The 57671-nt window shown below is 52.4% G+C and carries 52 protein-coding genes (2 of these 52 cut by a window edge); 40 read left to right on the forward strand and 12 right to left on the reverse strand.

Annotated elements, in window-relative coordinates:
- A protein-coding gene (locus LOS79_RS01495) for a LacI family DNA-binding transcriptional regulator (protein WP_315415770.1) crosses the window boundary here: on the reverse strand, window positions 1-131 show its start. 910 nt of this gene lie to the left of the window's left edge; 131 of the gene's 1041 nt are visible here — the first part of the coding sequence; it begins with the start codon at window positions 129-131; its stop codon lies off the left edge, out of view.
- A 43-nt stretch (window positions 132-174) separates the two neighbouring features.
- Here LOS79_RS01495 and LOS79_RS01500 point away from each other — a divergent pair, with 43 nt between their 5' ends.
- The 19 genes from LOS79_RS01500 to LOS79_RS01590 all read left to right on the forward strand — a co-directional run bounded on the left by LOS79_RS01500 (window position 175) and on the right by LOS79_RS01590 (window position 21826).
- Window positions 175-444, forward strand: coding sequence for a hypothetical protein (locus LOS79_RS01500; protein WP_315415772.1), 270 nt, complete (start codon window positions 175-177; stop codon window positions 442-444).
- A gap of 155 nt (window positions 445-599) precedes the next feature.
- The gene (locus LOS79_RS01505) at window positions 600-1493 is read left to right on the forward strand and encodes an ABC transporter permease (protein ID WP_315421920.1); all 894 of its coding nucleotides are present in this window, start codon (window positions 600-602) and stop codon (window positions 1491-1493) included.
- 17 nt (window positions 1494-1510) lie between these two features.
- The gene (locus tag LOS79_RS01510; protein ID WP_315415774.1) at window positions 1511-2392 is read left to right on the forward strand and encodes a carbohydrate ABC transporter permease; all 882 of its coding nucleotides are present in this window, start codon (window positions 1511-1513) and stop codon (window positions 2390-2392) included.
- A gap of 126 nt (window positions 2393-2518) precedes the next feature.
- A complete protein-coding gene (locus LOS79_RS01515; protein ID WP_315421923.1) occupies window positions 2519-4069 on the forward strand; it encodes an ABC transporter substrate-binding protein in 1551 nt (516 codons plus the stop codon).
- Window positions 4070-4487: 418 nt separating this feature from the next.
- On the forward strand, window positions 4488-5972 hold the full coding sequence (locus LOS79_RS01520; RefSeq protein WP_315415777.1) for a glycoside hydrolase family 32 protein: 1485 nt from the start codon (window positions 4488-4490) through the stop codon (window positions 5970-5972).
- Window positions 5973-5988: 16 nt separating this feature from the next.
- Entirely contained in the window at window positions 5989-6882 is an 894-nt protein-coding gene (locus tag LOS79_RS01525) for an ROK family protein (protein ID WP_315415781.1), read from the forward strand.
- A gap of 258 nt (window positions 6883-7140) precedes the next feature.
- Window positions 7141-8379 carry an FprA family A-type flavoprotein gene (locus LOS79_RS01530; protein ID WP_315415783.1) on the forward strand — a complete coding sequence of 413 codons (1239 nt, stop codon included), beginning with the start codon at window positions 7141-7143 and terminating at the stop codon, window positions 8377-8379.
- A gap of 14 nt (window positions 8380-8393) precedes the next feature.
- Window positions 8394-9611 (forward strand): NAD(P)/FAD-dependent oxidoreductase, encoded by a 1218-nt coding sequence (locus tag LOS79_RS01535; RefSeq protein ID WP_315415785.1) that lies wholly within the window; start codon window positions 8394-8396, stop codon window positions 9609-9611.
- Window positions 9612-9903: 292 nt separating this feature from the next.
- Window positions 9904-10083 (forward strand): rubredoxin, encoded by a 180-nt coding sequence (rd, locus tag LOS79_RS01540; RefSeq protein WP_315415787.1) that lies wholly within the window; start codon window positions 9904-9906, stop codon window positions 10081-10083.
- Window positions 10084-10132: 49 nt separating this feature from the next.
- Window positions 10133-10840: a Crp/Fnr family transcriptional regulator gene (locus LOS79_RS01545; RefSeq protein WP_315415788.1), complete on the forward strand. Its 708-nt coding sequence runs from the start codon at window positions 10133-10135 to the stop codon at window positions 10838-10840.
- A 195-nt stretch (window positions 10841-11035) separates the two neighbouring features.
- The gene (locus LOS79_RS01550; RefSeq protein WP_315415789.1) at window positions 11036-11467 is read left to right on the forward strand and encodes a MarR family winged helix-turn-helix transcriptional regulator; all 432 of its coding nucleotides are present in this window, start codon (window positions 11036-11038) and stop codon (window positions 11465-11467) included.
- Window positions 11464-12327 (forward strand): SDR family oxidoreductase, encoded by an 864-nt coding sequence (locus tag LOS79_RS01555; protein ID WP_315415790.1) that lies wholly within the window; start codon window positions 11464-11466, stop codon window positions 12325-12327. The genes LOS79_RS01550 and LOS79_RS01555 overlap by 4 nt, the downstream gene beginning before the upstream one ends.
- A gap of 114 nt (window positions 12328-12441) precedes the next feature.
- Window positions 12442-13218, forward strand: coding sequence for an NAD-dependent epimerase/dehydratase family protein (locus tag LOS79_RS01560; RefSeq protein ID WP_315415791.1), 777 nt, complete (start codon window positions 12442-12444; stop codon window positions 13216-13218).
- Between the two features lie 584 nt (window positions 13219-13802).
- Window positions 13803-15599, forward strand: coding sequence for a sensor histidine kinase (locus tag LOS79_RS01565; protein WP_315415792.1), 1797 nt, complete (start codon window positions 13803-13805; stop codon window positions 15597-15599).
- Window positions 15592-16863, forward strand: coding sequence for a response regulator (locus tag LOS79_RS01570; RefSeq protein ID WP_315415793.1), 1272 nt, complete (start codon window positions 15592-15594; stop codon window positions 16861-16863). The genes LOS79_RS01565 and LOS79_RS01570 overlap by 8 nt, the downstream gene beginning before the upstream one ends.
- 107 nt (window positions 16864-16970) lie before the next feature.
- A complete protein-coding gene (locus tag LOS79_RS01575) occupies window positions 16971-17918 on the forward strand; it encodes a carbohydrate ABC transporter permease (protein ID WP_315415794.1) in 948 nt (315 codons plus the stop codon).
- Entirely contained in the window at window positions 17911-18750 is an 840-nt protein-coding gene (locus tag LOS79_RS01580; RefSeq protein ID WP_315415795.1) for a carbohydrate ABC transporter permease, read from the forward strand. The genes LOS79_RS01575 and LOS79_RS01580 overlap by 8 nt, the downstream gene beginning before the upstream one ends.
- Window positions 18751-18844: 94 nt before the next feature.
- Window positions 18845-20206 carry an ABC transporter substrate-binding protein gene (locus LOS79_RS01585; RefSeq protein WP_315415796.1) on the forward strand — a complete coding sequence of 454 codons (1362 nt, stop codon included), beginning with the start codon at window positions 18845-18847 and terminating at the stop codon, window positions 20204-20206.
- 45 nt (window positions 20207-20251) lie between these two features.
- Complete coding sequence (locus LOS79_RS01590; protein WP_315415797.1) at window positions 20252-21826, forward strand: glycoside hydrolase family 43 protein; 1575 nt, start codon at window positions 20252-20254, stop codon at window positions 21824-21826.
- Between the two features lie 64 nt (window positions 21827-21890).
- Here the strand turns inward: LOS79_RS01590 and LOS79_RS01595 are convergent, their stop codons facing one another.
- The 4 genes from LOS79_RS01595 to LOS79_RS01610 all read right to left on the reverse strand — a co-directional run bounded on the left by LOS79_RS01595 (window position 21891) and on the right by LOS79_RS01610 (window position 26729).
- The gene (locus LOS79_RS01595; protein ID WP_315415798.1) at window positions 21891-22298 is read right to left on the reverse strand and encodes a C-glycoside deglycosidase beta subunit domain-containing protein; all 408 of its coding nucleotides are present in this window, start codon (window positions 22296-22298) and stop codon (window positions 21891-21893) included.
- 18 nt (window positions 22299-22316) lie between these two features.
- Entirely contained in the window at window positions 22317-23204 is an 888-nt protein-coding gene (locus tag LOS79_RS01600) for a sugar phosphate isomerase/epimerase family protein (RefSeq protein ID WP_315415799.1), read from the reverse strand.
- Between the two features lie 129 nt (window positions 23205-23333).
- Window positions 23334-24941: a response regulator transcription factor gene (locus LOS79_RS01605; RefSeq protein WP_315415800.1), complete on the reverse strand. Its 1608-nt coding sequence runs from the start codon at window positions 24939-24941 to the stop codon at window positions 23334-23336.
- Window positions 24942-24953: 12 nt separating this feature from the next.
- Complete coding sequence (locus LOS79_RS01610; RefSeq protein WP_315415801.1) at window positions 24954-26729, reverse strand: sensor histidine kinase; 1776 nt, start codon at window positions 26727-26729, stop codon at window positions 24954-24956.
- A gap of 199 nt (window positions 26730-26928) precedes the next feature.
- Between LOS79_RS01610 and LOS79_RS01615 the strand changes: the two genes are divergently transcribed.
- The 14 genes from LOS79_RS01615 to LOS79_RS01680 all read left to right on the forward strand — a co-directional run bounded on the left by LOS79_RS01615 (window position 26929) and on the right by LOS79_RS01680 (window position 44271).
- Entirely contained in the window at window positions 26929-27864 is a 936-nt protein-coding gene (locus tag LOS79_RS01615; RefSeq protein WP_315415802.1) for a carbohydrate ABC transporter permease, read from the forward strand.
- Between the two features lie 11 nt (window positions 27865-27875).
- Window positions 27876-28706: a carbohydrate ABC transporter permease gene (locus LOS79_RS01620; protein WP_315415803.1), complete on the forward strand. Its 831-nt coding sequence runs from the start codon at window positions 27876-27878 to the stop codon at window positions 28704-28706.
- Window positions 28707-28733: 27 nt separating this feature from the next.
- Window positions 28734-30080 (forward strand): ABC transporter substrate-binding protein, encoded by a 1347-nt coding sequence (locus LOS79_RS01625; protein WP_315415804.1) that lies wholly within the window; start codon window positions 28734-28736, stop codon window positions 30078-30080.
- Window positions 30081-30113: 33 nt separating this feature from the next.
- A complete protein-coding gene (uidA, locus tag LOS79_RS01630) occupies window positions 30114-31913 on the forward strand; it encodes a beta-glucuronidase (RefSeq protein WP_315415805.1) in 1800 nt (599 codons plus the stop codon).
- A 179-nt stretch (window positions 31914-32092) separates the two neighbouring features.
- Complete coding sequence (locus LOS79_RS01635) at window positions 32093-32734, forward strand: TetR/AcrR family transcriptional regulator (RefSeq protein ID WP_315415806.1); 642 nt, start codon at window positions 32093-32095, stop codon at window positions 32732-32734.
- A gap of 664 nt (window positions 32735-33398) precedes the next feature.
- The gene (locus tag LOS79_RS01640) at window positions 33399-34799 is read left to right on the forward strand and encodes a glycoside-pentoside-hexuronide (GPH):cation symporter (RefSeq protein ID WP_315415807.1); all 1401 of its coding nucleotides are present in this window, start codon (window positions 33399-33401) and stop codon (window positions 34797-34799) included.
- A 210-nt stretch (window positions 34800-35009) separates the two neighbouring features.
- The gene (locus tag LOS79_RS01645; RefSeq protein ID WP_315415808.1) at window positions 35010-35801 is read left to right on the forward strand and encodes a sugar phosphate isomerase/epimerase family protein; all 792 of its coding nucleotides are present in this window, start codon (window positions 35010-35012) and stop codon (window positions 35799-35801) included.
- Between the two features lie 27 nt (window positions 35802-35828).
- On the forward strand, window positions 35829-36917 hold the full coding sequence (locus tag LOS79_RS01650) for a Gfo/Idh/MocA family protein (protein WP_315415809.1): 1089 nt from the start codon (window positions 35829-35831) through the stop codon (window positions 36915-36917).
- 232 nt (window positions 36918-37149) lie between these two features.
- A complete protein-coding gene (locus LOS79_RS01655; protein WP_315415810.1) occupies window positions 37150-38250 on the forward strand; it encodes a Gfo/Idh/MocA family protein in 1101 nt (366 codons plus the stop codon).
- 36 nt (window positions 38251-38286) lie between these two features.
- Window positions 38287-39255 carry a sugar phosphate isomerase/epimerase family protein gene (locus LOS79_RS01660; RefSeq protein WP_315415811.1) on the forward strand — a complete coding sequence of 323 codons (969 nt, stop codon included), beginning with the start codon at window positions 38287-38289 and terminating at the stop codon, window positions 39253-39255.
- 53 nt (window positions 39256-39308) lie between these two features.
- Window positions 39309-41792, forward strand: coding sequence for a GH39 family glycosyl hydrolase (locus LOS79_RS01665; protein WP_315415812.1), 2484 nt, complete (start codon window positions 39309-39311; stop codon window positions 41790-41792).
- 30 nt (window positions 41793-41822) lie between these two features.
- Window positions 41823-42812, forward strand: coding sequence for a sugar phosphate isomerase/epimerase family protein (locus LOS79_RS01670; protein ID WP_315415813.1), 990 nt, complete (start codon window positions 41823-41825; stop codon window positions 42810-42812).
- Between the two features lie 21 nt (window positions 42813-42833).
- Window positions 42834-43226, forward strand: a complete 393-nt coding sequence (locus tag LOS79_RS01675; RefSeq protein WP_315415814.1) for a C-glycoside deglycosidase beta subunit domain-containing protein — start codon at window positions 42834-42836, stop codon at window positions 43224-43226.
- A 169-nt stretch (window positions 43227-43395) separates the two neighbouring features.
- Window positions 43396-44271, forward strand: coding sequence for a cation diffusion facilitator family transporter (locus LOS79_RS01680; RefSeq protein WP_315415815.1), 876 nt, complete (start codon window positions 43396-43398; stop codon window positions 44269-44271).
- Window positions 44272-44312: 41 nt separating this feature from the next.
- On the opposite strand, the gene LOS79_RS01685 is transcribed toward LOS79_RS01680, so the two are convergent.
- Together LOS79_RS01685 and LOS79_RS01690 are read right to left on the reverse strand one after the other, a co-directional pair.
- Window positions 44313-45032: an MFS transporter gene (locus tag LOS79_RS01685; RefSeq protein ID WP_397386726.1), complete on the reverse strand. Its 720-nt coding sequence runs from the start codon at window positions 45030-45032 to the stop codon at window positions 44313-44315.
- Window positions 45033-45175: 143 nt separating this feature from the next.
- Window positions 45176-45700 (reverse strand): MFS transporter, encoded by a 525-nt coding sequence (locus tag LOS79_RS01690; protein ID WP_315415817.1) that lies wholly within the window; start codon window positions 45698-45700, stop codon window positions 45176-45178.
- Between the two features lie 165 nt (window positions 45701-45865).
- Between LOS79_RS01690 and LOS79_RS01695 the strand changes: the two genes are divergently transcribed.
- Window positions 45866-46471 (forward strand): TetR/AcrR family transcriptional regulator, encoded by a 606-nt coding sequence (locus LOS79_RS01695; protein ID WP_315415819.1) that lies wholly within the window; start codon window positions 45866-45868, stop codon window positions 46469-46471.
- A 12-nt stretch (window positions 46472-46483) separates the two neighbouring features.
- On the opposite strand, the gene LOS79_RS01700 is transcribed toward LOS79_RS01695, so the two are convergent.
- Together LOS79_RS01700 and LOS79_RS01705 are read right to left on the reverse strand one after the other, a co-directional pair.
- Window positions 46484-47017, reverse strand: coding sequence for a chromate transporter (locus LOS79_RS01700; RefSeq protein WP_315415820.1), 534 nt, complete (start codon window positions 47015-47017; stop codon window positions 46484-46486).
- 14 nt (window positions 47018-47031) lie between these two features.
- Entirely contained in the window at window positions 47032-47667 is a 636-nt protein-coding gene (locus LOS79_RS01705) for a chromate transporter (protein ID WP_315415821.1), read from the reverse strand.
- 425 nt (window positions 47668-48092) lie between these two features.
- On the opposite strand from LOS79_RS01705, the gene LOS79_RS01710 reads away from it, so the two are divergent.
- The 4 genes from LOS79_RS01710 to phnE (LOS79_RS01725) all read left to right on the forward strand — a co-directional run bounded on the left by LOS79_RS01710 (window position 48093) and on the right by phnE (LOS79_RS01725) (window position 51761).
- Entirely contained in the window at window positions 48093-49190 is a 1098-nt protein-coding gene (locus LOS79_RS01710; protein WP_315415822.1) for a phosphate/phosphite/phosphonate ABC transporter substrate-binding protein, read from the forward strand.
- A 159-nt stretch (window positions 49191-49349) separates the two neighbouring features.
- The gene (phnC, locus tag LOS79_RS01715; RefSeq protein ID WP_315415823.1) at window positions 49350-50132 is read left to right on the forward strand and encodes a phosphonate ABC transporter ATP-binding protein; all 783 of its coding nucleotides are present in this window, start codon (window positions 49350-49352) and stop codon (window positions 50130-50132) included.
- Window positions 50125-50940, forward strand: coding sequence for a phosphonate ABC transporter, permease protein PhnE (phnE, locus tag LOS79_RS01720; protein WP_315415824.1), 816 nt, complete (start codon window positions 50125-50127; stop codon window positions 50938-50940). The genes phnC and phnE (LOS79_RS01720) overlap by 8 nt, the downstream gene beginning before the upstream one ends.
- Before the next feature lie 14 nt (window positions 50941-50954).
- Entirely contained in the window at window positions 50955-51761 is an 807-nt protein-coding gene (phnE, locus tag LOS79_RS01725; protein ID WP_315415825.1) for a phosphonate ABC transporter, permease protein PhnE, read from the forward strand.
- A gap of 187 nt (window positions 51762-51948) precedes the next feature.
- On the opposite strand, the gene LOS79_RS01730 is transcribed toward phnE (LOS79_RS01725), so the two are convergent.
- On the reverse strand, window positions 51949-53538 hold the full coding sequence (locus LOS79_RS01730) for a bifunctional metallophosphatase/5'-nucleotidase (RefSeq protein WP_315415826.1): 1590 nt from the start codon (window positions 53536-53538) through the stop codon (window positions 51949-51951).
- Here LOS79_RS01730 and LOS79_RS01735 point away from each other — a divergent pair.
- Complete coding sequence (locus LOS79_RS01735; protein WP_315415827.1) at window positions 53513-53797, forward strand: hypothetical protein; 285 nt, start codon at window positions 53513-53515, stop codon at window positions 53795-53797. The genes LOS79_RS01730 and LOS79_RS01735 overlap by 26 nt on opposite strands.
- A gap of 168 nt (window positions 53798-53965) precedes the next feature.
- Here LOS79_RS01735 and LOS79_RS01740 read toward each other — a convergent pair whose 3' ends face one another.
- Both LOS79_RS01740 and LOS79_RS01745 read right to left on the reverse strand, forming a co-directional pair.
- Window positions 53966-54898: a hypothetical protein gene (locus tag LOS79_RS01740; protein ID WP_315415828.1), complete on the reverse strand. Its 933-nt coding sequence runs from the start codon at window positions 54896-54898 to the stop codon at window positions 53966-53968.
- 587 nt (window positions 54899-55485) lie between these two features.
- Complete coding sequence (locus tag LOS79_RS01745) at window positions 55486-57471, reverse strand: beta-galactosidase trimerization domain-containing protein (RefSeq protein ID WP_315415829.1); 1986 nt, start codon at window positions 57469-57471, stop codon at window positions 55486-55488.
- 133 nt (window positions 57472-57604) lie between these two features.
- On the opposite strand from LOS79_RS01745, the gene LOS79_RS01750 reads away from it, so the two are divergent.
- Window positions 57605-57671, forward strand: partial view of a helix-turn-helix transcriptional regulator gene (locus tag LOS79_RS01750; RefSeq protein WP_315415830.1) — the 5' end (the start) only. The gene runs 839 nt beyond the window's last position; 67 of the gene's 906 nt are visible here — the first part of the coding sequence; it begins with the start codon at window positions 57605-57607; the stop codon falls past the right edge of the window.

Consider the following 57671-nt stretch of genomic DNA (forward strand, 5'->3'; position numbering starts at 1 on the left):
GCCTTCTTGATCACCTTGCTCCTGGTCTCTTCAGGCAGGCCTTCCGTTCCGTTCAAGGCTTTGGAGGCTGTGTTTCTGGAGATCCCGAGTGCATCAGCGATATCCTGGATCGTTACTTTTCCCCGTGCCATATCTGTAAGCTCACCTCAGTCTCTTATCGTTGTACTCCCTTAAATGTATAATAGTTTCGCCAAAATAGCAATGTTATTTTTACAAATGCACAATTATGTTTACATTTTTGAAGCGGGAATAGGTTGGCGTCTTCTTGGTAAAGGCATAGAGATGAATATTTCTAGCGTGAATATTGCTTTTTTACTGATGGAAGCAGTTTTTTTGATTTTTTCACAACTATATAGAGCATTTAATGATAATTTTATTGTCAAATGTACAAATATATTTTTACAAAATGTATTGACTGTTGATGATGTGTTTGGTAAATTGTAAATGAAATGAGGGGCGTGGATGTAAAAATGTAAACCTTAACATACGTCCCGGCAGCAGTGAAATACAAACTATGCATAAGAATGGAGGTAAAGGCATTGCAAAACACGATAGAAGCGGACCGGCGGAAACTGGCAGCGGAGCGGAAAGGCTCTCTGATGGAATATGTAAAGAAGCATTACTTTTTGTATCTCATGCTGTCGCCTGCGCTGATCCTGACCCTGATTTTCAAATACGGTCCGATGTATGGTGCAGTTATTGCCTTTAAGGATTTCAGTCCGCTCAAGGGGATCATGGGAAGTGAATGGGTCGGACTGTACAATTTTGAGAAATTCCTGTCATCCCCAAACTTCGGAGTTATTTTTATGAATACGCTTAAATTGAGCTTGTCCGGTCTGATTCTGACGTTCCCAGTGCCCATCCTGCTAGCGCTGATGCTGAATCAGGTCCGCCGGGCCGGAGTGAAGAAGAATGTCCAGCTGTTCCTGTATGCGCCTAACTTTATATCTGTCGTTGTGGTGGTGGGCATGCTGTTTATCTTCCTGTCACCGACAGGACCTGTGAATCAACTGTTCAGCTGGATTGCCGGTGAGCCGGTAATGTTCATGTCGCGTCCGGAGTACTTCCGCTGGATCTATATTCTGTCCGACATCTGGACGGGGGCGGGCTGGGCTTCCATCATCTATGTGGCGGCGCTGGCGAATGTGGACCCTGAGTTACATAATGCGGCGAATCTGGATGGGGCAAATCTGCTGCAGAGAATCCGTCATATTGATCTTCCGGCCATCCGCCCGATTATGGCGATTGTGTTCATTCTTGCGGCAGGCGGAATCATGTCGATCGGCTTCGAGAAGGCTTATCTCATGCAGACGGCCACGAACCTTCCGGCCTCGGAGATCATCCCGACCTATGTATACAAAATCGGCCTGCAGTCCGGTGACTATGCCTACTCAGCTGCGGTAGGGCTGTTCAATTCGATCATCAATGTCATCCTGCTGGTTACGGTGAACTTCACCGTGAAGAAGCTGAATGAGGGCGAAGGCCTTTACTAAGAAAGGAGCAACAAGTCATGTTCGTCAAACATTCCCGGATGGACCGTTTTATGCTTGCGCTGAACGCTGCTTTTCTGACCCTGGCCGTGCTGGTTGTGATTCTTCCGCTCATCTATGTGGTGATTGCTTCCTTCATGGATCCGTCCGTGCTGCTCAGCCGGGGGATTTCCTTCCGCCTGTCCGACTGGTCCGCTGAAGGCTACAGGATGATTCTTACCAATCCGGCGATGCTCCGGGGATTTGCCAACGCGGTTTTGTATGCCTCGGCTTTTGCTGTTCTTACCGTTATGGTTTCAGTCTGCGCCGGATATGCCCTGTCGGATGAGCGGCTCAAGGGGAAAGGCCTGTTTATGACCGTCTTCCTCTTCACAATGTTCTTCGGCGGCGGCCTGGTCCCGACCTACCTGCTGGTCAAAAACCTGGGGCTGCTGGATACCGTCTGGGCGGTAATTATTCCCGGGGCAGTGAACGTCTGGAATATTATTTTGTCCCGGACCTTCTTCAAGGGGGTACCGAAGGAGCTGAAGGAGGCGTCCAATGTCGACGGCGCTTCGGAGATGAGGATTTTCTTCAGCATCGTACTGCCGCTCTCCAAGCCGATTATTTTCGTGCTGGCGCTGTACGCTTTTGTCGGCCAGTGGAATTCCTATTTCGACGCGATGATCTATCTTGATAATCCTAATCTCCATCCGCTGCAGCTCGTGCTGCGCTCCATCCTGATTCAGAATCAGGTAGACCCGGGCATGATCAGTGATCAGCTGGCGGCGGCGGAAATGAAGCGCTTGTCGGAAATTATCAAGTATGCGGCAATCGTGGTCTCAAGCGTCCCGCTGATTGTTATGTATCCGTTTTTCCAGAAGTATTTTGAGAAAGGTGTCATGGTCGGCTCCATTAAATAGGCAGCGGCCCGCACATAGATAAGCTTCTTTCATTCTTATTTATATTGGAGGTCATTTCCGGTGACAAGATCAAACAGATCCAAAGTATTGTCCAAAACTGCTTCAGCCTCTGTCCTCGCTTCCTTCATGTTCCTTGCAGCCTGCGGCGGCGGGGGAGGAGGAGGAAAAGCTGCCAGTGAGCAACAGGACCCGGACGGCAAAGTTACCCTGAACTTCATTACGCAAAGCTCCGCGCTGGCTCCGGCCGACCCGAATGACAAGCTGATCAATAAACGGCTCGAAGAGAAAACGAATGTGCATATCAACTGGAAGAACTTCACGAATGATGTGTTTGTGGAGAAAAGAAATCTGGCTGTCGCCAGCGGCGACCTTCCGGATGCGATTTTCAATGCGGACTATAGCGATTATGAGCTGCTGAAGCTGGCCAAAGACGGCGCCATCATTCCGCTGAATGAGCTGATCGAGCAGAATATGCCTAACTTCAGCAAGGTACTGGAGGAAGCTCCCGAGTATAAAAGCATGATTACAGCACCAGACGGCAACATTTACGCATTCCCCTGGATTGAGGAGCTTGGCAACGGCAAGGAAAGAATCCAGGCGGTGGACAGCATGCCTTGGATTAATGTGGAATGGCTGAAGAAGCTGGGCCTTGATATGCCGGCCACCACGGAAGAATTGAAGCAGGTGCTGATTGCCTTCAAGACTGGGGATCCGAACGGCAACGGCCAGGCGGACGAAATTCCGTTGTCCTTCATTAACAAGCCGGGAGCGGAGGATTTGGCCTTCCTGTTCGGTTCGTTCGGACTCGGTGAGAATCCTGACCATGCGGTGGTCAGCAATGACGGCAAAGTAATCTTTACGGCTGCGCAGGAGGACTACAAGAATGCGGTGAAATTCATCAATGAGCTGTACAAAGAGAAGCTGATTGATATTGAAGCCTACACCCAGGACTGGAGCACTTATCTGGCCAAAGGGAAGGATCAGAAATACGGCCTTTATTTCTCCTGGGATAAAGCGAATATCTCCGGCGCTAACGATGCCTATGAAGTAATGCCGCCGCTGGCGGGACCGGATGGTGAAATCAATGTCACCCGGACGAACGCCCTGGGTCTTGGCCGCGGCAAGATGGTCATTACGAGCGCGAATAAGAACCTGGAAACTACAGCGAAATGGGTGGATCAGCTGTATGATCCGCTCCAGTCCGTACAGGACAACTGGGGTACCTATGGTGATGAGACGCAGCAGAACATCTTTGAGTTCGATGAGGCAGCGGCCATGCTGAAGCATCTGCCGCTTGAAGGTGCCGCACCGGTTGAGCTGCGCGAGAAGACGAGCATCGGCGGTCCGCTGGCGATCCTCGATTCCTATTATGGTAAGTACACCACCATGCCGGATGATGCCAAGGGCAGAATGGATATCGTCAAGAACATTATGGCGCCGAAAATGAAGGCAGAGAACGTGATGCCGAGCGTATTCCACTCCATCGACGAGCTGGACCGGCTGACGACGATTGAAACCGACTTGTTCGCCTATGTGCTCAGAATGCGGACCGAATGGTACCAGAACGGCAAAATAGATGCGCAGTGGGCCGATTATCTTAAGGAGCTGGACCGCCTGGGCCTGCAGGAATGGCTGACGATCAAGCAGAGCGGCTACGACAGGGCAACGGGGAAGTAAATAATATATAAATATAAATTAAGATTGAACCGGAATCTTGAGAAAAGGGAGCGGAGCAGCGGAGGATTAGGCTGGAACTGAAGACTGGCATCGGAAGGATAGGGATTTAAATCAAACTTGGAGATATAGCTTCAGGGGGGGGTGGCGGAGGAGAAGTTTGGAACTGTAGGAGCATAGCATCCGCCTTTGTCTGCTGATTTCCACCGCTAACAGCGGTTATAATCAAGAAATCTGCAGACAACAGCGGCCGGAAGTCCAAACATTCTCTGCAGCTGCGGTTAATCCCCGGAATAATAAATCACAAGTATAATCTAATCCAATTCTTACAGTGGCGAAGTCCAAGCCTTTCCCTCAGTTGAGCCCGGCCTTTTCTCTAAATTCTCGGTTCAATCTATCCGGGAGAAAAGGAGAAATCATAATGTCAGCAACTACTAAACAAAACTACCGGGGGGTCTATCATTTCTCACCCGAGAAGAACTGGATGAATGATCCGAACGGGCTGGTGTACTTCGAGGGGGAATATCATTTGTTCTTCCAGCATCACCCGGACGGGATGACTATGGGCGAGATGCACTGGGGTCATGCGGTGAGTAAGGACCTGGTGACTTGGGAGGAGCTGCCGCTTGCGCTGGTGCCGGATGAGCTGGGGATGATTTTTTCGGGAAGCGCTGTGGTCGACTGGCACAATACGACGGGATTTTTCGGGGAAAAACCGGGTCTGGTGGCAATCTTCACACATCATCTGAACAGGCCGGAAGATGAGCATCCGCTTCAGTATCAGAGTATTGCCTATAGTAAGGATAACGGCAGAACCTGGACGAAATACGCCGGGAACCCGGTGCTTACACATGATACCTTCATTGATTTCCGTGATCCCAAAGTATTCTGGGATAGGGAGCGGAGCCGGTGGGTCATGATTGTCGCCTGCGGCCAGACCGTCTGCCTGTATCATTCGCCGGACCTGATTCACTGGACCTTCGCCAGCGAATTCGGCACAGGCACCGGTTCGCATGACGGGGTATGGGAGTGTCCGGATCTGTTCCCGCTGGCTGTGGACGGGGATAAGGAGAAGATCCGCTGGGTAATGCTCGTCAGCATTGGCGCTGACCCTGCCTATGAGGAAGGCTCGCGGACACAGTATTTCACTGGCGGCTTTGACGGTGAGGTGTTCACGCCTGACGAGGCTTCGCATAGCATCCGCTGGGTGGATTACGGCAGGGATAATTATGCCGGCGTAAGCTGGTCCGATCTGCCGGAGGAAGACGGAAGACGCCTGTTCATCGGCTGGATGAGCAACTGGATGTATGCGCCGCAGACGCCGTCCGCAGGCTTCCGCGGGGCGATGACCATTCCCAGGGAGCTTACGCTGGAGACAAGAAACGGGGAGGCCGCGCTTATTCAGCGGCCTGCACAAGAGCTGGAAGCGGTGCGAATTCCGGTCCTGTCGCTCACCAACGCTTCTGCGCAAGAGATTAATGCGGCATGTGCCGGTATTCAGCTGGAGGCATATGTAATTGAAGCGGAGCTTGCGCCTGGAATGACTGCCGGGTTCCGCATGAAGGCAGGCGCCGCTGAGCAGACGCTTGCCGGAATTAACGGGCAGACGCAGGAGCTGTATGTTGACCGGAGGGTATCCGGGAAGAGCAGCTTCCACCCGCTGTTCGCAGGAATGCATTCCGCCAGGCTCGCAGCTCCGGCAGCAGCCTGTGATCTGCATATCTATGTGGACCGCTCCTCGGTTGAGGTATTTGCCGGCGGAGGCCAGGCAGTTATTACAGATCTAATATTCCCTGAGCACGGATCAACCGGTCTGGCCGCATTTGCAGAGCAGGAGGAGAAGCGGTTCCTTTCGGTCCGTATTTATGAGCTGTCTCCTGCTGCGCCTGCCGGCGGCAGCCGGTAACGGGAGGGCTGCCTGGATGCGTATAGGAGCTATTGAAGCCGGCGGAACCAAATTCATCTGCGGGATCGGGGATGAGAACGGGGTGATCTTGGAGCAGATCAGCTTCCCGACAAATCATCCGGGGCAGACGATGCCCCAGGTTATTGAATATTTTCAGGGTAAAGAGGTAGAGGCTATCGGAGTCGGCTCCTTCGGCCCCATTGATCTCTCTCCAGGCAGCCCGGCCTATGGCTGCATTACGACCACGCCGAAGCCGGGATGGGCAAACTATAATCTGCTTGGCGCCTTGAAGCAGGTCTTTCCGGTTCCGTTCGGCTGGGATACCGATGTGAATGCAGCGGCATACGGAGAGGTCAAGTGGGGGGCTGCGCGGGGCCTGTCCAGTTGTCTGTACATGACTGTAGGCACCGGCATTGGTGTCGGCGTATATTCCGAAGGCCGGTTAGTCCACGGTCTTGTCCATCCAGAAGGCGGGCATGTGCCGGTACGGCGTCATCCGGAGGATGATTATGCCGGACACTGTCCATACCACGGAGACTGTCTCGAAGGAATGGCGGCGGGCCCTGCCATTGAAGCCCGGTGGGGCAAGAAGGGGTATGAGCTTCCGGCGGAGCACAAGGCATGGGAGATTGAAGCCTATTATCTTGCCCAGTCCATCACCCAAGCCATACTGCTGCTCTCTCCGCACAAAATTATACTCGGCGGCGGCGTAATGCAGCAGGTGCAGCTGTATCCGCTGATCCGCCGGGCGGTCCTGCGGAATCTGAACGGCTATGTCAATACGGATGCCATTCTGGAGCGGATGGACGAGTATATTACGGCTCCGGGGCTGGGCCAGCAGGCGGGATTATGCGGCGCTCTGGCCTTGGGACTATCGGCGGCAAGGGGCAATGAAGGCCGGTTAGAATAGATAACTGCATATCACTGAAATCGCAGAGCAGCGGCACTTCCATACCGGGAGAACGCTGCTCTGTTGATGTATCCGCCCGGCTGTAATCCGAGGTGTGACTCCACGCACCTCCTTCTTTTCTGAAAGGTGTATATTCATTCATGTAAACCTCCACTCCCGAGCAAACTTTTCAAAATTTGATTTCAATCCTCCTTTTGCACCCGGCACCCGTTATAGAATGAGGTTGCTGATAGACATTATCAATTGGAGGCGTGAGAGATGAACAATACAGAGATTAAGATTGCTAAGGATACGTACTGGGTAGGCAAAATCGACAACCGGGAGGTTCCGTTCCACCGGCTGATCCTGGCGAAGGGAACCACCTATAATTCATATTTGCTCAAAACAGGCAAGCCGACCGTTATCGATACGGTGGATATGGAGTTCGGCCGTGAATATGCGGAGCGGATGGCGGAGCTGATTGATCCGCTGGATATTGCCTACATTGTAATCAACCATACCGAGCCGGATCACTCCGGGGGTCTAGCGGCACTGGCCTCACAGGCGGCTAATGCAACGATCGTGTGCACGGAGATCGCCGTGCCGGAGCTGCAGGAAATGTACAAGCTGCACAGCCGCAACTTCCTGGCGGTGAAGGACGGGGATACGCTAGATATCGGCGGCAAAACGCTGCTGTTCAAAGAGACTCCGTACCTGCATACCGCTGAGACGATGATCACTTATTGTGTGGAGGACAAAATCCTCTACCCTTGCGATATCTTCAGCACCCATGTGGCTGTGGATAAGCTGTTCAGCGATGAAGCCGGGTTCGACATTACCGAGGACTTCAAAGGTTACTATAACGCAATTATCCATCCGCACAGAAGATATGTCCGTACACTGATGGAAGCTGTTAAGGATCTGGATATTGAGATGATCGCCCCTTCTCACGGGTTCCTGATCCGCGAAGACGTCCAGAAGTATATGGATCTGTATGCCGAGTTGAGCCGGGAGACGACCGAAGGGAAGAAAGCGGCTATCGTGTATACAACCATTAAGAACAATACGAAGAAGATGGCCGGCATTCTGCAGGCCACGCTGCAGGAGAACGGAATTGAGACTACCGTATGGGATGCGGATAAAAGCGAGCGGTCCGTTATTCTGGACAGCATCGCCGCAGCAGACGCCGTCTTCATCGGCAGCTCGACCCGTTATGCCGATATGATCGGCAATCTGGAGCCGCTGCTGAAGGAGCTGCAGCAGATGAATCTGGAGGGCAAGCTGGCTGCAGCCTTCGGCTCTTACGGCTGGAGCGGTGAAGCGATTGAAGTCATTCAGGATTATCTGAACGGAACCAATATGAGCGTGCAGAGCACATCTGATGTGATCAAATCCACCGGAATGACCCATGTGGAATTCCCGATCCGTGTCCGCTTCTCCCCGAAAGAGGCCGAGAAGACACAGAGAATCAAGAATGCCGCTGAATTTGTCTCTGATCTGCTGCTGAGCGCAATCTAAAGGGGGGTACAGAGATGAACAGACATTATGTGATAGTCGGCAGCGGCGTAGCAGCGGTTCATGCCGCCAAGGCGATCCGTGACCGGGATGCGGAGTCGGACATTACGATCTTTGGTGAAGAGAACCATCTGCCCTACAACCGGATTAAGCTGACCAAAGGGCTGTTCAGCGATCTGCACAGCGAGAAGGTGCTGATCAAGAAGGAGAAGTGGTACCGGGAGAATCGGATCACCCTTCATACCGCAAGCCGGGTAGCGTCCATTCACCCGGAATCGCAGGAGGTGGAGACAGCAGACGGCCGGCGGGTAACCTACCATAAGCTGCTGCTCTGCATGGGCGCCCGCAACCGGGCGCTGAGCGTAGACGGAGCAGGTCTGAAGAATGTCCACACGATCCGGGAACTCGGTGATGCCGATCAGCTGAAGGCAAGCCTGACCAGCGGCCAGCAGGTCGTGGTCATCGGCGGCGGAGTCCAGGGGCTGGAGACGGCATGGGCGCTGCATGAAGCCGGCTATCCGGTGACGGTTGTTGAAGCGGCCCCGCGCCTGATGGCAAGACAGCTGGATGAAGCTTCCTCTGAACGGCTGCGCGGCAGCCTGGAGCAGCATGGAGTACAGGTTAAGCTTCATGCGGGAGTGGCCGCAATTACAGGTGAAGAGGCAGTCACAGGTGTGACGCTGGATAACGGGACGGTGGTTCCGTGTGACCATGTTGTATACTCCATCGGAATTGTACCGAATACCGGGCTTATGCAGAATACAGGCATCACTACCCGTTCAGGGGTCGTAGTGAATACGCATTTGCAGACAAGCGCGCCGCATATATATGCTGCCGGAGATCTGGCCGAGCTGGACGGCCTCGTTGAAGGGCTGTGGGGCGGAGCGATGGAGCAGGGCAAGGTTGCCGGAGGCAATATGGCGGCAGCTGAGCCTGCAGATTACCGCAGAACAACGCCGGTTACACTGTTTAACGCCTTTGGCAGCTCGCTGTTCTCGATCGGGAATACGGATGAGCGCCAGTGTGACCAGACGGTATCGGCTGAGGCGGATGGCGTGTACACCAAGATTTATGTGAAGGACAACAGGCTGGCCGGAGCTATCTCCTGGGAGGGTGCCGCTGCCTCACTGATCTATAAGTCCGCAGTGGAGCAGGCCGTAAGCCTGGAAGGCATAGATCTTGCAAGCCGCAGCCTGGAGGAAATTATGAGTGCGGTAGAGAGCAGGCTGGCATAGCGGATCACGGTCAAAAGCCTGCTGAGTAATAGTTGTTCTATAAACGAATCGGATGCCTGCTACCCGCACTGATGTGGATTAACTGTAGTTTTTACAACTAAAACCGGCATTACTGTCCGTGTACACACCTTAAGTGTATTTCGTGCAACTATAACTGCACAGATGGCGTATTTTGAACGATTTCCGGAAATATAAGTGTACTAAATACAACTAAAACCCTGTGAAGGCAGAATACGGCAGGTTTAGTTGTACAGAGTACAACTAAAATCAATGATTACAGGAGGAACTAACCATGACCAAATATATTTGTAAGCCTTGCGGCTATATTTACGATCCGGCGCTGGGTGATCCGGATGAGGATGTTTGTGCGGGTACAGCTTTTGAGGATCTGCCGGAGGATTGGGTCTGCCCGGTGTGCGGTGAGGATACGAGCCATTTCGAACCGGTAGCCCAGAAAAGGATTGTGTCTTAAGGAACAGCCGCTCCATTAAGCTGGCAGATGAACCTGGGAGGGATAGGAAATGCCGGAACATTCCTGCAAGAACGCTGCGGAGCCGTGTACCCGCAAGGTGCCGATTTTCGCACATTTGAGTAACGGGGAGCTCTCGCGGATCAGTGAAATGATCAAGCACCGCAAATATGCCAAAGGCCAGGCGCTAATTCTCGAAGAGCAGCCTACCGACACTTTATATATCATTCAGCAGGGGCAGGTGAAGCTGTCCAAGATGACGCCGCAGGGCAAGGAGCAGATTCTGCATGTGCTGAGCAGCGGGGAATTCTTCGGCGAGCTGAATATTCTCAGCAGTGAAGAGCTGAGCAATTTCAGCGCCTATGCCCTGACTGATACCGCCATCTGCCTGCTGACCCGGCCGGATATGGAGCAGCTGATGACTGAGAATCCGGATATCACGATTAAGCTGCTGAAGACGGTCTCGAAGCGGCTCGCCCACACGGAGAATCTGGCCCAGAGCCTGGCGACCAAGGACCCGGAGATCCGGATTGCCTATATGATTCTGGAGCTTAGCGACAAGTACGGCAAGCCGCGCAGCGGCGGCACCTTCATTAAGCTGCCGCTCTCCCGTGAGGAGCTGGCCAGCTATGTCGGCGTTACCCGGGAGACGATCAGCCGTAAGTTCGCCATCTTCGAGGATCTCGGGCTTATTGAGCTGATCGGCAATAAACAGCTGATTGTGAAGGACCGGCTATCGCTGGAACAATATATGATATAGACGGACTATGAATACGGTCCGCTGCGGATCTGAAGATTCGCAGCAGCCTGGTGAGAGAATCCGGAGCTGCAATTCATTTGGTAAGAAGCGCTTAGGCGCTTCTTTGCCGTTTCGGCCCAAGAAATTGATTTTGACAAAAGACAGGCAGGCGTGTGAGAATATAGTTAATCAGACTAACTAAAATGAGGTGTGCAGATGAAGGAAAGCACGGTAAGGAGTGCGGAGATTGTCGGGTTATTTTGCCGGCAGCAGATGCAGGTTAAGAAGGGAATTCCTGTGCGCTCGAGTGAGATGGGCGTGCTCATCTATATTGAGAAGCAGGAGGAGCCGGTTACGCCGCTGTTGGTCAGCAGCTTCTTCCGGATCTCCAAGCCGTCGGTTACGGTGATGATTAATTCTCTGGTCCGGCAGCAGTATCTGCAGAAGGCGGCATCACCTACAGATGGCCGAAGCTATACCGTTTCATTAACGGCAGCGGGCCGTGAGCTGGTAGAGTCTACGGCGGCTGAATATTTCCGCAGTATGGAGCAGCTTGAAGAGCAGATGGGCAGCGCCGATTTCGGGAGGTTCATAGATTTAATGCAGCAGGCTACAGAAATCTTAAGCGGGGAGGCGGGACGTCCATGAGCGTATTAGTCACAGGAGCTTCCGGCAATGTCGGCGGTTATGTGGTGGAAGAGTTGCTGAAGACAGGCGAGCGGGTTACAGCTGCGGGGACCGATGCCGGCAGGCTGGAACGTAAATTTAACGGCAGGGTAACCTGTGTGGAGCTGGATTTCACTAAGCAGAGCACGTTTGCAGCCGCACTTGCAGGTGTGGACCGTGTCTTTCTGATGCGGCCGCCGCATCTGGGCAGGCCGGAGGATCTGTACCCGTTCATTGATGCCATGAAGGATCACGGCATCACACTTGTGTCCTTCCTGTCCCTGATGGGCATCGAGAAGAATAGTGTACCGCCGCATTACAAGATTGAGAAATACATAGAATCTTCCGGCATTCCCTATGCCCATATCCGTCCGGGCTTCTTCATGCAGAATTTGTCGGGGATTCATGCCGAGGAGATCCGCCGGCAGAATCAGATCTTCATTCCGGCCGGCAAGAGCAAGGCGAGCTTCATCGATGCTGCCGATATCGGGCTTGCGGCAGCCACGGTGCTGAAGGACCCCGGGAGGTTCGCTAATACTGCCTACACTATAACGGGTTCAGAGTCCCTGGATTATAATCAGGTGGCTGAGATTCTGAGTGAGGTTACCGGACGGAAGATCACCTACGTAAGGCCGGGGTTTCTACGGTACAGACGGTATTATATTAAGCACCGTGGGCTGGATAAGGCTTATGTTAATGTTACGGTTGCCCTCTATTTCATGACCCGGATGGGCACGGCGCAAAGGGTGAGCCATGAGTTCAGGGAGCTGACCGGCCGGGAGCCGCGGACGTTCCGGGAGTTTGCGGAAGACAATCTGGGGTGTTTCAGTGATGAACAGTGATGAAGGCCAGAGTCATACAGAATAAGTACACTATAGTTTGTATAATGCCCTCTCCCGGCGGGTAATAACTAACATTACACCGAAACTGGAACAGCGGAAGGGAGCTGGCGGGAGATGAAGCGCAAACTGCTCTTGACAGGGGCGTCAGGCAGAATCGGCAATGTGATCTATCAGGGCTTGAAGGCAGATGACAGGTATGCTATTACCGGTGCGGATATACAGGCGGATGAAGCGGAAGGGATTCTGCAGCTGGACATCACGGATGAAGCGCGGCTGGCTGAGCTGACGCGGGGAGCGGATGCCGTGCTGCATTTTGCCTGGATCAAGGATGAGGAGGATTTCCTCGGCAAAGTGCTGCAGGGGAATGTGAGCGGTGCTTATAAGCTGTTCGAGGCGGCGGCTGCAAACGGGGTGAAGCGGATAATCTTCGCCAGCTCAAATCACGCAACCGGCTTCTACCGGTCAGATGAGAAGACCGATGTCATGGACCCTTACCGGCCGGACAGCTTCTACGGGCTGAGCAAATGTTATATCGAGCTGCTCGGCCGCCTGTATGCGGATCAGGGCCGAATCTCATCCTTCAATATCCGGATCGGCAATTTCCCCGGCGATGACCGGCCCCATTCGGAGCGTGCAGGACATATCTGGATCTCTGAACGCGATATGCTGCAGCTGGTGATCTGCTGTATCGAAGCGGACGCCGGTATTCCATATATGAATCTATACGGCACTTCAGCTAATAGCGACAATTATTATGATATCGGTTATCTGGAGGATTCAATTGGCTACAAGCCGCTGGATGACGGAACGGAGCTGCTTGAGCAGGCGAAGGCTGCCGGCTGGAAAGTGCGCCAGGACGAGACCGCCTATCAGGGCGGGCAAAAGCTGTAGCAGGCAATAGAGAGTCTGCGCGGGACCCCATACCAGGGGTCTTTTTTATTGATCAGGGATTGGATTTTCACCATGAACAGCAGTAATCATCCAAAAATCCGGGGCGGGCAGCTGCCGCAAGTCTCATCTTTAAGCGGACAATCATGTACAATGAGCTGCCGCGCAGGTAAATGGACGGAATTGGCTCCCTGTTCAGCAAGCAGCCAGTCGCGTAATGGTTGTTCAAGTGACTGGCTGAGCGTTACGGACAGGAGAGGCGTTAAGCCAGCGGAAAGGCACCTGAGTGTTGGTCTTACGGACATGAGCGCCGTTATTTCACCGGAAAAGTGAAATTTGCCCATGAAAAGCGGCGGATAAGGGCCATGGTGTCCGCAAGACCGCCCAAAAGGCCTATTTTGAGCGAATAAAGGCTGTGGTGTCCATAAGGGTCTGTATTTCCCGCCTCCCCCGGTAATCAGGTGATAAGATTTGTTTCCTAATGTCCGATTATGTGTTAGACTCGAGCCTTATTAAAGCCCTTACATTTGAGCCGGCCGTAAAATTCAGACGCGCTGTACCGCAAACGGGGGAGAGGAAGAGGCCACATGAAGCGTTATTTTCTTGATAAGCCTATACAGGCTAAGCTGCTGATTACTTTTTTGCCGGTAATGATTCTGTCCGTTATTGCTACAGGCTCGTTCTCCTACTGGTCCGCCAGCGACCAGCTCCGCAAAAACTCGCTGTATTCGCAGGCGGATACCACCTATCAAACGGCTTTGTTTCTGGATGATAAGTTTCTGACTATATTTGAACAGCTGGTTAATCTGGAGGATACTACGTCGCTGCGTAATCTCTTGTCTGTGAACGATCAGGGGGATACCCCGCAGAAATTCAATGACATTATTGAGCTGCATAACCGGCTGGGCAATGTATACCACACCTATAATGCGATGGTCGATTCCATCTATGTTGCCTTCAATAACGGCCGTTCCTTCAGCCTCCAGCAGGAGTATGTACCCCGCAGCGTCTCGATCGACCTTCCGGCCTGGCAGCAGCGGTATAACACATCCGAGAAAGGCTACTATTGGCTCAACAGCCATAAAGACGCTGTCTTTGATACGGTAGAGGACAGGCGGGTGCTCAGCAGCTTCAAAATGATCGGTACACCCACCTCCTCCTCCAGCGGGATCGTGCTGATTAACCTGCGTGAAAGTTACTTTCTGGAAATTATGCAAAATGTGAAGATCAGCCCGAACGGTGCGCTGGCGTTAATCAGCCCGGACGGCGAGCTGTTCTCCAGGACATTGAAGGCAGACTATGAAGTGCAGCCGGATACGATTGCCGACCTGAGGCAGCTTGCGGGCGGGAACGGCAGTCTTACAGCGGGCAGCGCAGCCGGCCAGAAGCTGGATATTGCCTATCAGACGCTGCCGTTGAACGGCTGGGTGCTGGCGGCCATTGTACCGGAGAAGGATATTCTCGCGGGTGCGTCGCGTATCCAGTGGATCGTTCTGGCCGTAACCCTGGTCATTCTGGTGCTGGTCGCCGCGTCAGCGACGCTGGCTGCGCGCAACCTGAGCAATCCGATCCGTTACCTGTCCAAGCAGGTCAAACGCTTCGAGCGCGGGGATTTCAGTGTCAGCTTCGCGATTGACCAGCACAATGAGATCGGCGTCCTGGCTACCGGCCTGACCCGGCTCTCCGATTCGGTTGAGCAGCTGCTGAGCGAGGTCCGCGAGGAGCAGGAGCAGAAGCGCAAGGCGGAGATGCGGGCGCTGCAGGCGCAGATTCAGCCGCATTTTCTATATAATACGCTGGGTTCGATCAAGCATCTGATTGATCTGGAGGAGCGGGAACGCGCCTCCTTGATGGTGAGCGCCTTAACCCGGTATTTCCGTATCGGGATCAGCAAAGGCGCAGAGCTGATTACCCTGGCGGAAGAAATCGAGCATGTGCGCAGCTATCTCCTGATTCTGAATATCCGGTATAATCAGGATTTCGACTATACGATTGAGGTGGAAGATGAGCTGTTGTCCCTGCGCATCCCGAAGCTGACGCTGCAGCCGATCGTAGAGAATGCAGTCTATCACGGGATCAAGAACAAGCGCGGCAAAGGGCTGGTGGCCATAAAGGGGCATGCGGCGGAGGATACCGCAGTGCTTGAAATTTATGACAACGGACAAGGCATCCTGCCTGAGCGGCTTAGCCAGCTGCGCGCTTCACTCCAGGCGGATATTGCGGGTGACCATGCGCTGAGCTTCGGACTCTGGAATGCCCACCGCCGGCTGGTGCTGCAATTCGGACTGCCATACGGCCTGGCTATCGGCAGCGAGGAAATGAAATTCACCCGGGTAACGGTAGAGATGCCCCGTGTACAGAAAGAAGGAGACGCTCATGATTAAACTGCTCATTGTAGATGACGATATGTGGATCCGGGAAGGCCTTAAGCGCAATATCCGCTGGGAGCAGGCCGGAATCGAGGTAGCCGGTACGGCTGCCGACGGGGAAGAGGCGCTTGAGCGGATGCAGGAGCTGCAGCCGGATCTGGTGCTGACGGATATCCAAATGCCTTTTCTGGACGGGCTGCAGCTGGCCGAACGTATTAACGAGGTGTATGCCGGTACCAAGGTTGTCTTTCTGACCGGCTACGATGATTTCTCTTATGCCAAGCAGGCGCTGCGGCTGCAGGCGGCGGATTACATTCTGAAATATGAGGACAATGAAGTGATCTTAAACGCGGTGGCAGCGGCCGCCAGTACCTTTCTGGCGGAGAGGAAAGAGGCTGAAAAAGCCCGGAAGAGCCAGTCCCTGATCCAGAATAAGTTCCTGGCGGAGCTGCTTGAGGGCTGTGCCAATCCGCAGTGGGCCCGGGTTGAGCTGGGCAATCTGGGCATAGCGGCACCGGAAGAATTCTTTCAGGTTGCGGTGATTCAGCCGGAGGACGGCCGCCGGTTCGCCCGCCAGGGAGAAGGGGATAATGCGGAGCTGCTGCTCTTCTCTATCGGCAATATCTGCTCTGAGCTGGGGGCGGAGGCGTTCCCTTACCGGTATCCGGTAGTCTATAACAACCGGGTGAATCTGCTCTTTAACCTTCCCGCTGCGGATACAGGGGAGGACCCGGCGGCAGAATGCCTGCCAGTGCATCTGGAGAAAATCCGCCGGACACTGGAGGATTATTTGAAGCTTCAGGTCAGCGTTGGTCTGGGGACATGCCGCAAAGGTATAGAGCGGATCTCACTTTCTTACGGCGAGGCGCTGGCTGCTGCGCAGCTGAAGCCGATTACCGGCGAAGCCGGGGTGTTCGTCAGCGGTGAAATCCGCCATTCGCAGAGCTCGCATCATTCCCTGCTGAAGGAGATGGAGCGGTACATCCGGCAGCATTTCCGTGAGGAGGAGCTTAATCTGACGGCCATTGCCGGTCATGTTCATATTTCACCTGCCTATGCCAGCACGCTGTTCAAGAAGTATAAAGGCACCAACTTCAGTGAGTACCTGATTCAGCTGCGCATGGACAAGGCTGCGGAGCTGCTGGCGGCTACGGACGCGAAATCCTACGAGGTGGCGGAGCAGGTGGGCTACCGCAATCCGCAATACTTCAGCGTGCTGTTCAAGAAGCATTACGGCAAATCGCCTTCGGAATACCGCAGGGACCAGCAGCAGATATAAGGTGAAGTTATTTCAAACAAACCTGTTAAAGAAAACAAACAATCTTTGAAAGATAGTTTATTCAGCACGTTCACGCTCTGGTTTAAGATAAGCGTGGAGGTGCTGTTATGGAATTATCCCAATCAACCGGCGGCAAGAGAATGACCGTCAAATCTAAATTATCGCGTAAAAAAACAGGCGACCGCTGGTTTCCGTACCTGCTGATCGCACCGACGGTTCTGCTGATTGCAGGACTGCTCGTCTTCCCGATCTTCAGGGTGTTTGACCTCAGTGTGCAAAGCTATGATTTCACCAGGCTGCAGAAGGCAGGGTACATCGGGCTTGAGAACTTCCGGAATATCTTTACTAAGGATGATATGTTCTACTCTTCGCTGTGGATCACTGTGAAGTGGGTGCTGATAGAGGTAGTGCTGCAGCTGGTGTTCGGTCTGATTGTCGCGCTGCTGCTGAATCAGGCGTTCAGGCTGCGCGGTCTGGTCCGCTCCATGGTGCTTGTCCCTTGGGCCGTGTCGGGGGTACTCACCACCATGCTGTGGTCCCTGATGTTCAACCAGCATATCGGTGTCATTAACGATATCCTGATGAAGCTGGGCCTGATCTCTGAGCCGGTGGCCTGGCTGGCCAATATTCATACGGTTTTTGGCTCCGTGGTGGTCGCCGAGCTGTGGCGCGGCATTCCGTTCTTCGCAATTACACTGCTGGCTGCGCTGCAGACCATTCCGCATGAGGTATACGAATCCTGCGAGGTGGACGGGGCGGGGAGCGTCAAGAAGCTCTTTTTCATCACACTGCCTTTCCTGAAGGAAAGCATTGTATTCGCCACGCTGCTGCGGGCGATCTGGGAGTTTAACTCCATCGATATGATCTTCACTATGACGAACGGCGGACCGATGGATATGACAACCACGCTGCCGATTTACATGATGAAGACTTCTATCCTGGAAGGAAACTACGGTTACGGCTCGGCGATTGGTGTAGTTACGTTCGCCTTCCTGATGATCTTCGTTGTCCTGTACCTCAGACTGAACCGTTCAGGAGGGATGCAGGATGAATAGCAAATGGCAACGTAAGCTTGGTTCAAAGCTGTTATTCTACATTCCGCTTGCCCTTACACTGGCGTTCGTGCTGGTTCCGTTCCTCTGGGCTATTTCCACCTCGCTGAAGCGTGAGGCGGATGTGCTGAGCGGCACAGTCCGGTATATTCCGAGTCCGGCTACGTTCGAGAATTTCATTCATGTGTGGAATGACAACAATTTCTCGCAATATTTCCTGAACAGCGTGTTCGTGTCGGTTGTCTCTGTAGTGGCGATAACGGTGCTGTCCGTACTGAACGGCTACGCCATGAGCCGGTTTAAGTTCAAGGGCAAGGGAGCCTTCATGCTGGTGCTGCTGGCCACCCAAATGATGCCGGTCATCCTGTTCGTCATTCCGCTGTTCCTGATCTTCAAGAATCTCGGGATGATTAACACGCCATACGCACTGATCCTGTTCTACATCGTGCTCCAGGTTCCGTTCAACACGATCCTGATGCGCGGCTTCATCTCCTCGACACCGAAGGAGATTGACGAAGCGGCGATGGTGGACGGAGCCGGACGGCTGCGGATTATCTTCGCGATTATTATGCCGATTGTGCTGCCGGGAATTGTGGCTACCAGCGCATTCGCGTTCATCGGGGTATGGAATGAGTTCCTGGTCGCCTTCTCCTTCATTACAACGCCGGATCAGTTCACCATACCGATCGGCCTCAAATTCATGGTCGGCGAGTTCAGCGTCCAGTACGCATCGCTTGCGGCCGGCAGCATTATCGGGCTGATTCCGCCCGTGCTGCTCTTCATGTTCATTCAGCGTTATCTGGTCGAAGGACTGGGCGGCGCAGTCAAAGGCTAGTGTCCGGTATCGCAAGGACGGATAAGGCCTGACTGAACCTGCCGGACCCGTCCTTTGGATATACAAAAGTAATTCATTCGGGGAGGATCACAGTATGATGGGGAAACACAAAGGTAAACGCACGGCACTACTATCGGCAGCGCTCCTGCTGCTGCTTGCCGGCTGCGGCGGGAATAACGGCGGGAATGCCGCAAGTAACGGAGGAAATGCTGCGTCAGCGACAGATAGCGGGGCTGCCAAAGCGGCCAGCGGTGAGAAAGCCAAGATCAGCTTCTGGGCTGCGGCGGTCACGACAGAGCGCAACGCCTTCTTCGAAGAGATCGTGAAGCAATTCGAGCAGGAGAATCCGGATATTGATGTGGATTATCTGGGGGTTCCGGGAGACCTCGCGGCCTATGAGCAGAAGGTGAATGTAGCCATCTCTGCCGATCAGGCGCCGGATATTATGAACGATTTCAAATCCGACCTGCTGGCCCGCGGCGTGCTGGAGCCGCTGGATACGTATTATGAGCAGTGGGCAGACAAGGCGCTGATCAACCCTGAGCTGATTGCCAGTAACCGTAAGCTGGATACGGCTGAAGGAAAATTGTATGCGTTACCATACAGCTCACAGACCTGGAACCTGTGGGTCCGCCCGGACTGGTTCAAGGAAGCCGGCCTTGCACTGCCGGACACCTGGGACCAATTCTTTGATGCTGTCGCCAAAATGACGGACAAATCCAAAGACCGTTACGGCCTTAGTATCCGCGGCGGTGCGGGCAGTGCCAATACACTGGAGATGCTGATGTATGCGTATTCCGGCATCACCGATTATTTCACGGCAGAAGGCAAAGCAACGATTAATGATCCGCTTAATGTTGAATTTGTTGAGAAATATCTCGGTGCTTACAATGTATACACGCCTGAAGATGACTTGAACAAGGGCTGGAGCGAGCTGGCCGCGACCTTCCAGTCGGGCAAAGCCGGGATCGTTGTGCACAATTTAGGCTCCGCCAGCTCTCATGAGAAAGCCTTCGGCGGCGATTATACGAAGTTCGAGGCTGTACCTTTTCCAAAAAGCGTGAAGGGTTACCGCGAGCATCCCGGCCTCATGCCGCTGGGGCTGACGATGAGTAAATCGGCAAAGAACAAGGATGCGGTCTGGAAATTCATGACCTTCTATCTGTCGCATGACATCAACAGCAAATACGGCAAGCTGTACGGTGAAATCCCTGCCAACACAGAAGCAGCAGGCGATGAGTGGGTACAGGGTGTGCCGTACATGAAATCAGCGTCTGATCTGCTGAACAATACGGAGACGAAGTTCTCTGATGTGCCGTATTATCTGGCCGGATACTCCAATGTGCAGAAGTCGGTTGAACCGCTGATTCAGAAGGTGATGGCCAAGCAGCTGACTGCCAAGGAAATGCTCGATCAGTGGGCAGCACTGCTGGAGCAAGAGAAAGCAGAGCAATAAAGCACAAGGGGCCGGAGGAACTCCGGCCCGGAAGGAGCTGTTCAAGTGGAAACAACAAGTGCGCCTTGGGTACCCGATCTCGGCAATGGCCGGTACCGCAATCCGGTGCTCTATGCAGACTATTCCGACCCGGATGTAATCCGGGTCGGGGATGACTATTACATGACGGCCTCAAGCTTCAACCACATGCCGGGACTGCCGGTTCTGCATTCCCGCGATCTGGTGAACTGGACCCTGGTCAATCATGCACTGGAGCGGCTGGATTTGCCGGGATACGACCAGGTCCAGCACGGGAAGGGCGTATGGGCGCCCAGCCTGCGCCATCATGACGGGAAGTTCTGGATCTTCTTCGGCACTCCGGATGAAGGGATCTTCATGACCCAGGCGGAGGACCCGCTCGGAGCGTGGTCTGCACCTCATCTGGTCAAGGCTGCCAAGGGCTGGATTGACCCGTGTCCGTTCTGGGACGAGGACGGGCAGGCTTATCTGGTCCATGCCTTTGCCAAAAGCCGCAGCGGCATCAAGCATATTCTGCATGTGTGTGCGATGAGTCCGGACGGCAGAGAGCTGCTGGATGAAGGCAGGCTGATTATTGACGGAACAGCCGATCATCCGACGCTGGAAGGTCCCAAAATGTACAAGAGGGACGGATGGTATTATATTCTGGCCCCTGCCGGCGGCGTAGCGACGGGCTGGCAGGCTGCCTTCCGCTCCAAATCGATCTACGGTCCTTATGAGGACCAGATTGTTCTGGAGCAGGGCAATACCGGGGTCAATGGTCCGCATCAAGGCGGCTGGGTGGAGACTCCTAAGGGAGAAAGCTGGTTCCTGCACTTTCAGGACAAGGGAGCTTACGGGCGGATCATCCATCTGCAGCCGGTAGAATGGGTAGACGGCTGGCCGGTTATGGGGGAGGCGCCAGCCGGGAGTCTGACCGGACAGCCGGTATCCGGGTGGCATAAACCTGAGTCCTCCGGGGCAACACCGCCAGCTGCGCCGCAGACCTCCGACCGGTTCACCGAAGGCCGTCCCGGTCTGCAGTGGCAGTGGCAGGCCAATCCGCAGGCTGGCTGGATTGCAGCCGGCTACCCCGGTCCGGGCCTGCGGCTCCGTTCTGCGCCGCTCGGTACAGAGCGGCTGTATGATGCACCACAGCTCCTGATGCAGAAGTTCGCTGCGCCTGCATTCACGGCGCAGGTGCAGGTCAAACCGCAGTTCGGCGCATTGTCAGAGAGGGCCGGCCTGGTCGTGCTGGGTCATAAGGCGGTGCACTTAAGCCTGTTCACCGCAGAAGACGGCGGCCTGTGCCTGGGCCGGTTCGAGAGTCTGCCTGCGGATTCGGCAGAGAATGCGGAGTATGCTTTTACAGACGGCTTGGTGAAATTAGCTGCGGAGGCTGTTCATCTCCGGCTTACAGTATCAGACGAGGCTGTCTGCCAGCTTGCGTACAGCGAAGACGGGGATGCCTTCACGGAGATGGGGACATCATTCCGGCTCCAGGAAGGTGCAGGTGCCTGGGTTGGAGCCAAGTTCGGCATCTATGCAGCGGCTTGTGGTGCTGGTGCTTTGGCGGAGGAGCACGGATACGCACATTTCGAAGAATTTGAAGTCTGTTTGTAGGAAAATAAGAGCCACAGCCGTGAGCGAATCACGGCGTGGCTCTTACTTCTGCGTTCATGCACGCCTACACCAGCACCAAGGTTCTCTTTTGCGGCTTCATGCCGAGTACGGTATCCAGGGAGGGCGGGAAATATGAGCAGCTATAGGTATAGCTAAGCTCAATGTCATGCGGGCCGGAGCTTAAGCCGCCTGCTTTGACCACGGTAAAGACCGCAGGGTCAAGCACTCCCCAGTGGATATTACCTAATGAAGCCATTTCTCCCTGGGTATAAGTTACTCCGTTAATTGTCCAAGTAATTTGTTCCCCGCTGAAGGTTTCTCCGTCTACAGTGATAACAGCAGGACGCAGCTGGGACAGCCAGACTCCGCGGTAGTATAGCGAACGTATGGTCAGCTGGAAGCCGGTGGTCCGGCCGGCGGCATCTTTACTATTTTTGAAACCTCTGGATTGGATACATTCCTTGTCGAACATGGCTGTAATCTCCCTTCGTTATTCCCCGAGAATCTGTTTCATCATGGCCTGGTGCAGTCTCACCTGATAAGGGGCAGTGCCAAGCACATTTTTGTTCGGGCCTTCAAATTCACTTAGCATATAACCATCCCAGCCATGCGCGGCAAGCGTGCCGATAATTTCTCCGTAAGGGATGGTCATTTCTGTGAGCTCCCCAGTGACTTGTACAAATTTGGCATGGCAGCAATAAACGTAAGGCAGGAGCGGAATGATATCGGCAACCGGGCTGTGTTCACCTGGAGGCATGATGAAATCATCCGGTCCCCACAGGTCTGCAGGCAAAGCCTGAGTCTCAAATACACCGAAGTCGACGTTGAGTCCGAAATGCCTGGTGCCGGTACGCTGGATCAGCTCAACATATTCCTTGACCATGGCTGAATTCAGCAGGGTAGGGGCGTGGATTTCCGGGCACATAATAACGTCGTATTGCTTAGCATAGGGCAAGGCGGCTTCGATGATTTCTTTCCAGTTCTGCACCGGCGAGAGCGTCTCATCAATAACCCCCAGCTTGGTACGGAGAATCCGGAAGCCCAGGCGGTTAGCCAGCTTGAAATCCCGGACCAGCATCTCCAGTGATTCTTCAACCGACAGCTCTCTGCCTTCATACAGCCGGGAGTCCACCCAATGCCCGTATTCCACCGGAACAATATGATACTTGCTGATCAGCCGGTCCCAGTGCTCCAGCCATTCCTCACTAGGGTTCGGATAACCCGGAATATGCGAATTGGCGAGAATCTCAAGGCCGTTAGCGCCCATATCCTGCATTTCAGCAAACATGTCCTCGAGCGTCATCGAAACTCCGAATTCACTGGAGTAACTGTAGAGCGAGACCCCCCGTTTTGGTTTAATATCCGGTACTGTGCTCATGACAAGCTTCAACTCCTTTAATGTGTTACATTTACAAAGTAACAATGATTAACTATTAGTAAATGTAAAAACATTATATCCCCTTTCTTTGACCGGATGCAAGCGCTTAATTAGTGTTTTAATCACTTATCAGAGCGATTTACGGAATTCTGCGGGGGTCATGCCGGAGAAATTACGGAACAGCTTGATGAAGTAGCTGGTGTTGTCAAAGCCTAACTGCTCTGCAATTTCAACTATTGAGCTGTTTGTTTGATTCAACAGATCCCGGGCATACTCCATTTTCAGTTTGGTCACATACTCAATAAAGGTGAGTCCTGTCTCAATCTTGAACAGCCGGCTGAAATGAGTAGGGTTCAGACCAAGCCGGCGGGCCATTTCATCCATGCTTACCTTGTCGCCAATATGGTTCATGACATAACGCTTGGCTTCAGCCACTTCTTTTCGGACATTCTGTTTCCACATGGATCTCACCATCAATATCTTATCGTTCAGAAATTCCTCCAGCCATTCCATTAAGTGATCGAGAGTTTCAAGCTCGCGGATCGAGCGCTGATATTTTTCACTATTGAAATTGTTAACAAAATTTTGCATGACGATATATTTTAGTTCCAGCTCCATGACCATTTTGAGCAGCCAGCTTTTCACGCTCTCCACCGGATACTTCTTACCGCTGATATATTTCTTAATATCTGTGACCGTATAAGAGACGAGTGAGCTATTCTCCTGCTGGATGCAGTCTCTTAGTTGCTGAAGGAATTCAGAGTAATGAACGAACAGATCTTCATGGGTCGTTTTAAAGGGTTCGAGCTTCATAATAGTGCCTTCTGCCGTATAAAAGCGCAGGGTGCGGGAATCCAGTAAGGTCTGAATCTGCTTCTTGAGCTCAATCAGGCTTGACGTAGCCTCTCCGTAAAAAAATGAAATCTCCATACGCAGATGAAGCTTTGACATCGTCTGGACATGCCGGAATCTGTTTCTGTATTCTTCATGGAGATTGCGGACCAGAATCTGCGGAAAAGGGATGAACAGGATGAACTGCCGTTCGGTTAAGGCGAACTGGATAATTCCGTCAATTTCAAGAAATTCCTGAAGCACATTATCGATTACAAACTGCATGTTCACAATACCTCCGAACCGCCGTTCCAGCTCATAAGAGCGTTCCGGAATAGCCAGAACCGGAAGATAAGGAAGCCCCTTTAGCAGCCTTATCCCCATAATCCCGGCCTGCCTGAACCACTCTGCCTCATCCCAGACAGGCTGCTCCACAAACATGCGGATGAATCTCGTCCGGATGGCTGAATGATTCTGTGAGACCAGCTTCTGCATCTGCAGAAAATTATTTGCTGAGAGCAGTTTAGCTTCGAGCCGGGATACAGCCTCCGTAAGCACCGCAATGATCTGATCAATCTGCATGCTTTCTTTCAATATATACTCGGTAACATTCAGCTTCACTGCCTGCCGGGCATATTCAAATTCCCCGTGACAGGACAGAATGACCGCCTGAAGCTGAGGGTTGGCTTCCCTGGCCCTGCGGATTAATTCGAGCCCGTCCATCACCGGCATACCGATATCGGTAAGCAGGATATCAGGCTGGTGCAGCTGGCAGGCTTCCCAGGCTTGTCTGCCATCCGAGCATACAGCAGACAATTCCAGCCCCAGCGTATCCCAGGGAATGCTGGCGCTCAAATATTCCAGTACAGGATAGTGATCATCTGCCAAAACCACTTTATATATCAAATCCATCCGCTCCTATCTGTTCATAGGCAACACCAAACGTATGGTTGTGCGCTGCCCGTGAATACTCTCGATGTCCATTTCGAAATCGTCCCCGTAAATTAACTTCATCCGCTGATAGACATTAATTAGTCCGATGCCGTGAGCAGGCGGGCTGTCCGCCGGTCCGCTAAGATTCCTGGCCTTGATTTCAGCAGCCTTCTGCCGGACATGCTGCAGCAGCGAAGCCAGCTTAAGCTCATCCATGCCGGTACCGTTATCCTCGACTTTGATATGCAGCATGGATTTTATTTTTGCAATGGAAATGATAATCCTGCCTCCGCCCTGGACGAATCCATGCTTATAGGCGTTCTCAATAATCGGCTGCAGAATAAACCGCGGCAGAGCTTCAAGCAGCAATTCTTTGTCCACCTGGACGACAGAATCGGTAGGATATCTCATTGTAAACCGCATTAACTCCATATACTGCTTCGCGGAATCAAGCTCATAGGCAATGGATACAAATTCATCCTGATTCGAAAAAGTGGCCCGCAGCATAGACGATAAGGAGCCGACGATAAACGCATTCTCCTCATCGTGCTTCATTAGCAGCTTCAGGCGGATGGAGCTAAGCACGTTAAACAGAAAATGCGGGTTAATCTGCGCCTGCAGCATGGCCATCTCCGCATGGCGTTTCAATTCCTGTTCCATCTCTACCTGCTTGAGCATGAGCTGCACATGATCAAGCATGGTATCAAAAGACAGCCCCAGGCTGCCGATCTCATCCTTTCCCCGGATATTGGAGCGCACCATCAGATCTCCGGCCTCCACGCGGCGGGCAACCTTGCCCAGTACCAGCACAGGCTTTGTAAATCTGCGCAACAGATACGTTAAGGCGAACAGGAAGCTGACTGCAAAAACAGCCTGCAGGATTAAGCCTGTCCGGCTGATCCCGTTCAGCTTCTCCGTGAGCTGTTCGTAGGGAGCTACGCTGACCAGTCTCCATTTGGCATACTTAAGCGGCAGCGAGAGGAGCAGCTGATTCTCATCCTTGAATTCAACAATATCAGGGAACAGCAGCTCAGCTATGGGCAAGAGCGTATTGAAGTCAGACCCGATAAGATCCGGGTTGCGGTTCGACAGAATCGTCTCCTGGTCGTTGAGCAGATATACATCCTCTTCTAATGAAGCAAAACGTTCCCGGATCGCGGCCTCGCTGCGGCTGACGATCAGATAAGCATAGGGAGGAGTATTAAGACCTTCCCGCAAAGCCCGTGCGGTCATGAAGACAAACGGCTTATCCGGCTCCAGTGAGATCAGATAATTGGCTTCCGCCCCCAGAAATAAGGTGTCATACGGTGAGAGCTTCTCCAGGGTCTGGAACCAGCTCTGCCGGCTGAACTGCCTGGGGTCATAGTCATAGAAGGAATAATCAGAATAAGCATGTCCTTCATTGTCGAGCAGAGTCAGCCTTAAATCCAGGGTGTCGCCCGCCACCTGCTCCAGCCGGTTTGTCAGGGTGCGTGCGGCAACCGGATTGGTTTTGGCATCCTCCAGCAGGGTTTTCATCTCCGGATCAAAATGCACAAAATTCGAAACCGACACCATCTCTTCGAAGATCACATCAATCTGTGACTGGACAATCGTTAAAGATTGCGTGGATTTCTCCAGGGAGTGCTCCCGGATAATCAGCTTGGAATATACCGTTGTAATATACAGCATCCCTATCGCTGGTATAACGAGGCAGGCGATAGAGGTTAGTATCAGTTTTTGCCGGAAGGATAGCTGACTGAATTTAGATCTGTCTTTCATGAGTATTCCTCCAGTAATAGATCTTCACTAGACCATGGTACTTGATTTACCGGTTATCCTCATCCAATAAATTTTTCATTTCAGAAAAAATAATGCTATACAAACTTTTCGCGATAGATAAATTCGTTGCATGTGCAATGAAAAGAGCAATTTTATAATGAGGATACAAAAATAAAACGAGGTGGAAAAAGTGGAGGCTATGCCGAAAGAAGGGACTGTTAAACGGTTCAGCAAGCCGGGGGCAGGCAAAATGCGCAAGCAGGTTTTTTACGACAATATTGCGGGGTATTTATTCATTTCCCCCATGCTCATTCTAACCGTAACCCTGGTAATTATTCCGATTCTGTTATCCGGCGTGATCAGCTTTTCGGATTGGAATTTTGTGTCCGGGATCGATGGATTTCATTTTGTCGGGCTGGATAATTATACAAGGCTGGTGCAGGATGAATCTTTTCACCGGTCGCTGGTTAACAACCTGATCATGATTGCCGTGGTGCCGGTAGCGATGTTTCTGGCTTTGGTGTTAGCCGCTTTAATCAACAAGGCGACGTATTTCAAAACCTTTTTCAAAGTGATCTATTTCATGCCCTTTATTTCGAGCTTTGTGGCGATTGCCTTATTGTGGAGAGTGCTGTATCACCCGAGCAACGGTCCGATTAACGGATTTCTCAGGTCGGTTGGTGTGGACAATCCCCCCATGTGGCTGGCGGACCCCAAGTATGCGCTGATTTCGGTCATGATTATTATGGTATGGACTTCGCTCGGCTTCAACATGGTCATTTATCTGGCCGGTCTGCAGAATATTTCACGGGATTTGTATGAAGCTGCGGATGTGGATGGTGCATCACAGCTTAGGCAATTCTTCAGAATTACATTGCCTTTATTGTCTCCAACCTCCTTCTTCCTGCTGATCACAGGGATTGTCGGATCCTTCAAGGTGTTTGATCTGATTATGGTGTTGACGGGTGGCGGACCGGCAGGTTCAACCTCAGTTATTGTATTTTATCTGTATGAGGTTGCATTCGTTAATCTGGAATCGGGTTATGCATCTGCAATGGGAATCATTCTGCTGATCCTCATCCTGCTGGTAACCCTGATTCAATGGGTCGGACAAAAGAAATGGGTCAATTACTAGGAGGTTAGAACATGCGATCGATCAAGCTAAGCCGCGTTATTGTGACACTGTTCATGGGATTCGCTGGGATACTGTTTATTATGCCTTTCTTATGGATGCTCTCTGCTTCATTCAAGCCGGAGCTTGATGTTATGAAATACCCGATCCAGTGGATTCCGAAGACTTGGAATATGGTTGAGAACTACAGGCAGGTATGGGCGGGAGCCGTCCCGTTCAGCCTGTATTACTGGAACAGTATCAAGGTGACGCTGATGTCGACAGCGCTGTCATTGATCATTTCGGCTATGGCTGCTTACGGATTCTCCAAGATTGTCTTCAAGGGAAGGGATGCACTGTTCCTGCTGGTGCTGGCTACCTTTATGATTCCGACTCAGGCCATTCTGGTTCCACAATTTATTATGTACCGCTGGCTGGGACTGTTTGACAGTCATATCGGACTTGTGCTGCTTGCCGCCTCCGGTGTACTGGGCACCTTTTTACTGAGGCAGTTCTTCCTCGGCATCCATGACGAGATTATCGAATCCGCCCGGATTGATGCGGCAGGCCACTGGACGATCTTCAGCCGGATTGCCCTGCCGCTGGTACAGCCGGCTCTGGCAACTTATATGATTCTCCGTTTCATCTGGACCTGGAATGATTACCAGAATCCGCTGATCTTCCTCCGCTCTGATTCGTTGTTTACGCTACAGCTGGGCATCCGGAAATTCGCTGATTTCAGCGGGGAATTCTATTCTTTAATGATGGCAGGTGCGGTTTCAGCCATTCTACCTCTCTTAATTATCTTCATTATTGGACAGAAGCAGGTAATTGAGGGAGTTGCTATGGGAAGTGTCAAAGGCTAGACTAATTACATTATAGGGGGCTAAACCATGTTCAAAGCTAAACGGAAATTATTCATCATTGTACCGCTGTTGTCCATGCTGGTATCCGGTTGCGGAGCAGACAATACAGATGAAGGGGCTGCTGCTGGCGGTAATGGTAAGGGTACGAATGAAGCAGTAACGATTAAACTGAGCAGCTGGTATGCCAAAAAAATGGATAACTGGGATGTAGTCATTGCCGAGTTTGAGAAGCAGCATCCTGATATTAAGGTGGAGTTTGCTTCTGCTGAAGATAATAACTCCAATGAATACTACAAGAAGCTGGATCTTGCGGTTGCCGGCGGCGACGATCTGGACATCCTCATGTTCAGTAACATGACGTTTCTGTCGCAACGGGCAGAGCTGGGTATGATTCAGCCGCTCGATGACTACTTGGCTAAAGACGGAATTAATTACACAGATGAATATACATCCGATGCCAGAATCGGCGGCAAGGCCTACGGCTTGCCGGGTAAATCCTCCCAGGGTCTCGTTATTCTCAATGAGAACCATCTGAAAGAAGCAGGGCTTACGCTGCCTAAAGACTGGACCTATGATGAGTATATGAAGTATGCCAAAGCTCTGACCAAAACCGTGGACGGCAAAACCCGGTACGGCACTTATTTCCACAGCTGGATTCAATACGGATACCTTGTGCAGAACTTTAACCAGGCGGTGAATGCCAATCTGACAACGGATGACGGAAAGACTGCAAATATTGATAATCCGTATATGCGTAAATCGTTTGAGCTGCGCCTTCAGGGAGAGTCGGAAGGTTCTGCTACACCGTATGCGGAGGTAGTCAGCCAGAAGCTGAATTACCGACCGCAATATTTCAATCAGGATACAAGCATGCTGATTACCGGCTCATTCCTTGTTCCGGAGACAGGCGGGACGGACACCATTCCGGCCACGTTCAGGACGGTGTTTGCTCCGGTTCCCAAGATGAATGCCGGAGATCCGATATCAGCAAATGTAAGCGGCGATGTACTCAGTATATACAGCAAATCCAAGCATAAAGACGAGGCGTACACCTTCATCCGCTGGTTCTCGACTGAAGGCATTGTGCTGCAGGGAAAGAATATCCCTTCCTGGAAAAAGGCAGATCTGAATGATGTGGTTGACCGGATCATCGCCGGCAGCAAAAATCCGGATATGATTGATAAAGAATCTCTGCTCTATGTTCTGGAAAATACCAAGTCTACCACCACAGCTACAGCGGTATCTTATCATGCGGAGCTTGAGAAGGTATTGCTCGAGGAATTCGATAAAATGATGCTGTCCGGCCAGGATATCGATACAACCATTAACAATGCACAGACAAAGATCCAGAAGATTATTGATTCTAAATCCTGATTCACAGCTGTATTCAGAGAAGGAGTGCTGCTCGTGCTTTATCCTATAATGACAGATACCCGCAGTTTATACGATCTCGGCGGAATATGGAAGTTCAAGCTGGATCAGGGTTCAGGCTTTGACGAAAAATGGTACGCATCAAGGCTGACTGATACGATCCCCATGGCTGTTCCCTCTGCCTATAATGATCTTGGCGTAAGTCCGGAGATCCGCAATCATGTCGGCTGGGTGTGGTACGAGCGGGAGCTTACTCTTCCAATGAACATCTTGGATGAACGGCTTGTCCTCCGGTTCGGCTCGGCAACCCATAAAGCCAAGGTATTCATCAACGGGAGCTTTGTAATGGAGCATTCCGGCGGTTTTTTACCCTTTGAAGCTGAGATTAATGACTGTGTACAGCAGGGAAGTAACCGGTTAACGGTTGCTGTCCATAATGTTGTCGATTACACGACGCTGCCTGTAGGACTGTATACAGAAGCCGAGCTGCCCGGCGGGGCAATCAGGCTTAAGAATCAGCCGAATTTCGATTTCTTCAACTTCGCGGGGCTGCAGCGGCCGGTGAAAATCTACTCAACACCGCAAACCTTCATTGAGGACGTAACCGTCATCACCGGCTATCACGGGGAGACCGGGACGGTCCGCTATAACGTGGACATCAGCGGGGAGGCCGATGTCCGGGTCACGGTACTGGATGAGGAGGGGAATGCGCTCTGCTCCGGTTCGGGGATGTCCGGCCAGCTGGATATTCCCTCCGTTACCCTGTGGCAGCCGCTGAATGCCTATCTGTATACCTTGAAGGTTGAACTCCTGCAATCAGAGCAGGTCATTGATGTCTACGGACTGCCGTTTGGCGTGCGGACGGTCGAAGTGAGGAACGGCCAGTTCCTGATTAACAACCAGCCGTTCTATTTCAAGGGCTATGGCAAGCATGAGGATACTCCCTTTCATGGACGGGGTCTGGATGAAGCGGCGAATATCATGGATTTCAATCTGATGAAATGGTCGGGAGCCAACTCCTTCCGCACTGCGCACTATCCGTATTCCGAAGAAGTCATGCGTCTTGCCGACCGCGAGGGCTTTGTTGTCATTGATGAGACTCCGGCAGTAGGGCTCGATCTCAATTTCCTAGTGATGGTATCCGGGGGAGCGAAGAAGGATACCTGGAAAGAAGTCAAGACCTTCGAGCATCACCGGCAGGTCATCCGGGAACTGATTAAGCGGGATAAGAATCATGCGTGTGTGGTCATGTGGAATGTGGCTAATGAACCGGCTACCTATGAAGAAGGAGCCTATGAATACTTCAAACCGCTGATTGAGCAGCTGCGGGAAGAGGATCCGCAGCACCGCCCGGTTACGCTGGTGACACATATTGAGTCTTCGCCGGAGAAGGATGTCATCTCTGAATTGATTGACGTACTTGCCTTCAACCGGTATTACGGCTGGTATGTGGATGGAGGAGATCTGGAATCCGCCAAAGCCAAGCTGCGGCTGGAGCTGAAGGCCTGGACGGAGCGCTGCCCGGGCAAACCGATGATGATGACCGAATACGGGACCGATACTGTAGCCGGACTTCATGATGTGGAGCCGATTATGTTCACGGAAGAATATCAGGTGGAATTCTACAGGGCTAACCATGAGATCTTCGACGAATTTGCCGATTTCGTAGGCGAGCAGGTCTGGAATTTCGCAGACTTTGCCACCAGCCAGGGGATTATCCGGGTCCAGGGCAATAAGAAGGGGATCTTCACCCGGGAACGTAAGCCCAAGGCGGCAGCTCATGAGCTGCGCAGACGCTGGACGGCTATACCGGATTTCGGATATAAGCAGAAATAAGCTTACTATACAATATTAAGCCCGTCATGATGTCCGGCTGCAATTTATGCAGCGTTCATTATGGCGGTTTTTTTGAATGGACCCCCGTATTGTTTCCCAAAAGTAAAGTATGCTATTATACGGTATATGGTTAAACATTGATAAATGATTAACATGATATGACGATGAGGTGAGCGAAAATGGAAATGACATGGCATCAGGATGTGCGCAACCGCAGCCGGGAGGAATTAATCTCTGCCGGGCTTGAGGTGCTGATTGAACAAAACTTCACCAAGGTTGGGCTTAAAGAGGTCTGCAGCCGGGCCAATATCAGCAAGGTTACCTTTTACAAATGCTTTGCTTCAATTGATGAGATGATCTTTGCGATTCAGCACAGGATTATGGGTGAGATTACCGAGTATCTGGAAGCACGGATGAACCTGGAAGCTACCGGGGCTGAGCTGCTGGAACGGTATTTGAATCTTTGGGTGGAGCTGTTATCCGAGCAGACTGACAAGGTGAAATTTATCGGCTTCTTCGATCACACCTACAGCGATCATTATCCGAATTCAGAGCTTCAGGAATCCTACAATAATCTGGTGCAGGAGAATGTCCTCGGTAAAATGCTGAATGATATCATTGAGCGCGGGATAGCCGACGGCACGCTGAAAAGCAGTCTCGATGCCAATCTGATTACCCACTTCATCTTCGTCACCAATATCAGCTTAATGCAGAAGCTGGCCTTCCGGGGCAGACTGCTGGAGCAGGAGCACGGGGCGGTTGTCAAAGAGCTGTCGAAGACGTTCAAAGAGTTCATTCTTAATTATGTCGCCAAGGGCTAGGGCAGATGTGAGCAGTGACAATTAGAGCAGGGAATTAAAGTGTGAAACCTCCGGCGGGCTGCGGGGGTTTTTTGTGTAGGAAAAATAATTCCGAAAAATGTTGATGATTGCAGAACCCGCATGTTCGGCGTACGGAATTAGATGGATTTTCTCCACTTGCTGATGAATGGAACGGTCTATTTCTGGCAACAGTTGGATAAACAGCACTTAATTTAAGGCTGATCAGCCAAAATAGAGGAAATGCATAAAATTAAATGACGTTTATCCGCCTAATTCCCGTAAAAGCTCCAAAACCGCTAAATTAAGCTATGTTTGTCCAACTAAATATGGCTCGCGTTATTGTCTCTTGTGAACAGCCCGGGGGTATGTTATTTTGAATTCATATAATTACTATTAGTTAACCATTATCTATTTGTAAACATTTCCTGATAACGGTAAAAGGATAAAAAAAGCATGCTGATTTTTAACCTGATCAACGCGGGGGATATCCTGCGCTTGCAGAACTGAACAAAAATCACCTGTTCAAATGATTAAATATGAAAAGGCTCCGGGGCTGGCTGCATTCTATAATGAAAGCGGAATCAATACTGAAGCGCAAAGATAGAAAAAGAGATCTGATTTTTTTGCGAATCATGTAAGCGATTAAATAAGGGAGATGAATGTCATGCAAACGACAAATCTAGCAACTGAAATTCCGGTGTCCGGTGCGGTTACGCCGCAGGCCAGCGGCAAGTTAAGCCTCAAAGAAAGATTAAGCTATGGCCTTGGTGACCTGGGCTCCAACCTGATGTGGGGGATTGTCGGAAGCTTTCTGTTATATTTCTATACCGATGTTGCGTTAATACCGGTTGCAGCTACGGGGACACTGATCCTGGTTGCCCGGATTCTGGATTCTATTATTGATCCTGTTATCGGCGGCATGGTGGACCGGACCAATACGAAATACGGACGCGCGAAGCCCTATATCCTGTTCGGAATTATCCCGTTCGCGGTGATGCTGATTCTGACTTTTACCAGCCCTGATGTTTCAGCAACGGGTAAAATTATTTATGCCTCTGTTACGTATATTATTGCCGGACTGCTGTATTCCCTGGTGAATGTTCCTTACGGCGCACTTATGCCGATGATGACCCGGAACGGCGAAGAGAAGAATCAGCTGTCCAGCTACCGGATGGTCGGCATGGCTGTCGGCAGTATTATTGTAACCGCTTTTACTACGCCTATGGTCGGGTTCTTCGGGGGCGGTAATGAGCAAAAGGGCTATCTGTTCACCACCATCGTATTTGCCGTGCTCAGTGCAGTCATGTTCTTGATTGTCTATAAAAATTGCAAAGAGCGCTATGTTGAACCTGTATCCGCGGTCAAAGAGAAAGGCTTCCTGCTTCAGACTTATAAAAGCGCATTCAAAAATACGCCTTGGGTAACAACAGTACTGTTCTCGCTGCTCATGTTCATCCGGACAGGCGCGACGGTAGCGATTACCATCTATTTCTCCCTGCATGTGCTGCATAATCCAAGAATGATCTCGATTCTGCTTCCTTCGCTGTACGTATCCATTCTGTTCTCGGCAGCGATTGCGCCGGCATTCCTGAAGAAATTCAAGCAGCGCAAGGGCAACATTATCGCTCAGGTATTGTTCATGATCGGGCTGATGCTTATGCCGCTGTTCCAGAGCAATATGGTACTGTTCGTAGGCCTGTGGTTCCTGGCCAATGTTTTTGGCGGAATCAGCTCCGGTGCCGTATTCAGTATGATCGCTAACTCCGTAGACTATAACGAATGGAAATTCAACAAGAAGGCCGAAGGCACCTTGTATGCCGGGTACAGCTTTGCCACCAAAGTCGGCATGGCACTGGGAAGTGCTGTAGTCGGATACACCCTGGCGCTGACCGGATATAATGCCGCGAATGTAACCGCAGGCGCTTCGTCGGCGATCAATGTGCTGTTCTATGCCATTCCGCTGGTATGCACCGTGCTGCAGATTATTGCTGTTTCCTTCTACAAGCTGGACAGCATTCATCCGCAGGTAGTCCGTGAGCTGGAGGCAAGAAGAAGCGCAGTGTAATTTCTGCAGATTCAAGTTCAGAGGCGGCATAATATACTCAGGCAATGCTGTAAGGTTTTCGGACTTATGGCATTGCTTTTTTGATTTTTAGGCGCAATTTACTTGTAAAAGCAGCGGATTTTTGTTAAAATAGCATTAAAGAGTTACTTGTAGTAAATCATTAAATATAAATAAATCATTCTACTGGTGATAGAGAAGGGAAGCGGACATATGAGGCTGGGTATTATTGCGCAAGTGAGCGAGGAGAGCTTTAGCGAAGCCAGACGCAGAGGGTTGAGTTTTCTGGAGTTTACCGTGAACGAAGGAGACGATGTGGAGGCATTCTGCAGCCAGCTTGAGCAGATTGCGGAATGGAGTGCCAACTATAATGTGGCGGTCGGTTCGATCGGACGCTGGAAATCACTGCGCATTGATGAGCAGGGGGAGATTATTCAGGAGGAGCTGGAGCGCTGCTATAAGCTGATTGATGCCGCGAGCAGGCTGAATTGCCGTAGCTTCGTGGCCGGCTGCAACTATGTGGATGAGCTGTCCTTATACGCCAACTGCACAGCTGCAATCGCCTTCTTCAGTGAACTGCTCGCTTACGCCAAAACGAGGAATGTCCAGGTCTCTACCTATAATTGCCGCAAGGTCAATTTCGTGAATACGCCTGATATCTGGAGTATCATCCATGGACATCTGCCGGAGCTCGGGATTAAGTATGATCCGTCGCATGCCCGTTTCTTCGGCGGTGATTATCTGCAGGAGGCGCTGGACTGGGGGCACCGGTTCACTCATGTTCATCTGAAGGGCTCGCTGCTCGTGAACGGCAAGAAAGTGGATGAACCGCCTGCCGGCATGGACCAGACCGACTGGCGCTCCTTCATCGCAGTGCTAAGGGCAACCGGATATGATGCCGGACTGAGCATTGAACCGCGCAAATCTGCCCTGCCGGATGAGCTGGCGGATAAGGGCATTGATTACTCAGCTGAATACTTCCGCAAACTGCTGCTTGAGCTGTAAGTGATACACTCCTATGAGGTGATTAGATTGATAAATAAATTAAAGTACGCGCTGATCGGCGCAGGCGGAAATGCGGAGAAGAAGCATATCCACGGCTACCTGGCTCTGGAGGATGTTGAAGTTGCCGCTATTTGTGATATTGATGCAGGCAAGGCTGCCCGGATGGCGGAGAAATATAATGTGCCTGGTGTATATACCGACTACAAGGAGATGTTCGCTCATGAACGCCCCGATATCGTCAGCATTGTTACACCTAACTTTCTGCATGCGGAAATTACAGAATATGCTCTGGCCCACGGCGCACATGTCCACTGCGAGAAGCCGCTCAGCATCAGCAGCGAAGAAGCTGCAAGAATAATTGCGGCCCGGGACCGCTACGGCAAGCAGGTAATGATCGGGCTGAACAACCGTTTCCTTAATGAAGCGGTCTTCCTGAAGAAATGGATCGATGACGGAAACCTGGGTAAGATCTACAATGCCAAAGCCGGATGGGTACGGCGGGCAGGAATTCCGGGCAGAGGAACCTGGTTCACGGACAAGGACCGCTCCGGCGGCGGGGTCTTGATCGATCTTGGCGCCCACTATCTGGATCTGGCGCTCTACTTCATGGGCTTACCAAGAGCAAAATATGTTGCCGGCAGCATTCATCAGAATTTCGTTCACACGACAGCCCGCAACCGCAACGGGTACAGGGGAATTGAAGGCGGGCTCTTTAATGTAGAGGATGCCGCAACAGGTTATTTGGGGCTGGAGAACAGTGCCTCGCTATCCTTTGATTTCAGCTGGGCATCAAATATAGAAGAGGACCGCTTCTATGTGGAGCTGATGGGCTCGAGAGGCGGAGCAAGCCTGGTGAACGGTACGCTGAAGCTGTTTGGGGAAAGCTCGGATATTTGCCTCGACATCACTCCGAAATTGAAGCTTAATCCAGCATTGCAGCTGAAGAATGAATTCCGGCATTTCGTCGACTGCATCAAAGGACAAGGCGGCAGCCTGATTGCTCCTGCGGAAGACGGCTTGTATTTTGCAGAGATTGTAGATGCGTTCTATGAGAGTGCGGCAGCCGGGGGACCGGTGCTGCTTAACAACAAACAGCCGGCAGCCGCTGTTATATAATAGTATATTTTCTGCGCAGCATGCGTCATTTCAGGGGAAGAAGCCTGGAGTGGCGCATGCTGTTTTCTTACTAATGAAATCGCTTACATGAATTAATAAATATCCGCTTGCCAAAGAAATCTGAAAGTGATAAGGTAGAACCAAGAGATTTACTGATAGTAAATGATTATTAAATATAAAACTATTAAACGTCAGTAAATCACTTCGAATTTTCATTCAGGAGGAAAGTACAATGAGCGCAAAAAAATTAAGATTCGGATTTATCGGCTGTGGAGGGATCGCTAACCAGAAGCATTTCCCGGCGTTGTCTGCTTTGAGTGAAGAAGTAGAGCTGGTGGCATTCTGCGATATTGTCGAAGAACGTGCGGTCAAAGCAGCGGCGCAATACGGAGCAGAAAATGCAAGCGTATACACAGATTATAAGGAATTGCTTAAGGATGAAAGCCTGGATGTAGTTCATGTACTTACACCTAACGTATCCCACTCTTACATTACTGTAGATGCACTGGAAGCCGGCAAGCATGTACTGTGTGAAAAGCCGATGGCGATCAGCACTGAAGAAGCTCAGGCGATGCTGGATGCTGCTAAACGTACCGGCAAGAAGCTGACGATCGGCTACCAGAACCGCTGCCGTGTAGACTCACTGGCCTTGCATGAAGCTTGCGAGAATGAAGAGCTGGGCGAAATTTACTTCGCCAAGGCCCATGCGGTCCGCCGCAAGGCGGTTCCGACCTGGGGCGTATTCCCGGACAAATCGAAGCAGGGCGGCGGCCCGCTGATCGATATCGGCACACATGCGCTGGACCTGACGCTGTGGAACATGAACAACTACAAGCCGAAGATGGTTGTCGGCTCCACGTATCAGAAGCTGTCGGACAATCCGATGGGCAACATGTTCGGGCCGTGGGACCCGGAAACCTTCGAGGTTGAGGATTCAGCCTTTGGTTTCATCAAAATGGAGAACGGTGCGACGATCTTTCTGGAAGCAGCCTGGGCACTGAACGTTCTGGACGGCAAGGAAGCGCAGGTTACCCTGTGCGGAACGAAAGCAGGTGCTGAGATGCGCGGTAAAGCATTCCTGGACGAAGGTTACGTAGTGTTCAACTCCGCGCAGCACGGACAGCTGGTAGAAACGGGACCGTCCGATGGCGGCGGCGTGGCTTACTTCAGCGGAGAGAGCCGTAAGGCTAATGCGGTTGAAGCCCGCATGTGGGTGGATGCGCTGATTAACGATAAAGAACCGCTGGTGAAACCGGAGCAGGCTCTGGTAGTTACCCAGATTCTCGAAGCGATCTACAAATCCGCAGAGACCGGTGAACCGGTATTCTTCTAAAAATTTTGCGCGTGGCGCAAGAAAGGTGTAGTTCCGATGAAACTTGGCGTATTCTCCGTACTCTTGCAGCAGCAGCCGCTTGAAGAAGCACTTGATGTGATTGCTTCCAAGGGACTGGATGCCGTTGAGCTCGGGACCGGGGGTTATCCCGGCAAGCATCACTGTAATCCGGATGTGCTGCTGGCGGATGCCGGCAGGCTGAAGGCGTTCAAACAGCAGTTTGAATCCAGAGGCCTGACCATCAGCGCGCTGAGCTGCCACGGCAATCCGCTGCATCCCCGGAAGCAGATCGCCCGGCAGTATCATGAAGAGTTCATGAAGACGCTTGACCTGGCTGAGCGGCTGGAAGTGCCGGTTGTCGTCGGCTTCTCCGGCTGTCCCGGTGATTCCGATGATGCGAAATATCCCAACTGGCCGGTTGCCCCCTGGCCGAATGAATACAGCGAGCTGCTGGCCTGGCAGTGGGAGCAGAAGGTTATTCCTTACTGGAAGGAAACCGGACAATATGCACAGGATAAGGGGCTTAAGATTGCGCTTGAGCTGCACGGCGGGTTCTCCGTTCATACGCCGGCTACACTGCTGAAGCTGCGTGAGGCTGCCGGTGAAGTGATCGGCGCCAATCTGGACCCGAGCCATATGTGGTGGCAGGGAATCGACCCGGTGCAGGCGGTCCAGATTCTCGGCCGGGCCGGAGCGCTGCATTATTTCCATGCCAAGGATACGGCAATCGATCCGGTCAATGTCAACCGTTACGGGGTTACGGACATGCAGCCGTATACCGCACTGCTGGACCGGGCCTGGAACTTCCGCTCTGTCGGCTTCGGCCATGATAACAAAACCTGGGCCGATCTGATCAGTACCCTGCGGCTGGTAGGATACGACTATGTAATCAGCATCGAGCATGAGGATGGCCTGATGTCGGTAGGCGAGGGCTTCTCGAAGGCCGTTGATACACTGAAGCCGCTTCTGATCCGCGATCAGGCGGCAGATATGTGGTGGGTATAGCCTAAGCACAAATTCAGGAAGGAGCTGCGCAAGTGGAGAAGCCAGATCACCCTATGCTTCGGATCATACACCAGTTGGCTTTACAGACCTCATTCATTTCGGGCAAGGACTCCGGCACCTTTGCCAGCCCTGATCTCCTGATTGTTTTTATTCTGCGGGGAAGCCTCACGGTTCAGCAGCAGGAGCGGAAGCTGAGACTCGGTGTACATGACTTCATGCTGCTGCATCCGCTGGAAGAATACCTGCTAGAGGCCGGCAAGGAGGCTGTCGCCGCCCGCTTCCGGCTGCCTCAAGAGCTGCTGGCCCATTTCGGCACTTCCGCGGAGCAGCGCTTCGCATGCTGCTCCGTCCGGGAACAGAGAGAAGCGGATGAAGTGCTAAGAAGTCTGTTTACAGAAATCCTGCAGGACAAGGCCAAGGCGAAGGAGCTGGCGGCCTGCCCTGTTGCGGAGCTCAAAGTGACCTTTCAGCTGCTTCATCTGCTGCTGAAGCATTATCAGGCCAAGACCCCGGCAGCCCGCCTGGCAGCTATGCCGAACAAGCCCAATCAGCGGCTGCTGGAGATTTGCTCGTATATGCTGGCCAATTACCGGCAGCCCTTAACCCTGAACGAAGTAGCTGAACGCCACTATGTTTCTGTGCCGTATCTCTCCAAGTCGTTCAAGAAGGAGATGGGCCTGACCTTCTCGGAGTATTTGAACCAGATCCGTCTGAATCATGCGCTCGCGCAGCTGCTGTATACGGATCAGCATATTACGCGGATCGCGCTGGACAGCGGGTTTCCCAGCCTGACCGCCTTTAACCGTGTCTTCCGCGAGACTTATCAGCTTACACCTTCCCAGTACAGGAAGGGGGAGCAGGAGTCCCGCCTGGGCGCTGCCGGCGGGGGGACACCGGAGCTGCCGGAGACTGGACTTGCACCGGGGGAACTGGAGAACCTGCTTACGGGGCTTGCTCCGGAGGAAGCCCCGGCGGTGCGGGTACAGGCTGCACCGGAGCAGGCGAGAAGCTATAAGCGGGTCTGGAAGGAGATCATTAATATCGGCTATGCCCGGGATCTGCTGAACTCCGACCTGCAGGAGCAGCTTCAGCTGATCCGCAGCGAGCTCGGGTTCTCCTATGCCCGTGTATGGGGAATCTTCAGCGATGAGATGATGATTGAGGATCCGGCAGAGCCGGAGACCGGTTACAACTTCAGCAATCTCGACAAGCTGCTGGATACGCTGATCCGCAACAACCTCCGGCCTTACCTTGAGCTGGGCGACAAGCCGAAGCTGATTCAGAAGAATGCCGGCCATAAGATGGGGAGAGCTCCTGTCAGGCCACGGCACAGGGAGCCGGAGGAGTGGAAACGGCTGATCCGTTCATTTCTTATCCACTGTATCAACCGTTACGGCAGTGAAGAGGTGGAGAGCTGGTACTTCGAGCTATGGCATTCCAGCAAGCATGCGTTTATCTTCGAGGGCGTTGAACAGATGGTTAGTGCTGGGTATCAGCCGGAGGAGATGGGGCAATGGTTCGATGAATATTTCATCCGGTACGACCAGACCTGGAGAGAGATGAAGGAGCTGCTGCCGGGAGCAAGGCTGGGCGGCTGCGGACTCAGCATGGACCTGGAGGGCCGGTTTCTGCCGCTGCTGCTGGAACGGTGGAGCAGACGGGAGATCACACCGGATTTCCTGTCAGTCTATCTGTATCCTTACGAGTTCACTACTCCTGCCGGCGGGGAGACTCCGGTCTTTGCCCATTCAGCGGATGAGCAGTGGATAGTGCATACCATTCAGGCAGTCAGGCAGTCACTGGCGGAGCACGGTCTTGAGCAGCTGCCGCTGCATGTATCGGAGTGGAATTTCAGCATTTCAAACAGGGACCATCTGAATGACAGCATCTTCAAAGCCTCCTATATTCTCAAAAATATGACCGAGGTGCTCGATGAAAAGGTTCTGATGGGCTACTGGCTCTACTCCGATATCTTCAGCGAATTCCGGGATTCGAAGCGGCTGCTCTACGGAGGAGCAGGGCTGATCTCCAAGAACGGAATCCGGAAGCCGGCGTACTACGCCTTCGCCTTCCTGAACAGGATGGGCAAGCAGCTGATAGCCCGGGGCAGGGATTATCTGCTGACGGGACGCAGCAGTGACCGTTATCAGCTGCTCAGCTTCCATTACCGGCACTCCGGGCTGGACGGTTACCCGGGTACCGATCTCGAGCAGCTGCCGGGTGAGCTGGAGCAGGCGGGAAGCCACTCCACACCTCTGGTCCGGAAGTTCCGGCTCGAAGGCCTGAAGGACGGCAGCTACCGGCTGAAGCGCTCCTGTGTCAGCAATGAGCGGGGCTGCATTCTCAGGGAGTGGAATAAATTCGGCAATGTTCATGATATCCGCCCGGATGAAATTATGTTCCTGAAGCAGATTTGTGTGCCTGATATTTCTGTTGAGCATGTGGAAGTGAGGAACGGCTGGATTGAACTCAATAGCTCGCTCCGGCCGCATGAGGTAAGTCTGATCGAGCTTGAACTGAGAATGGATACAATGTAAAGATGATTACGAACGGGAAGAGGGATGAAGATGTCAAGTATTAAACGAGCAGTAAGCCTATACAGCTATCAGGATGAATACGCCCGCGGCAAAATGACGCTTGAGGATTGCATCAAGGAGCTGGCGGCAACCGGTGTGGAAGGCGTTGAGATTATCAGCGACCAGATGTTATGGGGCGCTCCGGAGGTCTCTGAGGAGACCCTCGCGGATTGGCACCGGATCATCACCGAGAACGGCGTTAAGCCGGTCTGCAATGATATCTACATTAATACCGTATTGTACAATAACCGCAAGCTGACCACGAAGGAGAATCTGGAGTTGCTGAAGAAAGAGCTCCGCCTTGCCCATAAGCTTGGCATCACGCTGGTCCGGCTGGTCTCGCTTACGCCGACCGATATTATTGAAGCTGCTCTTCCGCTGGCTGAGGAGCTGAACGTTGTAATGGCGCTGGAGGTTCATGGCGGCATGGCGTTCCATAATCCGGAGACGAAGAAATTCACCGATCTGATGTTCAAGCTGAACTCCCCGTACGTGGGGCTGGTTGTAGACACAGGCATCTTCTGCCGCAAGCACCCGCGCGTCTCGACGCAGTTCTTCCTGAACCAGGGTCTGAATCCGGCAGTTGCAGAATACATCGACAATGAATTTGCCAAAGGCAGGGACGTAGAGGCGATCAGTCATCAGCGTGTACTGCCGGATGAGCTGGAGAGCGGGATCCGTTCCTGGACAGACCGTGAATACGTGCTGTTCGCCGGAGGCTACGAGAACCATGACTTCTCCGTGCTCGATGAATATATGCCGTTCATTAAGCATTTTCACGGCAAATTCTTCGAAATGACTGAAGAGGGTACAGAGTACTCGATTCCGTTCAAGGAATTCATCGACTACCTGAAGGACAAGGGGTATGACGGTTATATTGCAAGTGAGTACGAAGGCGGCCGGTTCGCGCTGCCGGGTACCGAGATTGATGCGGTATCCCAGGTCAGACGCCACCAGGAAATGCTGCGCAGCTACATTTAAGGGCACAGGAGGGATAAGATCATGTTTGATAATTATGTGTTGACGGACAACAGTCTTAAGAATGTGAAGAAGGACGGGAAGAACACCGGTTATGAGATGCGTACACGGATTACCTATTACCGGGGAATCCCGCTCTCCATGGTGCACGATATTCAGATCGAAGTCGGCGGCCGGCCGGTTCCCCGCGAGAGCATCCGCTTCTCGCTGGACGGCGAGCAGTACTTCACGCTGGAGGAAATGACGACTGTTACTTCCTACAAGTGGGAATACGGACAGGAAGCCATTGTCTATGTTGAGCAGGACGGCGGTCTGCCGGAAGGCGAGCATGAGGTGAAGCTTACGCAGGTAACACGCGTGGCCTACATTCCAGTGCCGTTCTCCGGAACACAGACGAAGACGATGGCCGTGCAGTAAGACAGTTTCGAACCGCATAGTGCCTTGCGGCAATGATTTTGCATCAGGGCAAGCTTCTTTGACCGGGGACATAAATAGTCTCCGGTCAAAAAACGTTTCTCTAGACCCACTCAAATTGCGTCTGCTAAGATGAAACAATGTTATCGCGCTTGAGAGGGGAATACTGGAAATGGAACAGCAGCAGCGTTATGAGAATTTGAAACTGGGTGAACGCGGAGCCATTGTCAGCATCATTGCTTACATCTGCTTGTCCGCTCTGAAACTGATCATCGGGAATATCTCCGGCTCTGAAGCCTTGAAGGCAGACGGTCTGAATAATGCAACGGATATAGTAGCTTCCATCGCTGTGCTGGTCGGTCTGAAGCTGGCCCAGCGGCCGGCGGATGAAGATCATCCTTACGGCCACTGGAAATCGGAGACGATCGCTTCCCTGATCGCCTCCTTTATTATGATGGCAGTCGGGCTGCAGGTATTGATTACGGCAGTCTTCTCGGTCTTCAAGCGGCACGGGGAATCGCCGGATCTGATCTCCGTATGGACCGGGCTGTTCTGTGCTGCGGTGATGTATTTCGTGTATCGTTACAATAAGCAGCTGGCCCTCAAAATCAAAAGCCAGGCTGTGATGGCCGCAGCCAAAGATAATATTTCGGATGCCCTGGTCAGCATCGGCGCTGTAATCGGTATTGCCGGCTCGCAGTTCGGCATGCCCTGGCTTGATGCTGTAACAGCTATTATTGTAGGCTTAGTGATCTGCAGGACGGCATGGGATATATTCCGTGATGCCTCGCATCACCTGTCCGACGGCTTCGACGAAACGATTATACAGGTGTTTAAGGAGACGGTAGAGCAGGTGGAAGGTGTGGAGGAGGTTAAGGAGCTGCGGGCAAGAAACTATGGCAGCAATGCTGTAGTGGACGTTGTCCTGTCTATCGAGCGGGGCCTGGAATTCCAGGAGGCTCATAATGTGGCAACCAATGTGGAGAATGAGCTTAAGAAATCCTCAGAGGTCATTGAGGTCCATGTGCATTATGAGCCGTCCAAGTAAAATTATAGTGTAAGCATACAAAGGAATTCCAAAACCAGGAATTATCTTTGCCGTTTGCCCGTTAGCCATAGACTGAATAGTGCTCCGAATACAGCGATGCAGGCAGCGAGCAGGAAAGTGTCCGCGTATGCAGCCAGCTCTGCTAAGGGAGCGTCAATGCCTGGTACCCCTGCCCTGGTATTGATTCTAATACGCATAAATTGACTTAATCCGGCAATGGAAAGAGGGATAATGAGGTTGGAGCTTGCCGAAATAAGTGGTGTAACCCGGCTGATTGACTCCCTGGGGGCAGACTGCAGGATGTAAGTGTTCAGTGACATCATGCAAAGCCCCATCCCGATTCCGAGTAATCCCACTACCCCCGTAATCAGCACTCCATCTGCATTCATGTTCATACGCGAAAGAAGCGTTAAAGCTAAAGCAATAATTCCCAGACCGGCACTTGCTAGAGGCCGAATACCGATACGGTCAAAAAGTCTGCCTCCAACAGGCATTAATAGTCCGGAAGTAACCGCCAGCATGCTCATCACCAGTCCGGCCTGAAACGGGCTATAGCCCTTGAAATTCTGTAAATACTGCGGAATAAATACGATTGATCCGTTAAGAGCTATATATTGTATCCAGCTCACTAACATCCCTCTCCTAAAACTGGCTGCCCGAAAAGCCTTCAATTCCAAAATGGAATCAGGGTGCCGTGTCTCATGGACCCATAACCAAATCAGCAGCATAACACCGGCAATGACCATTAGCCATGCAATCAAAGGAACAGAGCTAACATTTAGACTTAATGCGATTAGGACAAAGGCGGCCGGGGCCAATATTAAGCCGAGCAGATCCAATGATTTTGTATTCACGGAAGGGGAGGGTGCGCTCAGCAAGCCGGATTTAGGCAAATAATACAAACCTAATAATATACCGTAAGGACTCCCAGCGGCAAATTAATCAGGAATATCCAGTGCCAGCTGACAGATTCTATTAACCAGCCGGATAGGACAGGGCCTGAGGCTGGTGCCAGCAGCATCGGAATACCGAGCATTCCCATGACTTGTCCTTTTTTGTCTGCGGGTGCAAGGCGGAAAACCATAGCCATGCCTATGGGCTGCACCATTCCTCCGCCTAACCCCTGCAGGACTCTAAATGCGATTAACTGTTCTGCATTCTGAGCGGCCGTACATATTAATGAGCCGAACACAAATAACATTACGGCTATGCTATAAGCTTTGGCTGCGCCAAATCTGTCTGAGAACCATCCTGCCAGCGGAATTGTTACAGACATTGCCAGCAAATATCCTGTGATTACCCATTGCAAAGTATCAAAAGAAACTCCAAAATCTCTAGCCAGATTGGGAATAGCCACATTCATAGCAGTGCTGTCGATCATTACCATCATCATTCCGGGGATAATTGCCAATATAGCTTTTTTATTCATAGCTTTTCTCCTCTTTAGTGAACGTTGTGTTGATTAGCTGTTGCCCGTTGATTATAATGTAAAGACCCAAAAAATCGATGGTCATGATCTGGGCTTGTGTTCATTAATCAACCAGAAGCTGCTGAATGATCGGTAACGGGCACTTTTTTTAGGGAGAGAGAGACTATGAATGATAAGGTTGACCGGCGTATTCTGAGAACCCGGACTCTATTACGAGATGTTCTCCTTGATTTGGCATCAGAAAAAACCCTCGAAAGCATCACTGTAAGAGAGTTGACAGAAAAAGCCGGATTAAACAGAGGGACTTTTTATTTGCACTATAAGGACATTCATGATTTTTACGAACAATTCAAGCATGAGCTGCTGGAACAGTTCCATGCACTGATTAAGAAGCTCGGCCACACTCCTGAGAGCCAGGAGCCCTTCAGTAATCCTCCTTCCGGATATGTCCGCCCTTTTGAGTATGTACTTGAACAAAAACGGTTTTTTAAAGTTTTTATGGGGCGCGGAGGGGATTCGGCACTTTCACTCCAGATGACTGAATTAATAAACCGGCAATTCGTGCATGCTTACAAAGCCAAGCACCGTCAGACCTCTTCCCCGGAAATCCCTGTGAAACAAGAGTATTTATTTGCCTATTTGGCCTCAGCCTATGTGGGAACTATCCAATTTTGGATCCAGCGGGATTTCGACTTATCTCCTGCGGATATGACTATTGTATTCTCACAGATTTCCAGGCTTGGCTCCACTCATGTGAATTTTACGGATTAATCTATTCTTGCCTCAAAAGATAACAATGCCGCAGACCGCCGACAGAAGGATGGCTGCAAAGGGATGGAGCTTATACTTGAGCACGGCCGTCAGGCAGAGTACACAGATGATTAACATCCCGAGATTCGGCCAGGTGAGCAGCGGCTTCCCGGACCCGCCCGCCCCGAAATGGACCGCAGCATAGATGATAAACCCGGTGATGACCGGACGCAATCCATAGAACGAAGCTCTTACCCAGCGGTTGCCCTGCATCTTCAGAAAGAATGAAGCGCAGAGGATGACGATGATCAGGGACGGCAGTATGATTCCGGCGGTTGCCGCGGCAGCCCCGGCGAGACCAAGCTGCGAGTAGCCGATTAGAGTCGCCGTATTTGTGGCAATGGACCCGGGAGACATGCCGGCCAGCGCCACCAGCTCCTGGAATTTCTGCGGCTGAATCCAGCCGTTATCCGTCACTTCACGCTGAATGAGTGCGATAATCGCATAACCTCCGCCGAATGAAATCGACCCTATTTTCAAGAATACAACAAACAATTGCCATAACACTTACATCAGCACCTTTAAATATAATATTCCGGATAGTTAATCTCGAGCTGGTTATCCTTCACATCCTTTTCCGTCACTGCGGAAATCCCCAGGGCATGTTTGATGATGATGACGGCTACACCGGCCGCCGGACCGCCGAGAATCAGATAGACTGAGTTCAGCGAGGTGAAAAATAGCACAAGCACCGTCAGTCCGGTGATGACCAGCGTAGCTGAATCAAAAATGGAGCTTCGTCCCACTCTATATGCCGCCAGAATAATCAAAGCCACCACGGCCGCATGAACTCCCTTCAGCGCCGCTGCCACTTTGGGAACATCCTTATACATCGTGCCGAAGACACTGAGAATCAGTACAATCAATAAGGTCGGCAGCGTTATGCCGGTTACGGCAATGACCGCCCCCGCAGTTCCGGCCAGCCTGTATCCGATATAGGCAGCCGAATTCACCGCTACACCGCCTGGTGCGGAACCCGCCACAGAGACCATATCCCCGACTTCATCTTGCTTCAGCCAGCTTTTCTTCTCTACAACTTCCCGCTCAATCGCCGTAATCATGGCATACCCTCCCCCGAAGGTGGAAGGCCCCAGCTTTAAGAAAACTACAAACAACTGTACAAGCTTATTCAGATATTCCCTGTGTTTCATTTTCATACTCATCTGACACCTCTGGCTGCAATCGGTAATGGTGAACCCTATCTAATTATAGCACCTTAATTCCACTTTGGATGAATGTTATTGTACAAGGCACAGAGGCTTACACTAACGAACGGGAATTTAAAATTTTTATTATTTGTAAAATATATCTCTGCTGCCGTTTACACTCGCCGGGGTCTATTTTTTTGAATAACGGGGAAAATCCCCTGTTTTTTTACACTTTCCCTGCTGCGGGTTAATCCTGCGTTAATCGTTAAATGTACTCCCTGACAGAGCTCTAACCTGAGGAAATGTTCCTTTACATAGTTTTAATTATCACCAAACATAGGGCTTGTATGATGGGACTCGGGCGTCCTAATCGGGATTTTTACCTGAATTAGGAAATAGAAAGAAAAAAACTCAAAAAGTGGAGGTACTTTCTAGTGAAAAAGAATTTAATGTTAACCGCCGTATTTGCAATGAGCATTGGTCTTCTGTCGGGATGTGGTTCTAATAACAATGGGGGCAGCAACAATAGTGCTGCCGGGAGCGCTGCACCAGCCACCGAGGTTACTGCCACTGCAACACCAGCGGGAGCAACCGAAATCAAAGAGCTGAAGATCAGCTTTGTTCCTTCCAAGGACCCGGATCAGATCATCACAGCTACCGATCCCCTTAAGGAATTACTTAAAACTCAATTGGCTACCGAAGGCTACAATGTAGATACAGTAAGCATCGACGTCGGCACTACATACGAAGCGGTTGGTGAAGCCCTGACTGCCGGAACAACGGATATCGGTCTGATTCCCGGCGGTACTTACGCACTGTATGATGATGGCGCTGAAGTTATTCTGACCGCAACCCGTGCCGGACTCTCCAATGATTCCGACAACCCGAAGGACTGGAATGACAACAAGCCTACCGAACCTACTGCAGATCAGGCTACTTACTACCGTTCCCTGCTGATTGCCGGCCCGACTGAAAAAGGCCAAGAGCTGGCTGCCAAGGTAAATGGCGGAGAAAGCCTGACCTGGGATGATCTGAACAGTGCCAACTGGGCAATCATGTCGACTACCTCTTCTGCCGGATACATCTATCCTACTCTGTGGCTGCAGGCCAACTACAGCAAGAGCCTGACTGATCTGGCCCATGTGGTTACTTCTGATTCCTATGGCAGCTCCTTCGCCCGTCTGGCAAACGGCCAGGCTGACGTGATTGTTGCTTATGCGGATGCAAGAAGAGACTATGTGGATAAATGGACAGCAGAGCTTGGCAGAACAGCTTCTGTCTGGGATGAAACGAATGTAATCGGCGTAACTCAGGGAATCTACAATGACACGATCAGTGTCAGCAAGCAGTCCCCTCTGATGGACGATGCGTTCAAAGCTGCCCTTAAAGAGGCATTCATCGCTATTGCCCAGACTCCGGAAGGTAAAGAAGTAATTTCCGTGTACAGCCATGAAGGCTACAAGGAAGCAACATCCGCTGATTATGACAATGAGCGTAAAGCCCAGGAACTGATCAAGAGCATGAAGCAATAAATCACGCAAGCTGAGAAAAGTGTGCAGGAAGTTATCGGATGAGGGCGTCATGGTGTCATGATGTTCTCATTCTTTACAAGATAACCTCGAAGCCAAAGCCCCACTTTGTGGGGTTATTTTAACTTTTGTATGCCACATCACAAGATTGGAGTATCGGTCATGATCGAATTCAAACAGGTGGAGAAACGGTACCCGAACGGAACCGTCGCCTTACAGCATATTGATCTGAGCATTGAGCAGGGCGAGTTCGTCGCTGTTATCGGCCTTTCCGGTGCCGGCAAGTCGACCCTGATCCGCTGCATTAACCGGATGCATGAAATTACGGGCGGCCAGTTGAATGTTGACGGTGTAGACGTAGCGAAGCTGAAGGGCAAGCAGGTCCGCCGGTTCCGCCGGAGAATCGGTATGATCTTCCAGTCGTTTAATCTGGTGACGAGAACAACGGTCATGAAGAATGTACTGGTGTCCTTCGTGCCTGACCTGCCGTTCTGGCGCAAGCTGACGGGGGTCTTCGCCAGGGAGCATAAAATTAAAGCGCTGGAGGCGCTCGATAAGGTCGGTATTCTGGACAAAGCGTATATCCGCGTGGATCAGCTGTCGGGCGGCCAGCAGCAGCGGGTTGCTCTGGCCCGTACGCTTGCGCAGAATCCCGATATTATTCTGGCGGATGAGCCCATCGCTTCGCTTGACCCTGTAACTTCAAGGATTGTCATGAACGATTTCAAGCGGATTAACATGGAGATGAACATCTCTGTCATTATGAACATCCACCATGTTGAGGTGGCCCTGGAATATGCGGACCGGATTATCGGCATCAGCAAGGGGGAGGTTGTATTTGACGGCGATTCGGGGCAGGTCACGAAGGCGGTTCTTGAGCAAATTTACGGTGAAAGGGTGGGGGAAGCGGGCCTGATGCCGGAGGAGAGTGCGCCTCATGTATGATAAAATTTTCCCGCCCAAAAAAATAGTGCTGCCCGGCGGCAAAACGGTCCTGGAAAAACGCTCGCGTCTGCCGCTCGTTCTGCTGCTGATTGCTGCTGCGGTGATCGTATCGGTGGAGTTCACTGAATTTGATATCCGGGTGCTGTTCACCCGGGTGGGCCAGTTCTTCGTAATTATCGGGAATATGATTCCCCCTGACTGGAGTTATTGGAAGCATCTGCAAAAGGCGCTGATCGATACCCTGCAGATGTCGCTCATCGGTTCGATGATCGGTGCGCTGCTTGCTCTGCCGACAGCTGTTCTAGCCTCTACGAATATAGTACGGAGCCGGATAGTCGTGACCTTATTCAAAGTCATTCTCAGCCTGCTGCGAACACTCCCAACGCTGGTATCGGCACTGATTGCCACCTTCGTCTTCGGACTGGGCCCGACCGCCGGCGTGGTTGCCATATTGCTGTTCACCCTGTCCTATGTCGGCAAGCTGATGTATGAGCAGATCGAGAATGTGGATATGGGCGCTTTTGAAGCGATGGAATCCATCGGCATGTCCCGGCTGCAGGCGTTCCGTTATGCGGTTATGCCTCAGGTGCTGCCGGGGTTCTTGTCCTACTCGCTGTACTGCTTCGAAGGCAATGTCCGCTACGCGGCGATTCTCGGTTACGTCGGGGCCGGGGGTGTAGGTCTGCTAATCAAGGAGGACCTCGGCTGGCGCGATTATCCGAACCTGGGGATGACGATCCTGTCGCTGGTGGTCATCGTATATCTGATTGAAACTGTAAGCGAGCATTTCCGCAAAAAACTAATCTAGAGGAGGGGGAGCCTATGTCCAGCATCGATAAGCAGCTTGGGGCCTCGCCCCGTAATCTCCGCTATGTGCTAACCGTAAGTATTATTGTATTTCTGTTGTTCATTTGGTCACTGGCAGCCGTCAACCTTGAGGATATGAACCGCAGCGGGTTCAAAATTGCCGGAAATATCCTCAGCGGAATTGTTCATCCCGATCTGAATCTCCTGTTCAGCGTATCAAAGCAGAGTGTTCTCTATTTGCTGGTTCAGACTATGGCCATCGCATTTCTCGGAACCCTCGTCGGGGCAGTGCTCTCAGTTCCGCTTGCCTTCCTGGCAGCATCGAATGTCGTGCCGAAATGGCTGGCGTGGCTGACCCGGCTGGTGCTTATTATTATCCGGACTATTCCTGCCCTGGTCTACGGGCTGATGTTCATCCGCGTATCCGGTCCCGGTCCGTTTGCCGGTGTAATGACGGTAGGGATTACATCAATCGGCATGCTGGCTAAGCTCTATGTTGATGCAATTGAAGAGCTGGATACGAAGGTGCTTGAATCGATGACCTCAATCGGCTGTTCTACCTTTGAGAAGATCCGTTACGGCATTCTTCCGCAGCTGCTGTCCGTCTTCCTGTCCGTGACGATCCACCGCTTCGATATGAATATGCGTGAGGCCTCGATTCTCGGTCTGGTGGGTGCCGGGGGGATTGGCGCACCGCTTATCTTTGCGATGAACGGGTACAAGTGGAATCAGGTCGGCTCAATCCTGATCGGCCTTGTCATTCTAATCCTGCTGATTGAATGGATCTCGAATAAGATCCGCGGCAGACTGGTTAAGGGCTGAGCTTGAGCGGTTTATCATATTTGAATAAAAAAGATGTCCCAGGCTGCAGCTGCCTGGGACACTTTTTTTGTTAAGGGGCTCATCTGTTTCGGGGTCCGCGCAAAGTAGCGGAGTATGCTTCGCAGCTAAAGCCCCGCTTTGCGGGGATGTATGCGAACAGGTTGTGTGACTGTACAGGCCGGACGCTTCAGTAAATGACCTGCCAGTTATGGTTACACACAGAGCGGATGACGCCATGCTCACGGATATAATCCGCGAGAAGCTCAGTCATGTCCGTCGGAATTTCACGGACTACGGTGGCACCCTTCAGCATGTCGAAGTTGCCTCCGCCGCCTGCGCGGTAGCTGTTCATAACCACCTCGAAGCTGCTGTCTGCGGTGAGGGGGAGGCCGCCGCGCTCAAGCCGCACCACCCGCTGGCCTACCGGCTGTGAAATATCAAGCGTGTAGTCCATTCCTTCCCACATATCGTAATTATAATGCTGCGGTTTCGGAGCCAGATAATCCGGGGACACCCGCAGACCTCCGCCGGATTCCTCCCGCGCGAAGTAGCGGGCGTTCTGCTCCAGCGCTTCGCGGATCTGCCGGCCACTCAGCCGGAGCACCTTAAGGGTGTTGGGATAGATGTAGTTCGAGACGACATCGCGCATCGTAATCTGCTCCCCGAAGCCCCGCGCTTCATTGGTGAAGATCGCTGCGCAGGAAATTTCAGCGCCGGTCACCGCGAGCTGGACGCGGTTAACGAATTCGGTGAAGGGGTGGTCGGCGAGCCGGGCAGTGAAGGGATCCGGAATCGACAGGTCTCCCTCTGAGCTGCCGATGGGCTGATCCAGCCATGCCTGGGTCGCGCGCTCTTCCTCAGTGAATTGGGAGAGGAAATCTTCGTCTGCTGCTGCATCACTTGCCATGAGCAGATGGGTGCTCTTGCGGTGGAGTTTCCAGCTGCCGCCCGGCTGGGGCACAAATTCCAGCTGTACCTTAGCCATCGCCTGGCCGGCGCTGCCCGGCTGGGCAATGGCGACACCGTTCACCTCACCGCTCAGCAGCCGGTGCTGATGCCCGGTGAGCAGCACATCGATGCCGCTCAGCTCCCGGCACATGGCATAACCCTGGTTCTCTCCGGTGAGCGGTTCGGTCGGTTCCCCGGTGAGCGGATCGCGTTCGAAGCCGCCGTGGTAGCAGACGACAAGCGCATCGGGCTGCTCTTGCTCACGGATGCGGGCAATCCAGCTTTGCGCGCTCTCGAGCGCATCCTTGAATTCAAGCCCGGCTATATGTGCCGGACTCTCCCAATTCGGGATATAGTGTGTCGTAAGGCCAAGCACGGCAATCCGGATGCCCTCCGGGTGCGTGAACACGCGGTAGGGCGGCCCGAAAGCCGGAAGCTGGCTGTCTTCATTAACAATATTAGCGGCCAGCCACGGGCAGTCTGAATCTGTGATGGCCTGATTCAGCAGCTCAGGCCCGTAATTGAATTCATGATTGCCAAGAACGGCGGCATCATAGCCAAGCAGCTTTAGCGCCAGCCCTGCCGGGTGCCTGCCCTGGCGGCTGCTGAGCTTGGCGTAATGGTACATCAGCGGTGTGCCCTGAAGCAGGTCACCGTTATCGAGCAGCAGGAGTTCCGGATCGAGGCTTCGCTCCTTAGCGATCAGGGTAGCCAGCTTCGCCAGCCCGAGCGGCTGGTCACCCGCTGCGCGGTAATCTGTAGGGTACAGGTGGCCGTGAATGTCACTGGTCTGGAGAAGGGTCATGACGACGGATGGTGTGGATGTCATTGGATCAGGCCTCCTTGGTGATGGTTTGGTGATGGTGCTGGTGGTTATGATGATGGTGCTGCTGGTACTGGTGGTGCTGGTGGTGCTGGTGATGGTGATGATGGTGCTAGTAATGATATATATTATACCCGGCTTGTTTCAGCGCAGCGTTAAGCGGAGGATAAATTTCTGCCGGATGTCCGGGTCTGCGGGTATAGTCATGCGCCGGTTTTTGAGTAAATTGTGTAGCGTTACGGACATGAGAGACGTTAAGATGTGAAAAAATGCCTGAATGCTGGCCATACGGACATCAGCGCCGTTATTTCGCTAGAAAAAGTAGAGATAGCACACAAAAAGTGGCGAATAAGGGCTGTGGTGTCCGCAAAATCGTCAAGTGGAGCAAAAACGGGCACATAAGGGCTGTCATGTCCGTAGTAACATAAATTTCCTAAGTAACCGAAGTGCCCAAAGTACCCGGTGGACTCAAAGTCCCCGAAGTCTCCGAAGTAGCCGAAGTGGCCGAAGTAACCGAAGTAGCTGAAGTGTCCGAAGTAGCCGAAGTAGCCGAAGTAACCGGAGTAGCCGAAGTATCCGAAGTATCCGAAGCACCCCAAAGTACCTCAAGTACCTCAAGTGCCTCAAGCGCCCGAAGTACCCCAAGTCCCCGAAGTACCGAAGTAGCCAAAGTAGCTGAAGTAGCCGAAGTATCCGAAGCACCCCAAAGCACCCCAAAGCACCCCAAAGCACCCCAAAGTACCTCAAGTACCTCAAGTACCTCAAGTACCTCAAGTGCCCGAAGTACCGAAGTAGCCAAAGTAGCTGGAGTAGCCGAAGTATCCGAAGTACCCGGAGCACCCCAAAGTACCTCAAGTACCTCAAGTACCTCAAGTACCTCAAGTACCTCAAGTACCTCAAGTACCTCAAGTACCTTAAGTGCCCGAAGTACCCCAAGTCCCCGAAGTACCGAAGTAGCCAAAGTAGCTGGAGTAGCCGAAGTATCCGAAGCACCCCAAAGTACCTCAAGTACCTCAAGTACCTCAAGTACCTCAAGTACCTCAAGTACCCGAAGTACCGAAGTAGCCAAAGTGCCCGAAGTAGCCAAAGTAGCTGGAGTAGCCGAAGTATCCGAAGTATCCGAAGTACCCGGAGCACCCCAAAGTACCTCAAGTACCTCAAGTACCTTAAGTGCCCGAAGTACCCCAAGTCCCCGAAGTACCGAAGTAGCCAAAGTAGCTGGTGTAGCCGAAGTATCCGAAGCACCCCAAAGTACCTCAAGTACCTCAAGTACCTCAAGTACCTCAAGTACCTCAAGTACCTCAAGTACCTCAAGTACCTCAAGTGCCCGAAGTACCCCAAGTCCCCGAAGTACCGATGTAGCCAAAGTGCCTGAAGTACCCGAAGTAGCCGAAGTGTGCGCCAGACGGTGTCGTATTTGACTCAGGTAGTTAGTGTTTCTTCCCGTATAAGTCTAATTCGAAGCCACATTCAGGCGTACCTTAGGTGGAGTTTATGAATCGCCGCAATATGGCTGGAGTGGATAGCATAAATCAGGGGCAGAAGTGCCCCTAAATCTAGCGAAAGCGAGCGATGAGCGCAAAATAGGGGCAGAAGTGCCCTAATTCTAGCAAAAGTGAGCGATGAGCGGCAAATAGGGGCAGAAGTGCCCCTAATTCTAGCAAAAGTGAGCGATGAGCGGCAAATAGGGGCAGAAATACCCCTAAATCTAGCGAAAGCGAGCGATGAGCAGCAAATAGGGGCAGAAGTGCCCCTAAATCTAGCAAATCTCTAGAGCCGAGGAAGTAGGTGACGAAGATCCAACGAAATGTAGCCGGGAGCCCATCCGCCGGTTAAAATGGAGAACAATATAGTAAGTGAAAGCAGCAAGCCCCAGACTATGCGAATGCCTGGGGCTTGCTGCTATCTGCATGGATGGAGGATAGCCTGGCTGCATCCTCTGACCAAAACTACCTAGGCCAGCTCGATCACGACCAACTGGTGATTCTCAATATATGGGACGGTGTACGAAATCCCGCCGTCCATATCTGCCGCAAACGGCAGCTCAGTCATCGCCGGGGCCAGATAGACCCGCTTGACGGCTTCACCGGACGGGAGCCGCAGGCGGACGGAGACATCGTGCAGCGGCACGATGTCCTCGATCACCTCGATGCGGCCCTTCAGTGCCGGAGCCGCATAGAGCAGGTGGTGCACGTAGCGGCGCTCAGCCTGCTGATACTGCAGGGTCGTGATGCCCCGCGCCGGCAGGCTGGTGCTGAGCACGGGCTGCGGCAGCAACCGGGACAATGCATGGAGCACCATCTCCTTGAGGATAAGATGGCCGCCGTCGGCATATTCGCTGAATACATCCCAGGCGATGTAGATCCCGCTGCCGCTCTCGACCATGGCCGGCCCGTTGTCCTCCCGGGCACCCGGTGTATGCTGATGCGAGCAGAAGGTAAATACATCGCGGTTGAAATACGGGTTCTCCAGATGGCCCAGGGAGTCCCCGCCGTTTAACTCCACGAGCTGTCCCTCACCGTACATGACGAAGGAAGCGGGCTGCAGCGCACCGGGAGTGAAGTGCGGCCGGAAATAGGACGGCCGGTACGTATTTGTTCCCAGCCAGCTCACCCCCAGGTCGAGCGCAAAAGCATCTCCGGCCGGGTTCAGGCCGGACCGGCCGGTAGCCAGCACCTTGCCGCCCCGGGCGGTAAAGGCGGCAATGGCTGCCGCCAGCTCAGGCCAGACCGGCACCTCATCCGGCAGCACCAGCACCTTGTAGGCTGACCAGTCACTATCCACATCGACGATGTCATACAGATAGTGGCCTTCGGTCAGAATGCGCACCGCCCCGGCATCGGCCAGATTGCGCGCCCCCTTGAGCGCCTGCCCGCCGGGGCAGGCCTCGCGCGCTGCCTCCAGGGACAGGACGGCGATGTCGGCAACGGAGGCAACGCCGCTGCACCACGGCTCCTTCGCCTCGACCTCGGCATAGGCGGCGCCGATCAGGGCGTAGGTGGCTTCATCCATCAGGCCGGACGGGTGAAGCTGGTCGCCGATGGAGCATTTGGCGCCGTGGGCGAGGCTGAGCGCAGCTTCATAACGCAGCGCGTTCGGATGCTTGTAGCCGCCGAATTCGCCCCAGGAGGTATGGAATTTGCCGGTCATGCCGAGAAATTCCAGGCCAAGCGGCTGGGCGTAACGGGCAGACAGCGGGAAATGGTCGTAGCCCCAGCCCCCGGTCGGCAGCGATTCCAGCTCAAGATGGGTGTTGACATGGACGAGGTCGCGCCGGCCCCGCTGCTGATGGCCGTTGTTGTGATAGACCGGCAGGCCGGGCTTCACGGCGTCGATGGTCTTGCGGACGCGGCGTGCATAGTTCAGATAGGTCTGCTCACCCAGAGCAACCACGGCTGCCTCGTCGCGCGGGTCCTTGCCGTCTGCCCGCAGGGCGGCTACGCAGTATTGGCAGCGGCATTTGCGGGCGCCGACGATATCGAGGAAGATGCCGTCCGCATCATAACGGCTGACCACCTCATGAATCTGTGCCAGGAGAATGTCCAGATAAGGCGTGCCCAGGCAGAATTCGTGATAGCCCGGCGTCATGAAATCCTTCACCCAGCGTGTGCGGTCCTCCGCGTCACGGATGAGCCACTCGGGATGGCGGCGGGCCAGCTTCTCATCCAGGCCGGCTGATAAATACACCGGAGTCTTAACCCCGATTTCGTGGGCGGCTTCGATCATTTCCCCCAGCAGATCGAAGTCAAGCTGTGGATGAATCTCATTGGCTTCGCTGGGATGATAAGCCCAGCCATGATGGCATTTGGAGAACACGGTGACGGAATCGACATGGCCGGCGCGCAGCATGGACTGGAACTGGGCTTTGCTGAAATCTTGTCCGATGCCGGGAATGGCCTCAGAGGTATGGAAGTCGAGATGAACCTGACGGAAACGCATGGATGAACAGCTCCTTATAGAAATTGGATATATAACGATTCCCAGTCAATGTACCTCTTTTCTGCAAGCGCTACCAGTGATATTATAGACTTGAACTAGCACAAAACCGACTTTGATAAAGGAGTGGGAGAGGGTGCTCTGTCTGGAATTTACGATCCCGCCGCTGCCGAAATTCGTCACGGTAGGGCTGGCCGTCTGGT

Origin of the sequence: Paenibacillus sp. MMS20-IR301 (genome assembly GCF_032302195.1) — a bacterium.
Lineage (GTDB): Bacteria > Bacillota > Bacilli > Paenibacillales > Paenibacillaceae > Paenibacillus_AQ.

Coding starts and splice junctions, on each gene's coding strand:
- phnE (WP_315415825.1), top strand. CDS start 50,955: ATGTCCAGCATCGATAAGCAGCTTGGGGCCTCGCCCCGTAATCTCCGC.
- LOS79_RS01635 (WP_315415806.1), top strand. CDS start 32,093: ATGGAAATGACATGGCATCAGGATGTGCGCAACCGCAGCCGGGAGGAA.
- LOS79_RS01615 (WP_315415802.1), top strand. CDS start 26,929: ATGCCGAAAGAAGGGACTGTTAAACGGTTCAGCAAGCCGGGGGCAGGC.
- LOS79_RS01640 (WP_315415807.1), top strand. CDS start 33,399: ATGCAAACGACAAATCTAGCAACTGAAATTCCGGTGTCCGGTGCGGTT.
- LOS79_RS01645 (WP_315415808.1), top strand. CDS start 35,010: ATGAGGCTGGGTATTATTGCGCAAGTGAGCGAGGAGAGCTTTAGCGAA.
- LOS79_RS01595 (WP_315415798.1), bottom strand. CDS start 22,298: ATGTTCGACAAGGAATGTATCCAATCCAGAGGTTTCAAAAATAGTAAA.
- LOS79_RS01655 (WP_315415810.1), top strand. CDS start 37,150: ATGAGCGCAAAAAAATTAAGATTCGGATTTATCGGCTGTGGAGGGATC.
- LOS79_RS01610 (WP_315415801.1), bottom strand. CDS start 26,729: ATGAAAGACAGATCTAAATTCAGTCAGCTATCCTTCCGGCAAAAACTG.
- LOS79_RS01570 (WP_315415793.1), top strand. CDS start 15,592: ATGATTAAACTGCTCATTGTAGATGACGATATGTGGATCCGGGAAGGC.
- LOS79_RS01670 (WP_315415813.1), top strand. CDS start 41,823: ATGTCAAGTATTAAACGAGCAGTAAGCCTATACAGCTATCAGGATGAA.
- LOS79_RS01620 (WP_315415803.1), top strand. CDS start 27,876: ATGCGATCGATCAAGCTAAGCCGCGTTATTGTGACACTGTTCATGGGA.
- LOS79_RS01505 (WP_315421920.1), top strand. CDS start 600: ATGGAATATGTAAAGAAGCATTACTTTTTGTATCTCATGCTGTCGCCT.
- LOS79_RS01565 (WP_315415792.1), top strand. CDS start 13,803: ATGAAGCGTTATTTTCTTGATAAGCCTATACAGGCTAAGCTGCTGATT.
- LOS79_RS01560 (WP_315415791.1), top strand. CDS start 12,442: ATGAAGCGCAAACTGCTCTTGACAGGGGCGTCAGGCAGAATCGGCAAT.
- LOS79_RS01530 (WP_315415783.1), top strand. CDS start 7,141: ATGAACAATACAGAGATTAAGATTGCTAAGGATACGTACTGGGTAGGC.
- LOS79_RS01745 (WP_315415829.1), bottom strand. CDS start 57,471: ATGCGTTTCCGTCAGGTTCATCTCGACTTCCATACCTCTGAGGCCATT.
- LOS79_RS01550 (WP_315415789.1), top strand. CDS start 11,036: ATGAAGGAAAGCACGGTAAGGAGTGCGGAGATTGTCGGGTTATTTTGC.
- LOS79_RS01705 (WP_315415821.1), bottom strand. CDS start 47,667: ATGAAAATGAAACACAGGGAATATCTGAATAAGCTTGTACAGTTGTTT.
- LOS79_RS01515 (WP_315421923.1), top strand. CDS start 2,519: ATGTTCCTTGCAGCCTGCGGCGGCGGGGGAGGAGGAGGAAAAGCTGCC.
- LOS79_RS01690 (WP_315415817.1), bottom strand. CDS start 45,700: ATGAATAAAAAAGCTATATTGGCAATTATCCCCGGAATGATGATGGTA.
- LOS79_RS01500 (WP_315415772.1), top strand. CDS start 175: ATGTATAATAGTTTCGCCAAAATAGCAATGTTATTTTTACAAATGCAC.
- LOS79_RS01675 (WP_315415814.1), top strand. CDS start 42,834: ATGTTTGATAATTATGTGTTGACGGACAACAGTCTTAAGAATGTGAAG.
- LOS79_RS01545 (WP_315415788.1), top strand. CDS start 10,133: ATGCCGGAACATTCCTGCAAGAACGCTGCGGAGCCGTGTACCCGCAAG.
- LOS79_RS01510 (WP_315415774.1), top strand. CDS start 1,511: ATGTTCGTCAAACATTCCCGGATGGACCGTTTTATGCTTGCGCTGAAC.
- LOS79_RS01680 (WP_315415815.1), top strand. CDS start 43,396: ATGGAACAGCAGCAGCGTTATGAGAATTTGAAACTGGGTGAACGCGGA.
- LOS79_RS01535 (WP_315415785.1), top strand. CDS start 8,394: ATGAACAGACATTATGTGATAGTCGGCAGCGGCGTAGCAGCGGTTCAT.
- LOS79_RS01625 (WP_315415804.1), top strand. CDS start 28,734: ATGTTCAAAGCTAAACGGAAATTATTCATCATTGTACCGCTGTTGTCC.
- phnE (WP_315415824.1), top strand. CDS start 50,125: ATGTATGATAAAATTTTCCCGCCCAAAAAAATAGTGCTGCCCGGCGGC.
- LOS79_RS01665 (WP_315415812.1), top strand. CDS start 39,309: ATGCTTCGGATCATACACCAGTTGGCTTTACAGACCTCATTCATTTCG.
- LOS79_RS01585 (WP_315415796.1), top strand. CDS start 18,845: ATGATGGGGAAACACAAAGGTAAACGCACGGCACTACTATCGGCAGCG.
- phnC (WP_315415823.1), top strand. CDS start 49,350: ATGATCGAATTCAAACAGGTGGAGAAACGGTACCCGAACGGAACCGTC.
- LOS79_RS01735 (WP_315415827.1), top strand. CDS start 53,513: ATGACGACGGATGGTGTGGATGTCATTGGATCAGGCCTCCTTGGTGAT.
- rd (WP_315415787.1), top strand. CDS start 9,904: ATGACCAAATATATTTGTAAGCCTTGCGGCTATATTTACGATCCGGCG.
- LOS79_RS01600 (WP_315415799.1), bottom strand. CDS start 23,204: ATGAGCACAGTACCGGATATTAAACCAAAACGGGGGGTCTCGCTCTAC.
- LOS79_RS01695 (WP_315415819.1), top strand. CDS start 45,866: ATGAATGATAAGGTTGACCGGCGTATTCTGAGAACCCGGACTCTATTA.
- LOS79_RS01555 (WP_315415790.1), top strand. CDS start 11,464: ATGAGCGTATTAGTCACAGGAGCTTCCGGCAATGTCGGCGGTTATGTG.
- LOS79_RS01730 (WP_315415826.1), bottom strand. CDS start 53,538: ATGACATCCACACCATCCGTCGTCATGACCCTTCTCCAGACCAGTGAC.
- LOS79_RS01525 (WP_315415781.1), top strand. CDS start 5,989: ATGCGTATAGGAGCTATTGAAGCCGGCGGAACCAAATTCATCTGCGGG.
- LOS79_RS01660 (WP_315415811.1), top strand. CDS start 38,287: ATGAAACTTGGCGTATTCTCCGTACTCTTGCAGCAGCAGCCGCTTGAA.
- LOS79_RS01580 (WP_315415795.1), top strand. CDS start 17,911: ATGAATAGCAAATGGCAACGTAAGCTTGGTTCAAAGCTGTTATTCTAC.
- LOS79_RS01520 (WP_315415777.1), top strand. CDS start 4,488: ATGTCAGCAACTACTAAACAAAACTACCGGGGGGTCTATCATTTCTCA.
- LOS79_RS01575 (WP_315415794.1), top strand. CDS start 16,971: ATGGAATTATCCCAATCAACCGGCGGCAAGAGAATGACCGTCAAATCT.